The organism is Komagataeibacter intermedius TF2 (assembly GCF_000964425.1).
Lineage (GTDB): Bacteria > Pseudomonadota > Alphaproteobacteria > Acetobacterales > Acetobacteraceae > Komagataeibacter > Komagataeibacter intermedius.
In genome coordinates this window covers 1-57,671 of record NZ_BANF01000002.1, presented here as the reverse complement: position 1 = coordinate 57,671, position 57,671 = coordinate 1, and the positions used below count along the sequence as shown (strand labels likewise).

General features: G+C 60.4%; 45 protein-coding genes (1 of these 45 running past the window's edge). 18 read left to right on the top strand and 27 right to left on the bottom strand.

Translation table 11 applies throughout. From position 1 onward, the window contains the following. The 5 genes in view from B7449_RS00315 to B7449_RS00295 are tightly spaced (at most 34 nt apart) and all read right to left on the bottom strand, a layout consistent with a single transcriptional unit that may run on beyond the window. Window positions 1–160, bottom strand: partial view of a GntR family transcriptional regulator gene (locus tag B7449_RS00315; RefSeq protein WP_039735077.1) — the 5' end (the start) only. It extends 578 nt beyond the left edge of the window; only the first 160 of its 738 coding nucleotides appear in the window; its start codon is at window positions 158–160; its stop codon lies beyond the left edge, outside the window. Next, complete coding sequence (locus B7449_RS00310; RefSeq protein ID WP_167335728.1) at window positions 157–1,668, bottom strand: aldehyde dehydrogenase family protein; 1,512 nt, start codon at window positions 1,666–1,668, stop codon at window positions 157–159. Before B7449_RS00310 ends, B7449_RS00315 begins: the two co-directional genes overlap by 4 nt. A gap of 34 nt (window positions 1,669–1,702) precedes the next feature. Next, on the bottom strand, window positions 1,703–3,931 hold the full coding sequence (locus tag B7449_RS00305) for a N,N-dimethylformamidase beta subunit family domain-containing protein (RefSeq protein WP_039735076.1): 2,229 nt from the start codon (window positions 3,929–3,931) through the stop codon (window positions 1,703–1,705). Next, entirely contained in the window at window positions 3,928–4,296 is a 369-nt protein-coding gene (locus tag B7449_RS00300; protein ID WP_039735074.1) for a hypothetical protein, read from the bottom strand. Before B7449_RS00300 ends, B7449_RS00305 begins: the two co-directional genes overlap by 4 nt. Next, entirely contained in the window at window positions 4,293–5,345 is a 1,053-nt protein-coding gene (locus B7449_RS00295) for an ABC transporter substrate-binding protein (protein WP_048883073.1), read from the bottom strand. The genes B7449_RS00300 and B7449_RS00295 overlap by 4 nt, the downstream gene beginning before the upstream one ends. A gap of 220 nt (window positions 5,346–5,565) precedes the next feature. On the opposite strand from B7449_RS00295, the gene B7449_RS00290 reads away from it, so the two are divergent. Genes B7449_RS00290 through B7449_RS00255 form a run of 8 tightly spaced genes read left to right on the top strand, consistent with a single transcriptional unit; the run spans window position 5,566 to window position 12,340 of the window. Further along, complete coding sequence (locus tag B7449_RS00290; protein ID WP_048883072.1) at window positions 5,566–6,342, top strand: ABC transporter ATP-binding protein; 777 nt, start codon at window positions 5,566–5,568, stop codon at window positions 6,340–6,342. Continuing rightward, window positions 6,339–7,100 carry an ABC transporter permease gene (locus B7449_RS00285; RefSeq protein ID WP_039735071.1) on the top strand — a complete coding sequence of 254 codons (762 nt, stop codon included), beginning with the start codon at window positions 6,339–6,341 and terminating at the stop codon, window positions 7,098–7,100. The genes B7449_RS00290 and B7449_RS00285 overlap by 4 nt, the downstream gene beginning before the upstream one ends. After that, a complete protein-coding gene (locus tag B7449_RS00280; protein WP_039735069.1) occupies window positions 7,097–7,957 on the top strand; it encodes an alpha/beta fold hydrolase in 861 nt (286 codons plus the stop codon). Before B7449_RS00285 ends, B7449_RS00280 begins: the two co-directional genes overlap by 4 nt. Further along, a complete protein-coding gene (locus B7449_RS00275) occupies window positions 7,954–9,300 on the top strand; it encodes a metal-dependent hydrolase family protein (RefSeq protein ID WP_039735067.1) in 1,347 nt (448 codons plus the stop codon). The genes B7449_RS00280 and B7449_RS00275 overlap by 4 nt, the downstream gene beginning before the upstream one ends. A gap of 43 nt (window positions 9,301–9,343) precedes the next feature. After that, window positions 9,344–10,624, top strand: coding sequence for a Rieske 2Fe-2S domain-containing protein (locus B7449_RS00270; protein WP_039735065.1), 1,281 nt, complete (start codon window positions 9,344–9,346; stop codon window positions 10,622–10,624). Beyond that, window positions 10,624–11,109: an aromatic-ring-hydroxylating dioxygenase subunit beta gene (locus B7449_RS00265; protein WP_048883071.1), complete on the top strand. Its 486-nt coding sequence runs from the start codon at window positions 10,624–10,626 to the stop codon at window positions 11,107–11,109. Before B7449_RS00270 ends, B7449_RS00265 begins: the two co-directional genes overlap by 1 nt. Further along, on the top strand, window positions 11,106–11,507 hold the full coding sequence (locus B7449_RS00260) for a RidA family protein (RefSeq protein ID WP_199858343.1): 402 nt from the start codon (window positions 11,106–11,108) through the stop codon (window positions 11,505–11,507). The genes B7449_RS00265 and B7449_RS00260 overlap by 4 nt, the downstream gene beginning before the upstream one ends. Next, window positions 11,504–12,340 (top strand): alpha/beta fold hydrolase, encoded by an 837-nt coding sequence (locus B7449_RS00255; RefSeq protein WP_039735063.1) that lies wholly within the window; start codon window positions 11,504–11,506, stop codon window positions 12,338–12,340. Before B7449_RS00260 ends, B7449_RS00255 begins: the two co-directional genes overlap by 4 nt. A 41-nt stretch (window positions 12,341–12,381) precedes the next feature. Here B7449_RS00255 and B7449_RS00250 read toward each other — a convergent pair whose 3' ends face one another. The 4 genes from B7449_RS00250 to B7449_RS00235 form a co-directional block, all read right to left on the bottom strand. After that, a complete protein-coding gene (locus B7449_RS00250) occupies window positions 12,382–13,416 on the bottom strand; it encodes an alcohol dehydrogenase catalytic domain-containing protein (protein ID WP_039735061.1) in 1,035 nt (344 codons plus the stop codon). A gap of 500 nt (window positions 13,417–13,916) precedes the next feature. After that, window positions 13,917–15,197, bottom strand: a complete 1,281-nt coding sequence (locus tag B7449_RS00245; RefSeq protein ID WP_039735059.1) for a cytosine deaminase — start codon at window positions 15,195–15,197, stop codon at window positions 13,917–13,919. Next, a complete protein-coding gene (locus B7449_RS00240) occupies window positions 15,194–16,567 on the bottom strand; it encodes a purine-cytosine permease family protein (protein ID WP_039735057.1) in 1,374 nt (457 codons plus the stop codon). The genes B7449_RS00245 and B7449_RS00240 overlap by 4 nt, the downstream gene beginning before the upstream one ends. 132 nt (window positions 16,568–16,699) lie before the next feature. Continuing rightward, on the bottom strand, window positions 16,700–17,788 hold the full coding sequence (locus B7449_RS00235) for a redoxin domain-containing protein (protein WP_039735056.1): 1,089 nt from the start codon (window positions 17,786–17,788) through the stop codon (window positions 16,700–16,702). A 231-nt stretch (window positions 17,789–18,019) separates the two neighbouring features. Here B7449_RS00235 and B7449_RS00230 point away from each other — a divergent pair, with 231 nt between their 5' ends. Then, the gene (locus tag B7449_RS00230) at window positions 18,020–20,545 is read left to right on the top strand and encodes a TonB-dependent receptor (protein WP_039735054.1); all 2,526 of its coding nucleotides are present in this window, start codon (window positions 18,020–18,022) and stop codon (window positions 20,543–20,545) included. Window positions 20,546–20,878: 333 nt separating this feature from the next. Here the strand turns inward: B7449_RS00230 and B7449_RS00225 are convergent, their stop codons facing one another. From B7449_RS00225 to B7449_RS00210, 4 genes are all read right to left on the bottom strand, one after another. Further along, window positions 20,879–21,808, bottom strand: coding sequence for a MurR/RpiR family transcriptional regulator (locus B7449_RS00225; RefSeq protein ID WP_048883067.1), 930 nt, complete (start codon window positions 21,806–21,808; stop codon window positions 20,879–20,881). A gap of 229 nt (window positions 21,809–22,037) precedes the next feature. Further along, entirely contained in the window at window positions 22,038–22,916 is an 879-nt protein-coding gene (locus B7449_RS00220) for an SMP-30/gluconolactonase/LRE family protein (protein ID WP_039735052.1), read from the bottom strand. 13 nt (window positions 22,917–22,929) lie between these two features. Further along, window positions 22,930–23,667: an ABC transporter permease gene (locus B7449_RS00215; protein ID WP_039735050.1), complete on the bottom strand. Its 738-nt coding sequence runs from the start codon at window positions 23,665–23,667 to the stop codon at window positions 22,930–22,932. Beyond that, complete coding sequence (locus B7449_RS00210; RefSeq protein WP_039735048.1) at window positions 23,664–24,419, bottom strand: ABC transporter permease; 756 nt, start codon at window positions 24,417–24,419, stop codon at window positions 23,664–23,666. The genes B7449_RS00215 and B7449_RS00210 overlap by 4 nt, the downstream gene beginning before the upstream one ends. A gap of 359 nt (window positions 24,420–24,778) precedes the next feature. Here B7449_RS00210 and B7449_RS00205 point away from each other — a divergent pair, with 359 nt between their 5' ends. From B7449_RS00205 to B7449_RS00195, 3 genes are read left to right on the top strand one after another with little or no spacing between them, the layout of a single operon-like run. Continuing rightward, window positions 24,779–25,801: an ABC transporter substrate-binding protein gene (locus B7449_RS00205; protein WP_039735045.1), complete on the top strand. Its 1,023-nt coding sequence runs from the start codon at window positions 24,779–24,781 to the stop codon at window positions 25,799–25,801. 1 nt (window position 25,802) lies between these two features. Then, on the top strand, window positions 25,803–27,194 hold the full coding sequence (locus B7449_RS00200; RefSeq protein WP_039735042.1) for an amidohydrolase family protein: 1,392 nt from the start codon (window positions 25,803–25,805) through the stop codon (window positions 27,192–27,194). Continuing rightward, window positions 27,194–27,976 (top strand): ABC transporter ATP-binding protein, encoded by a 783-nt coding sequence (locus B7449_RS00195; protein WP_039735040.1) that lies wholly within the window; start codon window positions 27,194–27,196, stop codon window positions 27,974–27,976. Before B7449_RS00200 ends, B7449_RS00195 begins: the two co-directional genes overlap by 1 nt. Before the next feature lie 171 nt (window positions 27,977–28,147). Here B7449_RS00195 and B7449_RS00190 read toward each other — a convergent pair whose 3' ends face one another. Genes B7449_RS00190 through B7449_RS00160 form a run of 7 tightly spaced genes read right to left on the bottom strand, consistent with a single transcriptional unit; the run spans window position 28,148 to window position 40,032 of the window. Beyond that, on the bottom strand, window positions 28,148–28,603 hold the full coding sequence (locus B7449_RS00190; RefSeq protein ID WP_039735038.1) for a nitrate reductase associated protein: 456 nt from the start codon (window positions 28,601–28,603) through the stop codon (window positions 28,148–28,150). A gap of 21 nt (window positions 28,604–28,624) precedes the next feature. Next, complete coding sequence (locus B7449_RS00185) at window positions 28,625–29,620, bottom strand: ABC transporter substrate-binding protein (RefSeq protein WP_039735036.1); 996 nt, start codon at window positions 29,618–29,620, stop codon at window positions 28,625–28,627. Next, a complete protein-coding gene (locus tag B7449_RS00180; RefSeq protein WP_039735034.1) occupies window positions 29,617–30,228 on the bottom strand; it encodes an ANTAR domain-containing response regulator in 612 nt (203 codons plus the stop codon). Before B7449_RS00180 ends, B7449_RS00185 begins: the two co-directional genes overlap by 4 nt. After that, complete coding sequence (locus tag B7449_RS00175; protein WP_039735032.1) at window positions 30,228–34,211, bottom strand: bifunctional nitrate reductase/sulfite reductase flavoprotein subunit alpha; 3,984 nt, start codon at window positions 34,209–34,211, stop codon at window positions 30,228–30,230. Before B7449_RS00175 ends, B7449_RS00180 begins: the two co-directional genes overlap by 1 nt. A gap of 4 nt (window positions 34,212–34,215) precedes the next feature. After that, entirely contained in the window at window positions 34,216–37,119 is a 2,904-nt protein-coding gene (gene nirB / locus B7449_RS00170; protein WP_048883062.1) for a nitrite reductase large subunit NirB, read from the bottom strand. Between the two features lie 29 nt (window positions 37,120–37,148). Then, the gene (locus tag B7449_RS00165) at window positions 37,149–38,789 is read right to left on the bottom strand and encodes an alginate export family protein (RefSeq protein ID WP_039733120.1); all 1,641 of its coding nucleotides are present in this window, start codon (window positions 38,787–38,789) and stop codon (window positions 37,149–37,151) included. Between the two features lie 22 nt (window positions 38,790–38,811). Further along, window positions 38,812–40,032, bottom strand: coding sequence for a nitrate/nitrite transporter (locus B7449_RS00160; RefSeq protein WP_048883090.1), 1,221 nt, complete (start codon window positions 40,030–40,032; stop codon window positions 38,812–38,814). A gap of 185 nt (window positions 40,033–40,217) precedes the next feature. Between B7449_RS00160 and B7449_RS22035 the strand changes: the two genes are divergently transcribed. The 5 genes from B7449_RS22035 (at window position 40,218) to B7449_RS00140 (ending at window position 43,316) form a co-directional block, all read left to right on the top strand. After that, entirely contained in the window at window positions 40,218–40,370 is a 153-nt protein-coding gene (locus B7449_RS22035; protein ID WP_158003693.1) for a hypothetical protein, read from the top strand. After that, a complete protein-coding gene (locus B7449_RS00155) occupies window positions 40,367–41,218 on the top strand; it encodes an alpha/beta hydrolase (protein ID WP_235721104.1) in 852 nt (283 codons plus the stop codon). Before B7449_RS22035 ends, B7449_RS00155 begins: the two co-directional genes overlap by 4 nt. A 131-nt stretch (window positions 41,219–41,349) precedes the next feature. After that, entirely contained in the window at window positions 41,350–42,084 is a 735-nt protein-coding gene (locus B7449_RS00150; protein WP_039733128.1) for a DUF72 domain-containing protein, read from the top strand. Between the two features lie 342 nt (window positions 42,085–42,426). Then, the gene (locus B7449_RS00145) at window positions 42,427–42,768 is read left to right on the top strand and encodes a DUF1349 domain-containing protein (RefSeq protein WP_235721103.1); all 342 of its coding nucleotides are present in this window, start codon (window positions 42,427–42,429) and stop codon (window positions 42,766–42,768) included. Further along, complete coding sequence (locus B7449_RS00140) at window positions 42,765–43,316, top strand: sugar O-acetyltransferase (RefSeq protein WP_039733119.1); 552 nt, start codon at window positions 42,765–42,767, stop codon at window positions 43,314–43,316. Before B7449_RS00145 ends, B7449_RS00140 begins: the two co-directional genes overlap by 4 nt. A gap of 155 nt (window positions 43,317–43,471) precedes the next feature. On the opposite strand, the gene B7449_RS00135 is transcribed toward B7449_RS00140, so the two are convergent. Continuing rightward, window positions 43,472–44,407: a cupin domain-containing protein gene (locus B7449_RS00135; RefSeq protein WP_048883089.1), complete on the bottom strand. Its 936-nt coding sequence runs from the start codon at window positions 44,405–44,407 to the stop codon at window positions 43,472–43,474. A gap of 130 nt (window positions 44,408–44,537) precedes the next feature. Further along, the gene (locus B7449_RS00130) at window positions 44,538–45,467 is read right to left on the bottom strand and encodes a LysR family transcriptional regulator (protein ID WP_039733118.1); all 930 of its coding nucleotides are present in this window, start codon (window positions 45,465–45,467) and stop codon (window positions 44,538–44,540) included. 1,283 nt (window positions 45,468–46,750) lie between these two features. On the opposite strand from B7449_RS00130, the gene B7449_RS00125 reads away from it, so the two are divergent. Then, the gene (locus tag B7449_RS00125) at window positions 46,751–49,069 is read left to right on the top strand and encodes a TonB-dependent receptor (RefSeq protein ID WP_141654837.1); all 2,319 of its coding nucleotides are present in this window, start codon (window positions 46,751–46,753) and stop codon (window positions 49,067–49,069) included. A 392-nt stretch (window positions 49,070–49,461) separates the two neighbouring features. Here the strand turns inward: B7449_RS00125 and B7449_RS00120 are convergent, their stop codons facing one another. The 5 genes from B7449_RS00120 to B7449_RS00100 all read right to left on the bottom strand — a co-directional run bounded on the left by B7449_RS00120 (window position 49,462) and on the right by B7449_RS00100 (window position 57,064). Then, a complete protein-coding gene (locus B7449_RS00120) occupies window positions 49,462–49,968 on the bottom strand; it encodes a DUF2165 family protein (protein WP_039733116.1) in 507 nt (168 codons plus the stop codon). Between the two features lie 159 nt (window positions 49,969–50,127). Next, complete coding sequence (locus B7449_RS00115) at window positions 50,128–51,189, bottom strand: nucleoside hydrolase (RefSeq protein WP_039733123.1); 1,062 nt, start codon at window positions 51,187–51,189, stop codon at window positions 50,128–50,130. A gap of 173 nt (window positions 51,190–51,362) precedes the next feature. Next, complete coding sequence (locus B7449_RS00110; protein ID WP_082084700.1) at window positions 51,363–52,793, bottom strand: adenosine deaminase family protein; 1,431 nt, start codon at window positions 52,791–52,793, stop codon at window positions 51,363–51,365. 252 nt (window positions 52,794–53,045) lie between these two features. Then, window positions 53,046–55,445 carry a TonB-dependent receptor gene (locus B7449_RS00105; protein WP_048883088.1) on the bottom strand — a complete coding sequence of 800 codons (2,400 nt, stop codon included), beginning with the start codon at window positions 55,443–55,445 and terminating at the stop codon, window positions 53,046–53,048. A 497-nt stretch (window positions 55,446–55,942) separates the two neighbouring features. Beyond that, window positions 55,943–57,064 carry a nucleoside hydrolase gene (locus tag B7449_RS00100; protein WP_082084699.1) on the bottom strand — a complete coding sequence of 374 codons (1,122 nt, stop codon included), beginning with the start codon at window positions 57,062–57,064 and terminating at the stop codon, window positions 55,943–55,945. Window positions 57,065–57,671: the final 607 nt, after the last annotated feature.

Sequence of the window (57,671 nt, the reverse complement as noted above, 5' to 3'; positions counted from 1 at the left end):
CGGGTGTAAAGACCCCGGATACGATCGCCTTCTGGATACGCTCCTGCACGATACTGGCCAGCGTGGGCGCACGCGTCGTCCCCTTGCGGGCGGTGCGGCGGCTTCGCGCCCGGGCTGTTGCCGGTGTGACGTTCCCTGTCAGTGCATCTTCATCGGTCATAGGCGCGCAACAATTCCCTTCAGTTCCGTATAATGTTCTATAGCAGGGAAACCGGCCGCGCGTCCCCAGCCCGACTGCTTGAACCCGCCCATGGGAAACGCGGGATCAAAGAAATTATGCGTGTTGATGCATACATTGCCCGCCTTGATGCGTCGCGCCAGGGTGTGGGCGCGTGACAGGCCTGTTGTCCAGATACTGGCATGCAGGCCGTAGACCGTATCATTGGCCATGCGCACGACATCATCGATCTGGTCATCGCCAAACCGGCGGACACACAGGACCGGACCGAAGATTTCCTCGCGGTACAGTGCCGCCTGCGGATCGACATCAACCGCAATGGTGGGCTGCATGAAATAGCCCGGGCCATCAACGGGTGCGCCACCCGTTGCGAAGCGTGTGCCGGTGCGGGCCGCTTCCGCCAGGTACCCGGCCACCCTGTCACGCTGCCCGGCTGAAACCAGCGGGCCAAGACGGGTGGCGTCATTCAGCCCGTGCCCGATTTCCAGGTTCCGGGCAAAGGCGACAATGCCATCAAGCAGGCGGTCATAGATGCGTTCATGCACGAACACGCGCGACCCCGCCGTGCAGACCTGTCCCGCGCTGAAGAAAATGGCGGATGCAATACCCGGTACCGCCTGTTCCAGATCGGCATCGTCCAGCACGATCATGGGTGATTTGCCGCCAAGTTCCAGAAAGACCCGTTTCATGTTTCCCGCTGCCGCGCGGATGATTTCGCGCCCGACCTGCGTGGAGCCGGTAAAGGAGATCGCATTGACATCCCCGTGTTCGGCAAGCGCCGCCCCGGCGGTTTCGCCTTCCCCCGACACGATATTGACCACGCCGGGGGGAAAGCCTGCTTCTGCGATCAGGCGGCCCAGATGCAGCGTGGTCAGCGCCGTCTGTTCCGCAGGCTTGAGGACAACGGTACACCCGGCCGCCAGTGCCGGGGCCATGCGCCATATTGCCAGTTCCAGCGGGTAATTCCATGGCACGATGACCGCCACCACGCCAACCGGTTCACGCTCGGTATAGGCATGGAACGTGCCGGGGGCGGATACGGGCACGCTTTCCCCGTTTATCTTGGTTGACCAGCCCGCCATGTATTCCAGCATGCCGATCGAGCCGGGCAGGTCCACAAGGCGGGTTTCAAAAACCGGCCGCCCGGTATCAAGCGCCTCCAGGCGGGCGAACACGTCCGCCTGCTGATGGAGCAGGTCGGCCAGTCGCCACAGTAGCCGGCCGCGCTCCGCGCCGTTCATGCGCGCCCATGGCCCGTCCTCCAGCGCATGGCGCGCGCTGGCCACGGCAAGGTCGACATCCGCGCTGCCCGAAAGGGGAATGCGTGCGATCTCCTGCCCGGTTGCCGGGTCGGTTACGGGAAAGGTTTCCCCCGACAGGCTGTCACGCCACTGGCCATCAATGAAATTACGATGCGGCGCTGACAGGATGGCGGACGCATCCGGCCCCAGCAGGGTTGCAAGGTCGGGTTCCATGCGGGACGCCGTCATCGCGAAATCCTTTTTATCATGAATCTTCATCTTTTCAGAAAGAGACGGGTCTGGCTGCCGATGCAGGCAGTTCAAAGGGTGCCGGATCGATAAAGCGCCGCACGACATTGCCCGTCATGCGCGAGACGGAATTGTCGTAATCCGCATGGGACAGGCTGCCGCTCCACGCGATCGACCCGGTGGAAAAGACCGCGCCGCCTTCGGCTGTCTCGAAAAATACGATTTCGGCGCGGACAAGATCGGACTGGGCTGCCCCCTGCCCGGCGTAATTGATCAGCAGCGCACAGGTTGACGGAAGGTAGGTGTTGGTATGTCCTTCCGAGCGCGCCAGCACCAGCGTGTTCAGCGGCGTGCCCTTCGCGCTGTTGGCGCGGTCCAGTTCTATGCCCGCGGCCCCCCCGCCAATCAGCCCGAAATCCCCGATGATGTCGCCCTCTATCCCGTCGAATATGAAGGCCGCGCGCGGGTTGTAACTGTCCGCCTGCCGACGGAAATAGGTGCATTTGTCAAAACCCTGTCCGATAAAGCCGGACCCCAGGGTTTCATGCGGCGGCCGGCCGATGCGTTCCCACAGGCCACCATATTCACCGCCAAAGGCATGGCAGCTTTCACCCGGGTCGGTAATCCAGCCATTGCCGACCTCGCAGCGGCGCAGTTCCATCACGCCGGGCATGGTGGGATGATAGACCACGCGCCAGTACAGCGCGTTGCCCCCCAGCGACACCAGTCGCCCGCCATCCGCGCGGTGCGCCGCCAGCGCATCGAGCATCCGGGTCGAGACATATTCAGGGTGGCTGGCCAGCATGACGCACCTGTAGGGGGAAAGCGCCTTTACTCCTTCGCGGTCCAGGTCCTCGTCGGTAATGATGTCGTAGTCAAAACCTTCGTGTTCCAGCCAGTCGATGATATGCGTGTCGGCGTTCATCTGCCACAGGCCCGACCCGGTTCCCCCCAGCCATGACTGGTATTTGGGGCGCATGTTCAGCACCGGGCGCAGGCGCGAGGATATCATGATGCCCGACCCGTCGCTGTGCCGGTCATACAGCGATGCGCCGAATTCGCGCCGTTCCGCCAGGAACACGTCCGATGCGCCAAATACGGGCACGTGGTCGTGCACCCGCTCCGCCAGGGCGGCATCAATGGCAAGATGTTCGTTGGCGTATGCCAGGTAGCTTGCGGTCGGCAGGACAAAAACCAGCGGTGCATGCCCCGTGCCTGCTGCGCGACGGATGACAAAGGGGATATAATCCTCATCCGTCGCACTGCGCAGGCGGGCGGCATAAAGCCCGCTTTTCAGCCCCGAGGGAACCTGCCACGCAAAATCCGTGGCCCATCCGGCGTCAATAATATCGTCTTCATGGAAATGAATGGCGCCATACTGTTCCGGCGCATCCTGCCATGCGCGTATGCTGCCGTTCCAGTTATGGCCGGTCATGGCGCGCCCGGGCATCTGCCATGTATGGCCATGCAGGTGGAATGGACCCTGATCGCAGATGTCCTGTCCATCGATCCCGATGGAAAAATCCCACTGCCCGATCACGGCGCCCGCGTGGTCCAGCAGGCAGGGCGCTTCGAGCTTGCCATTATAGAAACCACCGAAAATGTTTTCGCCTTCGGCGGTGGCGCGGGCCGCGATGATGATGCGCGCGGCGGATGTCCATGCCGGTTCAACGGCGCAGGCAACCGTGACGTCCGCGCTGTCGGCTATGCCGGCGCAGCTTTCCAGCGCGGCCTGCGACAGGGTCAGTTCGCCCTTTGCCGCGTCAAATGCGACGCGCACCCGGTACCATTCATGGCGGCGCATTGGCACGCCCGCGGCACAGGTCACGCGTGCCTGACTGCCCTGCACCGTGACGTAAGCGCCTTCCTCCCCCTTTATGCCAATTTCCATTCCGCCGCCCGACACGCGATCGCGCAGGCTGAACATGACCTGTCCTGTCCCGTCCTGCCCGCTGCTGTCCGGCAGGGTTGGGCGCGCCAGCAGCGTAACGCGCCAGCCAGCGGCCAGGCGTTCCAGCGGCACCGCCGTGTCAACCACGATGCACGAACCCGCATGGATCTTCTGTGGCCGCCCCTGAATGTGCCATGCAGTGCCGGGCACGTCTTCCTCACGGTAGCCGGAACCAGCGGGATTCAGGTCACCATTTACAATCCGCACGATCGTGGCGTCATACGTTTCAGCCGTTTCGCTGCTGACACGGAACGCAATTTCGTCTCCCGCCGTCACGCTGATCTGGTCGGCATAGCCAAGCAGGGTTTTCATCGGCTTTCTCCCGCCGTGTTCGTGGAGGGTGCGTGCAGGGGGCCGTCGAATTCGGGGGGCAGGCGCGTGCCGGTTTCCGCCTCCCACCGTCGGCGGAAGACATCCCATTCCGCTTCCTCAAGGTCGTCATATTCCACGCCCGGCACGACGTCGGGTGGTACGCCGCGTATGCCCGACAGGCGGCCCAGCGCCCATTTCCTGTGGGGTTCCAGGCAGATGATGCAGTATTTCCCACCCATTGTTCCCGCGCGCAGGATATTCAGCACCGCTTCCAGCGCGGGGCTGTGCAAACCAATGGGACAGGCCCGGAATTCACGCACCGGGTCAAGGTCGGCCGGATCGATCCGGGGGGCGTTGGCTCTCATGCGGCTGTTTCCATCGCAAAACTGTCCAGGGGCGCCAGTTTTGAAATGACGCCGTAAGACAGGCAGAACTTTTCAAATGCTTCGTACCGTGCCGTGTCCAGGTGACCAGGGGCTTCGGGTATCCATCCGATTGTCATGGCCCATGCCTTTTCAAGGACTGGCGTATCCTGTTCAGGGTGTCTGGCGACAAAGGCACGACGCATGTCATCGGGATGCGCGACCAGTGCTTCGCGCCCCTGTGCAATCGCTGCAATGAAGCGTGCCATGCGGGGATCGTTGCGCAGGTCCTGCCGCGTCAGGACGATCAGTTCGTCATACATGGGCACGCCGTGGTCTTCCGGTGCGAAAATGATGGGGGCCACGCCTGATGTCTGCTCGATCTCCAGCACCTCGGCATTGCGGTAGGCCCCGATGGCCGCGTCAATCCGGTTGGTCAGCAGCGCCGTCACCATCTGGTAATTGACCTTGGTGACCGTCACGTCGGAAATCGACAGCCCGACGGAATGCAGCATTGCCGCCAGCAGGCTTTCCTCCACCCCGCTGACCGAAATGCCGACACGCTTGCCCTTCAGGTCGGCCAGATTGCGGATGGAGCCGTTTCCCATCGCCGCGACGACATTGATTGGCCGGTCAATCAGCGTGCCAAAGCGCAGGAGCTGCAGCCCGCGATCCACCAGCAGGTTGATCTGCGTGCCGTAACCCAGCGCCACGTCCGCCTGACCCGCCATGACCAGCCGGGATGGGGAATCGGGATCGGAGGGGGAAATCAGCTCGACATCCAGCCCTGCGCGCGTGAACGCCCCGCATTCCTGTGCGGCAAACAGGACCGCGTGATTGACATTGAGCAGCCAGTCCAGAATGACCGTGAATTTCTCACCTCCCGCGGCACGTGCCGGGGCCAGTGGCGTTCCCAGCGCGCCCACGGCCAGTGCGCCACCTATGAAGCCGCGCCGGGACAGGGGGATCATTCCCCTGCCTGCCGGACGGGGCGCCTGCGGCGCCGCCCCTATGGTCCGCTGTGCGGCGCCATTCCCTGATTGCTGTTTCATGTGCTGCCTTTTCTGTTCATCCGGACATGTCGCCAAAAAAGAACATTCACCAAAATGTATACATAGGCATTTCGGGTTCGCAACAAGAAAACCGATGCGCGACGTCCTGATTGGGAATTATTTGTAAAACAAAGAAAACAGCAGGGCATGACAGATTAATTTTTTCGAATCAGCATCGAATCATGTTGCGTTATCGTTTCGACGTTGGCAATTTGTATACATGACCGATAACGATGCCTCTCCCCGCCCGCCCACGCACCAGCCGGTCGACCTGCCGGGACTGCGCATTTCCGGGCTGGGTCTGCAATACGGCACACGTGCCATCTTTACCGATCTGGACCTGACTGTTCAGGGTGGTGAATTCGTCGTCCTGCTGGGCACGAGCGGCGTGGGCAAGAGCAGCCTGCTCAAGATCGTCGCCGGCCTGACGCGCGCCAGCGCGGGCACGGTCACGGCGACGGACGGGCTGCCCCTGGCCGGGCGCATTGCCTATATGGGCCAGCAGGACCTGCTTTACCCCTGGCTGACCGTGATCGAGAATGTCATGCTGGGCGCGCGCCTGCGTGGCGAACGACAGGACCCCGATCGCGCGCGGCACCTGCTGGAACGCGTCTCGCTGCAGGACCGGGCAAAGGCGCTGCCTTCCGAACTGTCCGGTGGCATGCGCCAGCGCGTCGCCATCGCGCGCACGCTGTATGAACGTCATCCCTTTGTCCTGATGGATGAACCTTTTTCAGCACTGGATACCTTCACGCGCGCGCAGGTGCAGGATCTGACCGCCGAACTGCTGCAGGACCATACCGTCCTGCTCATCACCCACGACCCGCTTGAAGCCTGTCGCATCGGGCACCGGCTGGTGGTGCTGACCGGCCACCCCGCGCGACTGGGCCCCCCGATAGAAGTGCCGGGACCGACCCCCCGTGCACCGGATGATGAGGCGCTGCTCCATATACAGGGGCACCTCATGCGTATTCTCATGGAAGGACATGGCGCATGATCCCGACACTGGTCCGGCCTGTTGTCACGTTTGTCGTGCTGATCGGCGCATGGTGGGCCGTGACACGCCTGGGCGGCATTCCGTTCTATCTGCTGCCGCAACCGCCCGCCGTGCTGCATGCACTGTGGCAGCAGCGCATGCTGCTGGCGTCGGCCACATTCACCACATTTTCCGAAATGGCGCTCGGGCTGGTCATCGGCACGCTTCTGGGTAGCCTGTGTGCGCTGGCAATGGCCTTTTCCCCACGCCTGCAGCGCTGGATCATGCCGCTGCTGCTGCTGAGCCAGGCCATTCCGGCCTTCGCCATGGCGCCGCTTCTGGTGCTGTGGTTCGGGTTCGGCATGACGTCCAAGGTGGTCATGGCCACGATTGTCATTTTCTTTCCCGTCGCCGCCGCATTTTCCGATGGATTGCGCCATACCGATCCCGGCTGGCTGGACCTGGCCCACACAATGGGGGCGAAACAGGGCGCCATCCTGCGCCATGTGCGGCTTCCTGCCGCCATGCCGGCCTTCGGGTCCGGGCTGCGTGTCGCCACGGCCATCGCGCCCATCGGTGCGATCGTGGGTGAATGGGTCGGCGCGTCCGCCGGGCTGGGCTATGTCATGCTGAACGCCAATGCCCGCATACAGACCGATGTCATGTTTGCGGCCCTGTTCGTGCTGGCGGTCATGACGGTCCTGATCTGGACGGTAGTGGATCGGGTCCTGCGCCGCATCCTGTACTGGGCGCCCGGCAATGGCGGGGCAGCCCGATGAACGCCCCGGCACAGGGCGCGGCCCCGCAGTGGGTCGAGGCGCATGACAGGGTGGACGACATCAACTTTTCATGGCGTATCCGCCGTGGCACGGGCGGGGCGCCGCCGCTGGTGCTGGTGCATGGCATCGGTCCGGGCACGACTGGCCTGATTAATTTCGCCCCCCTGCTGGCCCGGCTGCCCGCTGGTCATGACGTGCACGTCATCGACCTGATCGGTTTTGGCGACGCCGTGCCGCCCGGCAGGACATGTGCCTTTGATGTGCCGCTGTGGATCGAACAGGTTGGCCGGGTGCTGGACCATGCCGGGCCAGATGCCCATCTGATTGGCAATTCGGTCGGGGGTGCGCTGTCGCTGCGCGTGGCGGCACGGCGTCCGTCCCTGCGTGGGGTGCTGGTTATCGGCGCGCCTGCCGGGCAGCGGCAGGCAACGCCCGCGCTGCGTGATTTCTGGTCCGCCCCGGCCGACCGTGCAGCGCTGGCAGCGGCCATGCGCCCGATGACGGCGGATTGCGCGCCCCCGCCATCCGCCGTGGTGGAAGCACGCTGGCAGGCCGCGGGCGACAGCGCGCGTCGCGCCGCCTTCGCCGCCATGCTGGCCGATCCCGATGCCTGCCTGCATGCGGCGTCCCTTCCGGTACGGGAGGCATCCGCCATATGCATGCCGGTCCGTATCCTGCACGGCCTGCAGGACCGGGCATGTCCGCCTGGCCCCATGGCCCGGCTGGTGCTGGACCATATGCCCCATGCCGATCTGACCCTTCTGGGCGACTGCGGCCATGCCATCATGTCCGAACGGGCAGCGGACGTGGATGCAGCGCTTTCCCTTCTGCTTCTAGCCACCGGATATTCCGCATGAGAACCATTCTGAAATGCGGGCGTGTCTTTACCGGCACGGAGTCCACCTACCGCCATGATCACGCACTGGTGATCGAAGATGGCCGTATCGTGGGCCTTTATCCCGCAGCCTCCCTTCCCGCTTCCGGTCCTGATGACGTGGTGGTTGATTACAGCCGCCAGCTGGTCATGCCGGGACTGAGCGATCTGCACACCCACCTGTCGTACGGCAATGCCCGTTCGGAAGAGGAAGTCGACCTTTACCCCAACCTGGAATACCGCGCGATCCGTGCCCTGGCGGCGGCCCAGCGCATGCTGGCCGCGGGCTTTACCAGCCTGCTGGACCCTGCCTGCGCGGGTCTGGTCACGCCGTCGCTGCGCAATGCGCTGTATGTCGGGATGTTCCAGGGGCCGCGCATCACCGCAGCCGGACAGGCCCTGACGGCCCGCCAGGGGCTTTATGACTATTATCCGTCATGGATCGGCTGTCCGCCATGTTCGACCGGCCGGCTGGTCACATCCCTGCCCGAAGCGATAGAGGCCATCCGCCAGCAGACGAAGGATGGCGTCGATATCATCAAGATCGCGATGGACGGGATACAGGGCGGCAATTCGGGCGGCCTGTATGCAACGTTCACGCAGGATGAGACGACGGCCATGATCCGGGAAGCCCACCGTCTTGGCCGCCGGGTTGCCATACATGCCCGCGGGCGCGAAGGCGTGCTGTATGCCGCGCGCGCCGGGGCGGACATTCTCTATCATGCTTCCCGCATTGATGACGAAGGCGTGCGCGCCGCCGCGGGGGAAGGCTGCACGATCTGCCCTTCCCTGCTCATGCTGGTCAACAACATCCAGTATGCCCAGCCCGATGACCCGTCCTATGACTGGTGGCCCAACGTGCAGCGTCAGGAACTGGCGGAAGCGACTGACAACCTGCGCCGTGCGTATGACGCGGGCGTGCCGATCCTGAGTGGATCCGAAACCGGCTTTTCCATGACGCCCTATGGCGAATGGGCAACCCGGGAACTGTCGATCCTGGTCAGGTTCCTTGGCATGCCAGCCGACGAAGTGCTGCGTACGGCAACGCACCGCAACCGCAGCCTGCTGCGTGGTGGCCAGGAGTTTGACAGTATCGCACCGGGGAAACTGGCTGACCTGCTGGTGTTTGACGGCGACCCGCTGGCCGATATCACGCAGCTTGAAGACAGGGAACGCATTACGGACGTCTGGCTTGGCGGTGCGCGTGTCGTGCTGCCGGACATGCCGATGGATATACCGCGCCACCCCTGTGAAAATGCACAAGGGTACTGGACGCGGATGTACACCCGCGCGTCCACCGGCCACACGCCGATGCAGTTGCCATAGTGCCCTTCCCCCATTCCGGACCGACCCATACGGAGTATCCTTCATGACCGCACCTGCCGGGGCTGATGCCCTGTCACGCTATACTTTCCCCGCGGCTGACTGTAGCCGCATACCATATGGCATGTACCGCGATCCTGATGTATTCGAACTGGAACAGGAACGTATCTTTCGCGGCCCGATATGGAATTACCTTGCGCTGGAAGCGGAGATTCCCAATCCGGGCGACTATCGCCTGATCGAGGTGGGCGATACGCCGGTCATCGTCAACCGTGCGCGCGATGGCAGCCTGCATGCCCTTGTCAACCGGTGCAGCCACCGTGGGGCGGAAGTGCAGCGCAACCTGCATGGCAATACCAAGGTGCATACATGCTGCTATCACCAGTGGTCCTTTGACCTGACCGGCAAGCTGATTGGCGTGCCGTTCCAGAAGGGGATCAAGGGGGTGGGTGGCCTGCCTGCCGATTTTGACAAGGCCTGCCACAACCTGCAGCGCCTGCGGGTGGAGACGATGAACGGTGCCATTTTCGGCACCTTCTGCGAGGAGACGCCGCCGCTGGAGGAATATCTGGGTCCGGTGTTCACCCATCAGGTCAAACGGCTGTTCCATAAGCCCGTCAAGGTACTGGGCTACCAGCGCCAGAGGATTTTCGGCAACTGGAAGCTGTATACGGATAACCTGCGCGACCCCAACCATGGCGGTCTGCTGCACATGTTCCAGATCACCTTCGGCATTGCGCGCCTGAGCGGCACCGGCGGCGCGCGCGTGGATGCCGATGGCAAGCATAACCTGTCCTGGGCCGCACAGGGGGGGCGCACGGATCAGGACGGCGCCAGCGATGGCGGCTATGCCGGGACCGATCGTGGGGACATGAACATCAAGCTGAAGGATCCCTCCCTTCTGCGTTACCACAAGGAATTCCCCGACAACCTGACGCTGGCGGTGACATCGCTGTTCGCCAATGCGGCGTTGCAGCAGATCGGCAATACGCTGGCCGTGCGCCAGTTGCGCCCGCGTTCAGCCGATGAGTTTGAAATCGTCTCGACCTTTTTCGGCTACGAAGATGATGACGAAGCCATGACGCGTCACCGCCTGCGCAAGGCGAACCTGGCGGGTCCCGCGGGTCTGGTCTCGATGGAAGATGGCGAAGCGGTTGAGCTGGTGCACCGTGCCATCGTGCGGGACATGGACAAGCATTCCATTGTCGAATTCGGTGGGCGTGGCCCGGTAACGGATCAGGAGAACCTGATCAGTGACGTGCCGATGCGCGGGTTCTGGATCTATTACTGCAAGCTTATGGGCATCAGGGCGGGAGAGACGGCATAATGAACGCCATATGTGGCATCTCACCCGAGATGCATCTGGAAGTCACGATGTTGTTCGAGGAATATGGCCGTCTTCTGGATGAAGACAGGCTGGAAGACTGGACAGCCCTGTTCATGCCCGACTGCCTCTATGAAATCATCAGCCGGGAAAACGTGGAACAGAACCTGCCGCTCTCGCTCATGCTGTGTGACAGCCGCGACATGCTTGACGACCGCGTCTATTCCCTGCGTGAAGCGAACGTTTTCAACATTCATTACGACTGCCACATCATCGGCCCGGTGCGTGTCACGGCGCAGGACGGTGCATGGACCGCCACGGCCGCGTATTCCCTGTTCCAGTCCATTCAGGCAGGTGAGACACGGCTGTTCAGCGTCGGGCGCTATCATGCCGAACTGAAGCGCGTGGACGGCGTGCTGCGGATTGCGAAGATGCGGGTTCTGGTCGATACCGGCGCGATCCTGACACTGCTGGCCACGCCGATATGATGCCGCGCGCCCTCTGCCCCACCGGCCTGTCCGCGCCGGTGGGGCCGTATTCGCATGCCGTGCTGGGGGGGGAACAGATCCATGTATCCGGCCTGCTTGCACTGGCCGAGGATGGCAGCCTGGTGGGCGCGAATGATGCCGAGGCGCAGGCCCGGCACATTTTCGCCCTTCTGTCGCGCATTCTCGAAGGTGTCGGGTCTGACCTGCGCCATGTGGTGAAACTCACCTTTTTCCTGACGGACCTGCAGGACCGTTTCGCGCTTAATCAGGTGCGGTCCGAAATCTTTGGCGAATGGCGTCCCGCCAGCACGCTGGTGCAGGTTGCCGGACTGATTGGTGATGGCACCCTGATGGAAATCGAAGCCATCGCAACCCTAGCTGAAAGCCCAGTTTCATGACCATTCCCTCCATCTGCTACCCGCTGGCTGTTGGCAACGGCTTTACCCGTATTATCGAGGCCGGGACCGGTCCTGCCGTCCTGTTCATTCATGGTCTGGGCGCGCGCGCCGACCGCTGGCGCACGACCGTTGAACGCATTGGCGCGCTGGGTTTTCGCGCGATTGCGTGTGACCTGCCCGGACACGGGTTTGCCAGCAAGGAAGAAACGGCGCCTTCGACCGTTCCCGCCATTGCCGATTTCATCCTGCAGGTCATGGATACGCTGGATATCCCGTCCGCGCCGCTTGTCGGGACATCGCTGGGGGCGCATATCGCGGCCTATGCGGCATGTACTGCCCCCGGGCGTGTGCCAGGACTTGTTCTGGTCGGCGCGCTGGGTGTTGTGCCGATCAGCCAGGACGTGGCCGAGACCATCAGCCGGAACGTCCGGGTACAGGACAGGAACCTGTTTGGAAACAAGCTGAAATTTGTCCTGTACGATACGTCGGGCATTACGCCGGCCATGATCGAGGAGGAATGGCGGATCAATACATTCCCCGGTGCCGGCGCCGCGTTCGGGCGGCTGGGGGATTATCTGGTCAACGGCATTTCTGCCGATTATGTGGCGGAGCGGCTGTCCGCGCTCTATCCGCCAGAGAAAATGCTTCTGGTATGGGGCCAGCAGGACAAGGCAGTCCCGCCCGAAGTGGGTGAAGCCTGCCGCACGGCGCTGGGCAACCCGGAACTGGTGTTTATCGATAAGTCGAACCACGTGCCGTACCTTGAACAGCCCGAAGCATTCGATGCGGTTGTCGTTCCCCTCCTGCAGCGCCTTGTGGCCAGCGCGGCGTAAAGTGTTACAGGCAGGGAAACGATTTTCCCTGCCTGTCATGATCATGGAAGCAGCACGACACGGCCGGGTAGTTCGCCGTCCTGCACTTCGGACAGTGCGGTTTCGAATTCTTCAAGACTGTGACGCCGCGCTACGGGCGACTGGATGACCCCGCGCGCCAGCAGGTCGATGGCTTCATACAGGTCTTCAAGAGATGAACCGACCGACCCGCGCACGGTAATTTCACGCACGATCAGTTCAACGGGATGAACATGGAAGTCCTCGGCGGTATACCCGATCATGACCATTCGCCCGCGTCGACGCAGCATGGTGATGGAGGCTTTCATCGTGGCGCTTGTGCCGACCAGTTCGAAAACGACGTCCGCCCCCTCGCCGGTAATTTCCGCTACGCGGGCCGCGACATCGGGCACCTCCGCCGCGTCGATCGTGTATTCCGCGCCAAGCTGCCGGGCCAGCGCCATCCGTTCGGCCCCCATGCCCACCGCAATGACCCGGCCACCGGCATAACGTGCATATTGCACCACGGCCATGCCAACGCCGCCCGCGCCATTGATCACCACCCATTCACCGGGGCGGATTTCAGCCATCTTTCCTGCATGCACCGCAGTCGAACCGGCACAGCCCATGGGGGCAGCTTCCGCCATGTCGACATTGTCCGGCAGCGGCACGCAGTTGCGCAGGGGCACCACGATATTTTCGGCATACCCCCCGTCGCTCGAAAAGCCGGGCTGCGCCTTGGGCGCGGGGCACAGATATTCCTCGCCATTGCGGCAGTAGCGGCACAGGCCGCAGCCGATATAATAATAGATCACCACGCGCTTGCCCTGCCACTGCGCGGGTACGTTATCGCCACAGGCTTCAATGGTGCCGGAGATTTCGTGCCCTACGGTGAAATCCCTTTTCCCCAGGTCAAGCAGTCCGTCACGCAGGTGCAGGTCGGTCCGGCAGACACCGCATGCGGCAATGCGCACGCGCACCTGATCCGGGCCGGGGGACGGCACGGATACCGCGCGCAGGGCAAACGGGCGCCTGGGTTCCATAAAACGGACAACGCGCATGGTATCGGTTTCAGACATAGGCAGTTCTCCCATTTCCTAAATGATCATGAACAAGGATAAAACAACACATGTATACATATCTTAATCATTCCGAATTGGCAACATATATATTGTATTGTTGGTATTTTTAAATGTAATATTACATATTCTTCTATGTAATATTTTCTAATTACCATAACCTGTTCTTGGTTTTGCGCGAGGCAGTTGGGGGATGAACGTACCCGCCTGCCCATGCCATTACGTCACGCGCGGTATGCGCCCCGGATCGGGGCGTGGCGTTCCGTCGCGACAGCCATGACACGCCACCGCGTTACGGAATCCGGGAAAGGTTCTGGTAGGTTGCTTTAACGGGCAATCAGTGAAACTGCCTGAAAGTTCCATGGACGTTTCTGTCCGGGCTTTCTGGACATATGTCGGGGAACGTCGCCTTTTCGGGAAAAGGCGACACCCGGAAACGGTTATGATTTCTATTATGCGGTGATTTCTGTACAGCCGCCCGGCAGGATGGTACCGGTCGGTCAGTTCTGCCCTGAAACCCGCGCGGGCTGTTCCCCAGGCGGGGTATCGAGATGCAGGGTGGTCGTCTGCGCGGGGCTTTGTGCAATGACCTTTCCCGCCCGGATTACATACAGGCGGGTGGGACGCAGCCGCAGTGCCTCGATCGGGGAAGCCGCCTGCAGCACCACCATATCCGCCCGCTTGCCAACCGTCAGGCCGTATCCGTCAAGTTCCATGATGCGCGCTGCATTTTCCGTCACCGCCCGGTAGCAGTCCAGCAGTTCGCCCTCACCGGTCATATGCCCGACATGCGCGCCCATTGACGCCACTTCCAGCATGTCATGGCTGCCAAGGCGGTACCACGGGTCCATGACGCAGTCATGGCCGAAGCCGACCGGCACGCCCGCCTGCACCAGTTCACGGATACGCGCAAGGCCCCGTCGCTTGGGATAGGTATCATAGCGTCCCTGCAACGTGATGTTGATCAGCGGATTCGCGATAACGCACATTCCGGCGTCCGCCAGCATCCCGATCAGCTTGCCAGCATAGGCATTGTCAATCGAATGCATCGATGCAAGATGGGACCCGGCCACCCTGCCCTGCAGGCCGTAGCGGATCGTGCAGGCCGCCATTGTTTCGGCATGGCGGGAAGACGCGTCATCCGTTTCGTCGCAGTGCATGTCGATACTCAGCCCCCGATCCGCCGCAATGCGGAACAGGGCTTCAATCGACTGCGTGCCTTCGTTGGTGGTCCGTTCGAAATGCGGTATGCCGCCGACCAGATTCACCCCCATGTCCAGCGCGTGTTCCAGACGTGCGGCCGCCCCTGGCATGCGGAAAAATCCATCCTGCGGAAACGCGACCAGCTGGATGTCGATCCACGGCTTCATGTCCTTCTGCAACGCCAGCAGCGCGCGCACGGCGCGCGGCTCCTCCGGGCTGGTATCGACATGGCTGCGAATGGCCAGGTTTCCTTTGGCAATCGCCATTTCACACAGGCGTTTTGCCCGGTTGTAGATGTCTTCCTCGGTCAGGGTCGGTTTCAGTTCCTTCCAGATCGCAATGCCTTCCGCCAGCGTACCGCTGGTGTTGTGCCGTATGATCCCGGCTGTCAGCGTGGAATCCAGATGGAAATGCGAATCCACGAACGGGGGGGAAACAAGGTGGCCGCCCACGTCTATTGTGCGCCTGGCCTCACCAGTGAACCGGGGCGCGATGTCGGCGATCAGGCCATCGCGGATTGCAATATCGGCGCGCGTGCCGTCGGGTAACGTTGCATTGGTAAGAACGAGATCCATCATGCCTGGGTCACCTTGATGCCGGTCAGGCGGTACTTTCGCGCCTGCTGGCGTAGAAGAAGATACTGGCCGGTCGCGGCCATTGCAAAGCCAACGAAATAGCCGATGTCAGCCCCGCGCAGCAGGCGGGCGACAGGGCTGACATACAGCGGCGTGGATGAAAACAGGATGATCGTGACCCCCGTCACGGCGACAAACAGGATGGCTGACGGGCTCCAGCCCGGCGGGGTTACCATGCGGCGCGCTTTCAGGGCGGGTGGACGGGCGTACCAGTCCGTCAGGACGATCCCGCACCATGGGGCAATCCAGTACAGCGCCAGCAGCAGGGCATTTTCATACAGGGTCGTAAAACGCCCTTCCCCCATGACGGCCAGCACATAGGCCAGTCCGGCCGTCAGCACGGCGCTGAGCGGACGGGGCAGCCGTGACCCGGCCGAAATCAGGGCATAGGCGGCCGTATTGTCGTTGGCTGCGTTGATGGCGATGGATGACAGCGCGATGGCCGCGAGGGCAACGGGCGCCAGCGGCCCCATCCAGGACTGCAGGGCAAGAATGACGGATTCCGGTGAAGGGCTGGCAATCATGGCGCCCGTCAGCAGCCCGAACAGTTCCATGAGCATGGCGGAACTGAATATGCCGCCAAAAGTCAGCGCAAAGACCTTGCCCCGCCCGGTGCGACGCGAGACATAACGCGTGTAATCCGATGCATAGGCCGTCCATGCCAGCGTGAAACTGCTGACCGCGCCCAGTGCCAGCAGGATATGCGCGGCGTCCGGCGCGTGACGGGCGGCGGTCGTCAATGCGCCATCGGGTCGATGCGTAACGGCCATCCAGCCACTGAACGCAAAGGCCGCCAGAAGAATCCAGCCAAGATATTTTTCAATGGTCTGCACGGTATCGTGCCCGGCGGCACTGGCCAGAAGCTGGGCCAGCGCCAGAATCGCCATCGCCAGCCAGAATGGCACGGTCATGCCCCATGTCTGTACCAGCAGGATGAGTGCTATGGCAGACGGGACGTTATTGACGGCATCCCAGCCAATGCAGTTCACCCAGTTGATCAGGGCAGGCAGGCGTTTGCCCCTGCTGCCGAAGGAAAACCGCGATGCCTCCATCTGCGGCAGTCCGGTATCCGGCCCCATGACCGCGCAGGCGGCGACCGGCAGGGCCCCCAGCATGTTGCCGATCAGCAGGACCACGAAGGCGGACCAGCCACTCAGCCCAAGGCTGACCACCAGTACGCCGATCACCCATGCCGCCGGCGCAAGGTTGGGGGAAAAATGGCTCCAGAATATCCGGTCGGCAGACATGGTCTGCAATTCTGGCGGTACGGGGCGTTCGACGGTTTCCGGACCGGCGCCTTCTATCTTTGCCACGGGATTCGATTCGCTTGTGTCATGATCATCGTTTCATCACCGTATGAATGGAAACCGGGCATGGCAACTGTACGGGTACGCAGGACAGCGTGACATGCCGCATGTCGATATGGCCTGCGCCATGCGCATCGGTCAGCCCGCCGTGTTGCGCCGTGACGCGCGCGCGGCCTGCCAGTTGGCTTCGCGTATGCGTGCGGCTTCCTCATCATAAAGGAAGGTCAGGCATGCAAAACGTTCCCCCTGTGTAATGGGCTCGACCTTGTGCATGAGACCACAGGAGAACACGAGTGCGCCGCCAGCCGGGGGGGCCAGCCCGTGCGGACTGAATTCGGGAAATGTGACCTGCCCGCCGGCAAAGGCGTCATTGAGGTTGATGGACACCGCAAAACGTCGGTGGGCGGCGGCTGTCAGGGTATCATCACGGTGGGGACCAAACCGCCCGCGTTCACGTGCCGCGTAACAGGCAATGATCAGGCGTTCCAGCCGTGTTGCGTTGAACTGGAAAACCTTGCGTATTTCGGGAACGATCCGCCGTGTGATGCGTAACTGCACCTGATTGACCAGGTGCGTGTCCTCAATCGGGCAGTCACGGCGTCGCTTGAACATGGAATCCAGCACGGGCACCGAACGTCCGGGCGTGTTTTCCATGAATATGCCCGATGGCCGCGCGCCCTTTTCCATATAATGACGGATCAGCCGATCACAGAAATCGGGTTCGAATACATCAGACAGGATCAGCGCGGGAACAGGTCCGGATGTCTCGCGCATCATCATGGATGGAATGGCGGCGAGGATGGGCAGGATCTCATCAATGACATGCGGGCCGTGGGGAAAGACCGCCCGAACCCGCAGCATGGGATCAACCAGCAGCCAGAACGGGCGCGTATCGGCGCCAAAGCCGTACAGGGTGCTGACCTTGCGGTCCGTATCCCAGAAAAACCTTATGGCGGGGTTGGATGACAGCGCCTGCAGCCGTTCCCTGTCCTGCGGGTCGTTCGTAACGCCAAAGAAAAGGGTATGGACGCCGTCAATACGCGAACCGTGGGCGGCCAGGCGTTCAAGGCTGGACGTAACATCCGATTCCATTCCGGAATGAAAGAAGAAAAGGACACTGTAACGTCCGGCAGCCTTGTCGAAATGATAGTCGCCATGTGCGTCGGACCCCTGCTGCACAAACCATGGGGCGGGGTCCCCTACCAGGATGGATGGATTCACAGACATGGCGCTTGCTCTACTTTTCTGTCGGGTTCGTATCGCATGATGCAGTTAGCATGGATTCCGGGGCGCAAACAGGCTAGGTCCAGATCGTGTTGTATACAAAACATGTTGTATAAATGCATCATACCCAAAAATGTCGTACGGATGGTCAACTTTTGCCTTAAGTAAACCGAACCTGACTGATATGTTACGAAATCATAATCAAGTGGCCGTTATCAGCGAAGGGTAAAACCATTGATCAGCTGGCGTATTACAAAAATTCTGGCGGCCAGTACCGCCCTGTCCACGGTCGGAATGGTGGAGAGCGCACCCTCCAGCGCCCAGACGGCAACCGTGGCTTCACATGCGCGCGCCACTGGTCGCGCGCCCCATGCGTCCACGGCCGCCGCGAAAGCAAAACCGGCGACTGACGCGACGCCCGTAAACGGCGTTCAGGCTGCGCCTGCGGCGGAACATATCCGTGTCACCAGCAGCGGCGTCAGCGCCGACGGCGTGACCGGCCGGGCGATGGGCGGTGGCCTGATGCACCGTGAGACCGAGGCCAAGTCCCAGACCACGGTCAGCCGTGATTTCATTTCGAAGCTGGCGCCTGCCACATCGGCGGCGCAGATGCTGCAGTTTGCACCGGGTGCCAATATTGCGTCGTCCGATCCGTTCGGGCTGTCCGATGCCACATCGATCAATGTCCGTGGCATGCAGCAGTCTGAAATCGGGTACCTGTATGAAGGCGCGCCGATCGCGGACGTTGACACCTATACCCCGTATACAACGGAATGGGGCGATACCGAAAACTATCAGGAAGTGCAGCTTTCACAGGGGCAGTCGGACATCAATGCGCCGCTGGCGAACGCCACGGCCGGCACGATGAACGTGAAGACGATCAACCCCTCCCACCATTATGGCGGCCTGGTGGATTATTCATATGGTTCGCACCGCACGAACCGTGAATTCATCCGCCTGGAAACAGGCGACATCGGCAATACCGGCCTGCGTGGCTATATCTCCTATTCCAACGCGACATGGGATGTATGGCGTGGGTACGGGTCGGGCCAGCGCCGTCATATCGATTCCAAATTCGTCAAGGAATGGGGTGATGGAAACTCGGTCAGCTTTGTCGAGGCCTATAACGAAAACAACACGCCCGGTTATACCAACCCCAGTATGGCGGATTGGCAACAGGGCGGCATCAAGGGCCTGAGCGAGTATACAGGTGACAAATCCGACCCATCTTCCTACTGGAAAAGTTCGGAAGGGGGATGGAGCAACCTGATCCTTGTCATGCCCATGCATTTCAAGCTGTCGGATCGCTGGAAACTGCATGTATCGCCGTACTTCTATTATGGTGCGGGCGGCGGCGGCTATGGTTCGTCCTTCCCCGGGACGGCATCGACATTCTATACCGGGTCGGAAACCGTGTCGCAGGCCTATCCGGGGCAGTCCATCGCCCTTCCCTATCCGGGCCAGACGTCTGACGGTTATTTCAATGGACAGGCGTATTATACGGAAATCGAATTCCATCCCGGCATCAATGCATCGGTGGACTTCAAGGCCGATCGCCACAACAAGCTGACCCTTGGCTGGTGGTATGATTATAACGATGACTATGAAAGCGAGACATATTCCCAGTACGGAACGGACGGATCGCCCAACAGCGTGTGGGGCAGCGGCAAGCTGCGTACATCGGGCGGGAACATCCTGTATGGGGTGAACTACCACCTGATCACGCAGACAAACGGCATCTACTTCGGTGATTCGGCATCATATCTTCATGACAGGCTGAAACTGAGTGCCGGTTTCCGTGAAGTCATTGTCAACCGTGGCGGCACCAACAACCTGCCTGGCGCGGGGTCCAGTTCCGACTTCCCCTATCGCGTCGGCATGAATACCGCCGTGCCGGAACCGCGCGTATCGGCCAGTTTCAAGATCAACCAGCATGATCAGGTCTATCTTTCCGGCACGACAAACTTCAAGATGCCGTCGGCTTCCACCTACTTTACGGGGTTCTATAACAACCCGTGGGATGGAACGGGTTATCCGGGCGGGTATAATACCAAGAACGAATATGCCATTACGGAAGAACTGGGCTTCCGCCATTACGGTTCGCTGCTGAATTTTGCCGTATCGCTGTATAATATCAATATTACGAACCGTAACCTCAACTCGGTGATCAATATGGGTAGCGGTTCGAATACCGTCGCCTACCAGACCACCCTGAACGGTGGCGGCAATACGCTGCGCGGTGCGGACATGGAATTCAGCACGCGCCCATGGCACCACTTCTCGCCTTACGTTTCCGCATCTTACCTGCATGCGTCAGAAGATAATGATGTGACGGCCGTAACCGAAAACGGGGCCATATCGACAATCCATACGAAGGGTAAAACATCCGTTCTGGCCCCCGAATGGATGGTCAACGCGGCACTGAACTATGATGATGGCCATATCTTCGGCAGCCTGCGTTACCATTGGACTGGCAAACAGTGGGCCGACGAAATGAATACGGAGGCATTGCCCGCCCATGGCCAGCTTGACCTGACGCTTGGGTATCGCCTGAAAAACGTCTGGTATCTCAAGCATCCCCAGATCCAGCTGAACATCTACAACCTTGGTGATTTCCATTATCTGTCAGGCGTGGAAGCCGTAACCACCAACGCCTATCAGACGACGGCGGCCAATGGTCAGACAGTCGCGCAGAACTCGCCAGCCTATTACGTCGCCAGTACCTTTGCCGCGATGGTGACGGTGTCGACAGGTTTCTGAAGCCAGAGGACGGAAAGCCTGAACAGGATCAGGCTTTCCGTCCGGCACAGGAATATATTTGGTTCGATTGATATTTATGCGCATGGATCAGGAAGACATTGCTTCCGGGCATAAGAACACGCAGGACCGACAACAGGAAAATAGGTTGTCGTTTATATTTTGACTTCACCAGATTCACAGGCAGACCCTTCCGGGGCGTCTGTCTGTGAAATGTCCTGAAAACTTTATGAAAGTTTTTGGTACAGCTGTTTTCACAAAGCGTCAGGACAGAATTCTGTTCTGAAAAAGCAGCTTCCACGGATATGAATATTGTATTGTGATGTAATCGTTCGTTTATTTCCGTGTCGTGGTCGTCCGCCTGGGGTTGCCGGAATTGCCGGGACGTGAATCCATATCGAGCCAACGCAGGATCGTGCGTGTGTACTTGTTGGCGGAATCCACCGCGCCGCGCGTGCTGTGGGCAACTGCCGCGCAAAGTGCCTCCATCATTGCCAGGACGCTTGCATCCGAATTGGCGGCGAACTGGCGCTCTGCCGTGACATACAGGACAAGATCGGTCAGGGCCGCCAGTGGTGAAGCCGGGCTGTCGGTAATCGCCATGACACGCGCGCCCTGTGCCCGCGCATCCCGTGCGACCGTGATCGTGTCAGCCATATAACGGGGAAAGGCCACCGCAATGACCAGATCCCGGCTGCCATACCGGCGCACCCTGCGCGCAGCAGTAGCCCCGCCGCCCGTAATGCCAACGGAATCAATATTGCCACGGTAGATATCAAGGCCATTGGACAGCATGGCCGCAAGATGACTGCCATTCTCCATGCCAACCACATAAATGCGGTGTGCCGTAAGGATGGCCTGGACGGCATGACTGCAGCCCTCTGCGGACAGTCCGCGTATTGTCGCCTCGATATTGCGTACGTCTTCTTGCAGGGAGGCGGCCATGACTTCCAGCGCGTTCGAACGCCCATTCAGGTTCCTGATCAGGCGGTCAACCGGCACGAAAGCAGATTCAAAACTGCGGATCAGTTCCGCCCGGAATGCCGCATAGCCGGAAAATCCCAGCGCACGCGCCAGCCGGTTGGCGGTTGCGGTCGAAACGCCGACATGGGCTGCAATGTCATGAATGCTCAGGCGTGCGGCGTTGATGGGCTCATCCACCACGAAATCGGCAAGATCCCTGAGCGCCTGCGTAAGATCCGGATAGACGCGGGCAATCCGTTCCGCCATGGGGCTGTGTGGTGGCAGGGATGTGGGTGGCTGCATTCGGCAGTATCCTGACTTGGCCTTATCATCATTTCATCCAGCCCCATTCCCTCCCGCAATGGATGGGACATGGCAGGCAGGGCGGACGCATACAGACGGTGAATACGCGCCTAGGGGATGTTTTCTGCAGCGCATTGCGCGTCGTGGCAACTCTCCTTCTTCATGAAACCCGGTTTCCGCACTGTAGTCGTTTTTTCCGCGCGACTTGCAAAATCATGGGGAAACAGGCTCAACCGGCAAAACGGGGTTCGGCCATGCCCGTCACGCCAAGGCCATGCACGGCAAACAGGGCCCCCCGCAGAGGGTGGTCGGCCACCGCGTCGGGCTGCAGGCCATGCGCCATGGATGTGACAAACAGGATGCCCAGTCCTGCCCCGCCAAAGGCAACGCTGGTCACACGCCGCACTGGCATCTGGATGACCCGGTCAATGGTGCCGTCGGGCTGGTAACGCACGATCTGCCCCGCGCCACAATGCGCGCTCCAGACACAGCCTTCGGCATCGACGCAGGCACCATCAAGCCTGCCGGTCCCGTCGCACGGCAGGGTGACAAAAGGCAGCCCGCGCGACAGGGCGCCTTCAGCCGTGTCGTAATCGTACACCATCATTTCGTTCGAATGGCTGTCGGAGAAATAGAAACGGCACCCATCGGGGCTCCAGCATGGCCCGTTACTGACACCAATCCCGCCACGCAGCCGGTGTAATGACAGGTCGGTATCAAGGCGGTACAGTGCGGCAAAACGATTTTCCGCCGCATCGACAACCATGGAGCCGAAGATAAACCGGCCCTGCCGGTCAACCTTGCCGTCATTCAGCGTCAGGTGTGCCCGGTCATGTCCGGGATCCACCACGCGGGTCAGGGCGCCGGTGTGGAAATCCAGCATGAAGACCCCCGTGCGCAATGCGACAACCGCCCCGCCCCCATGACGTAACGCCATTGAACCGATGCTGGCGGGAAAATCCCATGCCCGGATTTCCTGTCCATCGGCTGTCGCGCGAAACAGGCGCCTGCCAAGGCTGTCCACCCAGAAGATGCGCTGCGTATCGGCATCCCATAACGGATTTTCGCCCAGCGTTGTTTTCAGGTCAGCCACAACCGTGATGTGCATCACGTCCCCTTTCCTATCGCCAGCGCCGGGTTACGGCCCGTTCGGCATGCAGGGCCAGAAAGAAACAGCAGACCGACAGCACCATCGCCACAAGGCTGCACCCGAAGGCGCGTTCGGACCGGAATTCGGCTGTTGTAATACGGAACAGCGCACCCAGCCCCCCTGTCTGCATAAGATATTCGGCGGTCAGGCTCGCCAGGATCGCGGTCGGGGCCGCGATACGCAGGGCTGTCATACAGGATGGCACGGATGCTGGCAGTCGAAGCAGCAGCAGCCGTGCCCGCGCGCCAGCCCCGAATACGCTGAAGACATCCAGACTGCCCGCCGGAACCGACCGCAGTCCCGCGTGCATGTATACGAAGGCAGGCAGAAAACAGATGATGGCCACGATGATGATCAGCGTTGTCATGTGATACCCGAACAGGCGCGACAGAACAGGAATGATGGCCACAACCGGGATGGAAGACAGCATCATTGCAAGTGGCGTCAGCAGATATTCCATGACTGCGGAAAACTGGCACAGCAGCGCCAGCATGCCCCCCATCGCCAGTCCCGCCGTAAGGCCCGGAACGGCGACCAGCAGCGTCCCTGCCGCGGCGCGGCCATAAACCAGCGGGTTGGACGCCATATCCATGAGGACAGCCATGGGGTGCGGCATGACGATCTGGTTGACCCCGCTGGCCTGCACCCCGACCTGCCAGACCAGCAGCAGCAGGCACGGCCCCCACCAGCGCGCAAGGAAACGTTTCATCGGTAATGCCGTCCCACGATACGTTCGACATAGCCAAGCAGGACAAAAATGATGAGTGACAGCCCACAGCACAGGATGACCGTGCTCCACAGCAGGGCGATCTGGAAGTTTTCCATCGCGCTGAGGATCAGCAGCCCAAGACCATGGGCGGAGCCGAACCATTCGCCCAGTATGGTGCCCAGGAAAGCCACTGGCACGGCCTGTCGCAATCCGGTTACCAGTGCCGGCAGGGCGGACGGGACATCAAGCAGCCACAGCCTGCGCAGGGGGGACGCGCCGAATATCTGGAACAGGTCCCTATGCGTTGGCGCGGCCGACTCAATCGCAGTACAGCCTGCGATGTAGGAGACGAAAAAGACCCCGATCGCGGCGATGGCCGTCCCGGCCCAGACAGGGGACAGCACGGCCATGAACAGCGGCCCCAGCGCGATCATGGGTATGGCATGGATAACGCTTGCCAGCCGGTCCAGCCCGGCCCGGGAAAAAGGCAGGAGATGCCCGAACAGCGCGGCTGCTAGCCCCCCTGCCTGCCCGATGCCATATCCCCATGCCGCTGTCGAAAGCGTTGCCAGACCTGCACGGATATAGAGATGCCGGCGGTATGGCACCGTAAGGCTGGCGATGACACTGCTCAGTGGCGGAAAGGTCGGGCCAAGCAGTTTTGCACTCCCGATAACCTGCCACAGGACCAGGATAACCGCGAACCCGACGGCCGCAGTGATGGCTGCGCGGAAGTGGGTGACGTATTTCATGCTGTCGCACCGCGGCGATGTATCGGGGCGTGTCCGTGGCGGGATCGCAGGATCGTGTGGCCTGCGCCATCACCCCTGTGTTTCGTTCCCGTGCTACGCTTCCGTGAATACTGGACGGGCATGTCGCACCCTCCCTCTCAGGATATGAACAGTCGGCGGGAAAACGTGGCAATGCGTGGCGTGGCCTGCATTGGAATCATAACTTGCAAGAAACGATGATAGCGACCTGCATCCATCATGTCAGTAACATAATTTACACGTTGACGCTCATTTGGAAAATAAAGTAACATTTTTTCATCAGGAAAAAAATTGCGTGACATGTTTCGGGGCAGGCCGGGACAGCATACGGAGGTCATGGCATGAAATGGCATCGAAGATCGTTCCTCGCCAGCCTTGCCCTGTGCTGTGCTGCGGCACCCGGTTCCACACGGGCAGCCGAAACCCCGTCCCTGCCAGTTGTCAGGCTGAAGCTCGGCTGGATTGCCAATGTCCAGTACGCAGGCGAATGGATTGCCCTTGATCGCGGGTTTTTCCGTGATCAGGGGCTGGATGTCACATGGACAGCGGGCGGCCCCAATGCGCCAGACCCGGCCGTCATGCTGGCGGCGGGACGGGCCGACCTGTCCTACATGTCATGGCTGCCGTTTCTGGATGCGGTCGCACGTGGCAATGACCTTGTGATACTCGGCACCGAAATGCCCCGCAATCCGCTCGGGGTCATTTCACTGCCCGCCCACCCCGTGCGTGTGCCGCGCGACCTGCTTGGCCTGCGCATCCTTGCACAGGGCGTTAACGAGACGACATCAATCAATGCCGTGCTCGCCATTGCGGGCCTGCCCCGGCAATGGACCTTCGTCCCGGCCGGTTTTGCCCCCGATCCGCTGCTTGACGGGCAGGGCGACGCGTTCGTGGGGTTCGATACCAACCAGAAGCTCACGCTTGAAATGATGGGCCTGAAACAGGACAGGGACTTCATTTTCACGAATTTCGCCGATCTGGGATTCGTCACCCCTGCCGCCCTTCTGGTGACGACCCGCGCCTACCTTACGCAGAACCGGCCCCGCGTCGTGGCCTTCCTGCGTGCGTTGATACAGGGGTGGACCTTCAACGAAACCGATCCCGCGGTCGCTGCCCGTCTGGTGGTTGAAAAATATGGCGAGGATTACGGCTTCGACCTTGACCAGCAGATCCTGCAGAACAGGAGCCAGATCCCCTTCACCCATTATCGCGGCATGCCGTCGCGCCCGCTTCTCTCCCTCGATCGGGACATGATGGCCGGGCCGATGTATGCCGCCGCCCGCGCGGCGGGGCGCACGGCCCTGCCCGATATCGACCGGATTGCCGATTTCACGGTTGTTCCCGAAGCCTTTAAAGGAATTTGACATGGCGCTTCCCTCTCAGGCGGATATCGTCATCCATGGATGCGATATCGTAACAATGAACGATGCCGGGGACGTCATTCGTGATGGCGTCATCGTCATAAGCAACGGCCGGCTGGCGCATGTCGGTTCCCGGACCGATATTGGCGACATTGCCGCCACGACCGTGATTGACGGACGGGGCCGGATCGCCATGCCCGGCATGATCGATGCGCATGTCCATACCGCGCAGCAGCTGTTGCGCGGCAAGCTGGCTGAGATGAGCCGCCTCGGCCCGCTGCGCAACCCGCCATGGAAAAACTATTATGTTCCGTTCGAGGCCCTTCTCGATCCCGAAGACATCTATCTGAGCGGCCTGCTGGCCTATGCCAACATGATCATGTGCGGCACGACCTGTTTTGCCGAAGCCGGTGGCCCCCACCCTGATGAAATGGCCCGGGCGGCGGTTGAAACCGGCATTCGCGGTTTTGTCGCCCTGACGACATCGGACCTGAACACCAGTTTTGCAGGAAGGGACATGCCGCCATCAATGATGATGACGACGGACGAGGCCCTGGCCAGGAACATCGCCCTGGTTGAACGGTGGCGCGATCACGCCCGGGTCAGGGCATGGATGTCGCTGCGCCAGATCATCGTGTGCAGTCCCACGCTGATCGCAGGCATGGCGGATGCGGCACGCGCCCACGGCGTAAAAATCCATACCCATCTGGCTGAAGGCACGTATGAGGTGGATTACGCGCTGGAACAGCACGGCAAGCGCCCCACCGAATACCTGAACGACCTTGGCGCGCTTGGGCCACACCTGCACTGCGCCCATTCGGTCATCCTGTCTGCCGAGGAAGTTGACCTTTACGCCACGCACCGGATGTCTGCCTGCCACTGCGCCTTTGGCAATTACGGGATCGGCGTGCCCCGCCTGCAGGAAATGTGGCGGCGCGGGGTGGATATCGGAATGGGAACCGATGGCGCGGCCTCGGCCTTTACGCTCGACCTCTTTCAGGTCGCCCATGCCGCACGGGTCGGTCAGGCCGCGGCCATTGGCCATGCCTATCACCAGCGTGTTCCCATGTCCGGGGAAGACCTGCTCAGGATCGCGACACGTGGCGGCGCGCGCGCCGTGGGAATGGGGGACGAACTGGGCTGTCTGGAGGTCGGGCGCCGTGCGGACTTGATCCTGGTGGAGACATCCGACCTTGATCACATGGGGTCGATGGACCCGCTTTTCCTTGCGGCGCATTGCGTGGTCGGGCGGGATGTGCGCGATGTCATTATCGACGGCGCGGTGGTGATGCGTGACCGCAGGCTGCTCAACATCGATATCGAGGCCCTGCGCGCAAGGGTGAATGAACGCAGGGCAAGGATCATGGAAAGGTTTGACGCGATGGTCCAGAGCTGATGCAGCGCGTCCCGGCAATCGAGCTGAGCCATGTCTCCAAGACGTTCCAGCTGAATGACGGCCGGAGCATTCTGGCGCTGGACGACATTTCCCTTGCCATCCGGGAAGGTGAATTCGTCGCGCTGCTGGGGCCGAGCGGTTGCGGGAAAAGCACGATCCTGCGCCTGATCGCGGCACTGGACACGCCCGGCGCGGGACAGATCCGGGTGGAAGGTGTGGCGCCTGCCGAACTGTCGCGCGCGCATCGTCTGGGTGTCGCTTTTCAGGATGCGGCCCTGCTGCCGTGGCTGTCGATCGCGGCGAACATCAGCCTGCCCTTCCGCCTGGCCGGGCATCCGGTCGATCAGGCACGGGTGGACGACCTGATCCGGCGGGTCGGGCTGGCGGATTTTGCCCATGCACGACCCGGCCAGCTTTCCGGCGGCATGCGCCAGCGCGCGGCCATTGCGCGTGCGCTGGTGCTTTCGCCAGAAGTCCTGCTGCTGGATGAACCCTTTGGCGCGCTGGATGCCGTCACGCGCCGCAGCATGAACCTTGAGCTCATGCGGCTGTGGAGCACGCAGCAGATCACCACCCTGCTGATCACGCATGATGTCGCGGAGGCCCTGTTCCTTGCGGATCGTATCATCGTGCTCAGGCCCCGCCCCGGCCGCATCGCCCACGAGGTTGACGTCCCCTTCCCCCGGCCACGCGACGCCACGATCATGCGCACGGAGCAGTTTCATTTCATGGCGGATACACTGACAAACATGCTTGCCGATGGTTTTGATGAACAGGCATGACCAGCTTCTGACGTGACAGGCAGGCTTTCTGGAACATGGAACGTTTCCGGGTGTCGCCGTTTTCCACGAAGGCGATGTTTTCCGGGGGGACGTGAAACAGGCTTTACCAGAAACATCCAGCAGGTTTACGGGATGTTTCATAAGCCGCCTGTCTGAAACGGGTGGCATCCGTCATGCATCCGTATCAAGAAATTCCCGTAATGCCGGTCCAAAATTCTGGTTTTCATGGCCCGGCCGCGTCAGCTTGACCAGCGCGAAACGCTGCAGGCAGGACAGGTGCCTCCACTGTTCGGGCGTAGGTGCCCGCAACCCGCTGGATTGCGCTTTCAGCCTGATCGCATCGGGCACGCCATCAGCCAGCTGCCATGTTTCGGTCCGGGCGGGTGGAAGCAGTTTTGGCTCTTCCCCTGCCCGGGTCCTGATCAGGTGCACGAGGAACGACCGGTACGCGGTCCATTCTGGCGGCGTGGCGGCGGGACGGTCCACCAGTGCCTGCCTGTCCTGCCGGGTGAAGCGGCTCCACTGACGCAGGCTGAGTTTTACCCCGCACAGGTCCAGCTTCATGCGTACGATCATGGGAACGCAGCGTAACGACAGGGCAAAGTCCATTTCGAAATTGAACAGCACGGTTTCCCTCCCCCGCGTGGTTCACAGTGACCGTGCGCAGGCATGGGGGGGATCGGCGGGTATGGGACCGATCCAGCGCATGAGCATCTGATGCTCGGCATCGTCCACCCATCCCAGCGCCGTCATATCGCTTATGATCCAGTCAAGGTCGGACGGCAGCAGGCTGCCCCCGGCGAAGGTAACGCATTCGCGCGCGTCCCCACCGGGCAGAATGGCGTCCGTGGCCGCCAGCGGCAAGGTCAGCCCGCCCGCCGCGACGGGGGCTGCCAGTGCGCGCGCGATGTCCGCGTGGTGGTCCGGCTGCTGGCAGAACGCAATCGCGTCCCGCAGGGCATGCGACATGCGGCGGGCCGTTGCATCGCAAGACAGCAGTTTTCCCGATGCGACAATGATCTTTTCAACATGGCCGGGCAGGACGGTGGCTGATCCGCCCACGCGAAAGGCAAGCCCGAGCTGTTCCGCCTCGGTGCCCCATGGCGGACCGACACAGCCGCCATCAATCGCGTTTTCCGCAAGGGCATGGATCATGTCGGTCGGGGGCATGACCGACAGGTCGATCTCATCCTCCATGCTGACATCAATCATATTCAGGAAACGCCGGAGGATGAGAAGATGGGTGGAATACATGTGCACGACGGCAATACGTGGCTTCCGCCCGATGGTCGCGGACCACAGGTCAAAGGCCTGCCGTCCCTGGCGGCCGGCATTCCATGCCCCTTCCACCGGGTTGACGCCGCGCAGCATGATCGTGTTGCCGCCACGGCTGATCCGGCCCAGCGGGCGCAGCCCCGTATCATGCCCGCGCCGCCCGAGCGCGGTCATCATGGCCAGCGGCGCGAAAATGACGGCGGCATCCAGCCGGTTCCATGCCAGGCCATCGGCGATGTTGGCCCAGGATGGGGAGACGACGATTTCGGTCTCCAGACCATGATGGGCAAAAATGCCCTGCTGCCGCCCCATGATCACCGGTGCGCTGTCAGCCAGCTTCAGCACGCCGATCCGTAACGATGTGTTCATGATGCCTCATCCTTTTTGTGCGATGCCAGATACTCCCCTGCGACGGTCGCAATGCGACGTGATGTCTGCATGGCCTGGCGCTGGAGCCATCGATAGGCCTGCGCTTCGCTGGTTTTTTCGTTTTTCATGAAACATCTCTTCGCCTGTTCGATGATCCTGCGCTCGGCAAGGACACGCTGCGCTTCGGTCAGTTCGTCGCGCGTGCGGCGGAAGCGGGCATACAGCGCGATGGCGGCACGTAGCAGCGGCTTTACATCACGGGGCAGTGCTTCAAGCACATTGTAGGAACATATGCCCGTATCGAAGGCTGTCTCCATCAGTTCCACATCGTCCTCATCCACGAACAGGGCGACCGGGCGTTCCAGTGCTGAACAGGACAGGGCGCGAATGCTGTCCAGCGCGTCACGGTCGGCCCTGTTCATGTCGACCAGCACGACATCGGGCCGACAGGCCCGCACCGCATCGACCAGCGCCGTACCGGGGGGAACGGTCAGGACATCCAGTGACGCATCGGCGTGCAGCGCCTCCGACAGGGCATGGCCCCTGCGGGGATTTTCGTCCGCGACCAGCACCTTCAGGCGCGTACCGGGTGACATGTCCTCACGCATCAGTACACATCACGCAGATAGCGGCCTTCGCGCGTCAGGTTGCTTACGAATGCATCCGCATCGCCGGATGACAGGTCGCCGTGACGGGCCACGATCCGGCGCAGTGCCGCATCAACATCCCGCGCCATGCGGGTCGCGTCACCGCAGACATAGACATAGGCTCCATCCCGCAGCCAGTCCCACAGTTCGCCGCCTGCGGCCTCCATCCGGTCCTGCACGTACACCCGTTCGGGCTGATCGCGTGAAAAGGCGGTATCCAGGCGCGTCAGCACCCCACCCGACACGAAGGCGTCCAGTTCATCATGATAGTAGAAGCCTTCCGCCGCGTGGCGTTCCCCGAAGAACAGCCAGTTCCGGCCTGCAGACCGCCGCGCCGCGCGTTCCTGCAGGAACCCCCGGAATGGTGCGATGCCGGTGCCGGGGCCGATCATGATCATGGCGGCGCCATCATCCGCTGGCAGCCGGAAATGCGTGGTGGGCTGAATGAAAACCGGCACGTCCGCCCCATCGTCCAGCCCCGCCAGCCAGTTCGAGCATACGCCCGGCCATGGCGTAAGGCTGACCCCCATCGTCAGTTCCACCACCCGCCCGGATGCGTGTGGCGAGGAGGCAATCGAGTAAAGCCGCGGCTGCATGCGCCGGAACAGGCCCGGTATGTCCTGCGCCGTGACCGACAGCGATGCGTCGTTCAGCAGATGGGGCAGGAAACCCGGCGCACGGCCACCCAGTGCCGCCAGCATGGCCGGGTTGGGACGGCTCAGGTCAAAATGGCGCGTGAGGGCTTCGTGCAGCCCCACCGTTCCACAGCCACGCAGCACGACGGGCGTATCTTCCGGCAGGCGCAGCGCGCGCAGGGCCGTTTCCACATGGGCTGCCGGGTTGCTGGGCCATATGCCCAGCGCATCCCCCGGGGCCCAGTTCAGTTCCGTTCCGCTTACATCCAGGCCGATGCGCCGCGTGTCCCTGTCGCAGCCTGCGGCGCACAGGCGTTCGTTGATGGACAGCCGGGCCATGACGGGGGCTTCCCGCGTGCCGGACGCCGGGGGGGATGGCGCGTCCGCCAGCGCGGGTGTGGCGGGCATGGCAGTCTGTCCGCCGGTTCTTGCCTGCGCAAGGGCCGTGAGCATGGTCGCCCGCCATGTTTCGACCGTATCCTCGAAATCAGGTTCGCAGTCCACGCGTTCCACGAATGGCGTCGCCCCCAGTTCCCGCAGGCGTCCGTCCAGCGCCCGGCCGAAGCCGCAGAAACTGGCATAGGAGGAATCCCCCAGTGCCAGCACGGCGAATGTCAGGTCGGGCATGGGGGCCTGCCGTTCGCGCAACATGTCCCAGAACGGAGCGGCGCAGTCCGGCGGGTCCCCGTCACCGAAGGTGGACACCACGAACAGCGCCGGACCCGCAGGCAGGGTGTCCGCATCGAATGCATCAAGGCATTTTCCTTCCGCCATGTGGCCGGCCTCGCGCAGCCAGCCAACGATCGTGGCGGCCAGCCCTTCCGCGCGCCCGGTCTGGGATGCCCACCATACGCTGATACCCGGCGCGGCGGCCGCAGGCGTTTCCGGCACGGTCCCGCCAGCCGGCTGCATGCGACTGTACAGGCCCGCGAGGATGCCGCTGATCCGTGCGCGCGCCTGTGCCGGCAGTGGCGCCGATGCGGGCAGAACAGGTACTTCCCCTGCGCCCGGCGGGGCCATTTCCAGCCCGTCGAGGAATCCGGACAGCCATGCCCGTCCCTCATCTGGCAGGGTTGCGGCGACGGACTGGTCCGGCCGCGCCAGGCCAAGATGGCTGGTAAGGGCGCGCAGCATCATGGCGGACTCTCCTTTCCTGACTGGTTTCACATCATCGGCGGCCGGGCCTGCGGCCTGTTCCACACGTTCCAGCGCCACCGCGCAGAGCTTGAAGCCGGGTTGTAGCGAAATCGGGTCCACGGTGTCCGGTGTGACGGAATTGACCGTCAGGTCCGGCCCGAAACGGTCATTCCAGTGAAACGGGGCAAAGCAGGTGCCGGGCCGTACCCGCGCGGAAATCTGGACCGGCAGGACGATCTGTCCCCGTCGCGACGTGATCCTTACGCGATCATCCTGCGTCAGGCCAAGCGCATGGGCGTCGGGCGGGGCGATTTCCACAAAGGGACCGGGGTTCAGGCGGTTCAGGCTGTCCACGCGCCCGGTCTTGGTCAGCGTATGCCACTGGTGCTGTAGCCTGCCACTGTTCAGCACGAAGGGAAATTCATCATCCGGCCATTCATCCGGCCGCATCCACGGCCGGGCGAAAAAGACCCCCTTTCCATCCGGCGTGGCGAAGACGGGGCCGGTCCCGTCGGGGGACAGGTACCGGATCGGATGCCGGGCCTGCGTGTCGCCTGCGGGCGCGGGCCACTGCACCGGGCCGTTGCGCAGCCGCGCGTGGCTGACGCCTGCAATGTCATAGCCGGTTTTCGGGTTGCTGAACCGGCTGGCTTCGGCAAACACCTCGGCGGCGGAGGTGAAGGCGAAATCCTGCGCAAACCCCATGGCCCGCGCCACGCGGGCGATGATGTCCCAGTCCGGCAGCGCCTCGCCCGGTGGTGGCACTGCCCTGCGCGCAAGGGTCATGGTACGATCGGAATTGACCTGCACGCCATCCCCTTCGGCCCACAGGGCGGCGGGCAGCACGATATCGGCAAAGCGCGTCGTCTCGCCATCCGCGAATGCGTCCTGCACGATCACGCAGTCTGCCGCTTCCAGCGCCCGGACCACATGCCGGCGGTTGGCAACGGTGGCGACGGGGTTGGTGCAGATGACCCAGCATGCCCGGATGTCACCGCGTTCCATCGCCTCGAACATGGCAATCACGCCATTGCCTCCGGTGTCGCGCAGGGTGCCGGGGGGCAGCGACCACTGTTCTTCCGTAAAGGCGCGGTCCGCTGGCACCAATGCGCTGCGCTGCCCCGGCAGGCCCGGCCCCATGTAGCCCATCTCGCGCCCGCCCATGGCATTGGGCTGCCCGGTCAGCGAAAACGGCCCGCTACCGGGTCGGCAGATGGCCCCGGTAGCGAGATGGAGGTTACACAGTGCGTTGGTGTTCCATGTGCCGGCAATGCTCTGGTTCAGGCCCATGGTCCACAGGCTCATCCACTCCCCGGCCTCCGCAATCCAGCGCGCGGCGGTCAGGATGTCCTCAACCGGCAGGCCGGTGATTTCGGCCACGGCCTGGGGGGCGTATTCATCCAGAAAGGGTTCCATCGCCTCCCACCCTGTCGTGGCCCGGGCGATGAAGTCCCTGTCGATCGCATCGTTTTTGACCAGAAGGTGGAGCAGGCCATTGAGCAGCGCCAGATCCGTGCCGGGGCGGATCGGCAGGTACAGGTCGGCCTTTTCCGCCGTGGCCGTCCGGCGCGGGTCAACCACGATCAGCCGCGCACCTGCCCGTTTGCGGTCCATCAGCCGCAGGAACAGGATCGGATGGCAGTCGGCCATGTTGGCGCCAATGACGAAAAACAGGTCGGTGCGGTCGAAATCCTCATAACTGCCCGGCGGGGCGTCGGCGCCAAGGGACAGCTTGTAGCCTGTGCCTGCCGCGGCCATGCACAGGCGGGAATTGGATTCAATATGCTGGCTGCGGACAAACCCCTTGGCCAGTTTGTTGATCAGGTACTGCGCCTCCAGCGACATCTGCCCCGATACGTAAAAGGCGATGGCGTCGGGCCCATGTTCGTCAAGGATGGCGCGCAGCCGTGCGGCCGTAGCGTCGATGGCCTGCTGCACGCCCGCAGGCGCGGCCTGTTCCCCGCGCCGGGGGCGGATGGCGGCGTGGCGCAGGCGCTGGTCGGACAGGAGCGGCCGGTCGCACGAACTGCCCTTGGTGCACAGGCGGCCGCCATTCGCAGGGTGCGCGCCATCGCCCCGCACCTTTGCAATGCGGTCGTTTTCCACTTCCAGTATGACCCCACAGCCCACCCCGCAATAGGGGCAGACAGTGCGGATGTCCTCCCGCGCCATGGGGTCAGGCCGATACGGGTTCCGGCGGCGCTGCAACCGTTTTGGCGCGGATCTCCACCTTTCCGTTTTCCACGCGGGCGTCCCATGTCCGCAGCCGTACGGCGGGGTCCTCCAGGCACTGCCCGTCCTCCAGGCGGAAATGCTGCTTGTACAGCGGCGAGGCCACCACCACCTGTCCCTTCAGATCGCCCATGATGCCGCGCCCGAGCACGTTGGCGTTCGAAAACGGGTCGTGATTGTCGATCGCATAGACCCGGGCGGGCGCGCCCTCCCCCTCCGTCGCGGGCAGGTAGAACAGGGCGATCTGGTCGCCATCATGCCACGCCACGACCCCGGACATGGCCACCAGATCATCGTGTCCGCACAGTTCGGTCCAGTCTGCCGGCCCGGCCGATGGCGTGGTTTCCGGCAGGTTATCTGCCGGGCGGACCTGATCGCGTTCGGGTATGGTGCGGATGTTCGGATCGGGACGGCTGTCATTGACGAAGGTACGGAACCGCTTGAGTTTTTCACGGTCCGTCAGCGCATCGCGCCATTCGCAGTGGTAACGGTCCACCACCATCTGCATCTGTCGTTCCAGTTCCGCACAGATGCCAAGGCTGTCGTTGATGATGACGTCCTTGAGGTAATCCAGCCCGCCTTCAAGGTTTTCGCGCCAGACCGAGGTACGCTGAAGCTTGTCCGCCGTCCGGATATAGAACATCAGGAAACGGTCGATATATTTCACCAGCGTTTCGGCATCCAGGTCGGTCGCGAACAGTTCCGCATGGCGCGGGCGCATGCCGCCATTGCCGCAGACATACAGGTTCCAGCCATTTTCGGTGGCGATCACGCCTACATCCTTGCCCTGCGCCTCCGCGCATTCGCGGGTGCAGCCGGACACGGCGAATTTGAGCTTGTGCGGTGAACGCAGGCCCTTGTAGCGGTTTTCCAGATCCAGCGCCTTGCCCACGCTGTCCTGCACGCCATAGCGGCACCATGTGCTGCCCACGCAGGATTTTACGGTCCGGGTGGATTTGCCATATGCCTGTCCGGTCTCGAATCCTGCTTCCAGCAGTTCACCCCAGATATCGGGCAACTGTTCCAGCCGCGCGCCGAACAGGTCGATGCGCTGGCCGCCGGTGATCTTGGTATACAGGCCGTATTTCTTTGCCACCTGACCAAGTACGATCAGCTTCTCCGGCGTGATCTCGCCGCCCGCGATGCGGGGTACGACCGAATAGGTGCCGTTTTTCTGCATGTTGGCCATGAACGTGTCGTTCGTGTCCTGCAGCGGGATATAGAGCGGGTCCGTAATCGGCCTGTTCCAGGCCGATGCCAGGATCGAACCGACAGCGGGCTTGCAGGTGTCACAGCCCAGGCCGCCATTGCCGTACTGCGCCATCAGGTCTTCAAACGTCTGGATGCCATGCACGCGGACAAGGGAATACAGTTCCTGCCGCGTATAGGAAAAATGTTCGCACAGGCTATGGTCGACCGTAATGCCGCGCGCTTCGAGTTCGGTCTCGAACACGTTCTTGAGCAGGGTCGAACAGCCACCACAGCCCGTGCTGGCCTTCGTGGTCTGCTTCAGGCCGGCAAGATCCGTGCAGCCCCCCTCGATGGCGGCGCAGATCGCCCCCTTTGTCACGTTGTGGCACGAACAGATCATGGCCGTATCCGGCAGCGCGTCCGCCCCCAGCAGATCGGCCCCCTCCCCGCGCGGCAGGATCAGGGCCGCCGGGTCCGGCGGGGGTCTGATGGCGTTCTGTACATATTGCACGATCGTGTCGTAATAGGCGTTGTCCCCCACCAGCACGGCGCCGAGTACATGGCTGCCATCCGCCGAGAGTACGAGGCGGCGGTAGGACCCGTCCACTTCCCCGATGAAGCGGTAGCTCCGGCTGCCGGGTGTCGCGCCATGCGCATCGCCAATCGAGCCGACATCCACCCCCAGCAGCTTGAGCTTGGTGGACATGTCCGCCCCGGTAAACGCGGCGTCTTCCCCCGCCAGGGTGGACGCGACCGTGCGCGCCATGGTGTAGCCCGGCGCCACCAGCCCGAACACCTGCCCGTTCCAGCATGCGCATTCCCCGATTGCGTAGATTGCCGGGTCGGACGTACGGCACTGCCCGTCGATCACGACGCCGCCGCGTGGTCCGATGGCCAGCCCGCAGTCACGCGCCAGCCTGTCCTGCGGGCGGATGCCTGCGGAAAACACGACCAGATCGGTTTCAAGGAACGTGCCGTCGGCAAAGACAAGCCGGTGGCGGTGTGTCTCGCCCGTGGTGATCCGCTGCGTGGTATGGGATGTCAGCACCTCGATCCCCAGTGCCTCGATCCGCTGCTTCAGGGCCTGGCCGCCGTCGTCATCAAGCTGCACCGGCATGAGGCGCGGCGCGAATTCGACAACGGCCGTGGACAGCCCCAGCCCCGACAGCGCGTTGGCGGCCTCCAGCCCCAGCAGTCCGCCGCCAATGACCACGCCATGCGACGCGCCTTCTGCCGCTGCCCGGATCATGTCAAGGTCATCCAGCGTGCGGTAGACCAGCCCCGCCGTGCCGGTATTGCCCGGAACCGGCGGCACGAAGGGCGTGGAACCGGTGGCAAGGATCAGCGTATCGTATGGCAGCAGCCCTTCGGCACTTTCCACCATCCGCGCCGCGCGGTCGATGCGTGTCACCCTGACGCCACGGTGCAGGGTCAGGTCGTGATAGGTGTGGAAATCATCCACATGCAGGCGCAGCGCCAGCGCGTCGCGTCCGCTCATGTAATCGGTCAGGTGCACGCGGTCATAGGCGTGGTGTGGTTCGTCGCCAAAAATGTGAATCGCGCAGTCTTCATGCAGTCCATGCGCCACAAGCTGCTCGGCACAGTAATGGCCAACCATGCCGTTGCCGATGATGACGATGTTTCCCGTTCCGGTCATGTTCGTTTCTCCTGTCATACGATCGGCTGTCAGAATTTGAATTCCATGGTCTGCATGTAAAACGCCCCGTCCTTCGCCCCCGCGCGGTGCATCCCCTGCGATGCGACGAAGCCTGCAATATCGTGCGTCCATGTCCAGTGGGGCGCGAAGTTCCATGCAAGCTGCGTCTGGGGCGTGGTGCCGATGAACCCGCCAGACAGGCCGTTGCGCCAGCCATAGATCTTGCCGGTGCCATATACCGCGTCCTGCGTGCTTTCGCGCCAGAAAACGGGTATATGCAGTTTGAGGTGCAGGTTCGCCAGTGGCGCTGCCGTAATGACCGGCCCGATACCGACCAGGTTCTGTGATGTCAGGGCCAGCGTCACGTCATTATAATACGGCAGCGGGAAATAGGGAGTGGCGAATGTGCCGACCGCGCCATCGCTGCTGTGATACGACCCGCCTGAAAACAGGTCGCCCTGTAGTGCGATGGATGGCTTCGCCTTCAGGTTTTTTGCCGTCCACCCCAGCGTCCCGTTGACGGCATAGGCCCGCACCGGGCGTGTCGCCCCGCCACCGGCGGGACGGAATTCGCCGCCCTGAAACACGCCCGTCAGGCTGATATCGAAGGGACCGACATTCCCCCACACACGTGCGCCGATATTGTCGCGCCGGGTTGACCCGGCCTGCGTGCCCGTTGTGGTGGCCAGCGCCGCCGATGCACCGTTGAACAGGTAGCCAATGAAGAACACATCGGCGAAAATCTGGCTTTTCTGCCCCATGACCGAAAATTTCGGCAGCGCCGTGGATGTATAGATCCCATACATCCGGGCGTTGTAGTTCGTGCCGTCGGCAAAGACATTGCGCGGCAGCTTGTTGGTCTGCATGAAATCGAACAGGTCCAGCCGGAAGGATTTCCACACCGCATAGCCACGGAATCCATCCCATGACTGCTGTGCATTGGTCAGGTCGCGCGCGGACTGCATGGTGACGGGGGCATCAAGAAAGATCTGGCGACCGCCGATCACGCCCATCCGCGCGCCCAGCATTCTGCCTTTCACCTCCAGAATGCCCTGCTGGAGATCCAGCCGCTCGCGCTGTACCCCGGTCTGGTAGCCATAATAGTTCGATCCCCCGGCTTCGCCCCACAGGAACTCGGCATAGGCGCGGACATGTTCGCCCAGGTGCAGGTCGGCGCCATACTGGCTGCGCAGCAGCACGCGGCTGGCGTTGGTCTTGCCGGCGGTTCCCATCTGCGGCTGGTTTTCAAAGGCGTAGCGCAGCCGTTCCTCCCCATTGATGGATAGCCAGATATCACCCCTGTCCGTCAGGGGAATGTATTTCAGGCGGTTGAACCAGTCATTCCGGCGCTGTTCAGGCGGCGTATTGACAATGTCGCTCCAGTCCTCGGCCCAGCGCGCCTGACCGAAGCCACCAACGGTCCCGAAACCGGCCGCGGCCCCCTTTCCGGCATTGAATACTCCCCAGTCGGGGCTGTGTGGCAGTGTCACGTGGTGGACGGCCGCCTTTTCAGGCGGATGGGACGAGGTCGGGCGGATGCTGGTTGCCATGACGCCTGCGGCGGGCGCGGTGTCGGCATGAGCCGCCTGGCCGGTACACAGGCTGGCAAGAACGGTGGTGAAGCCGACCGTAAGCGAAGCGGGCCGGAGCACGTCGGAAATACAGGTCACGGGATGCGTTCCTGATCTGATATTATGAAGAGGCGGTCGCATCGGCTTCAGCCGACATCCGTGGGCGTTCAGCCGCCCAGCGGCGACGGCACACGCCAACACATGCAAACGCCACCAGCGCAACCGCGGCAAAGCCCATGAAGCCGGGGCCGTAAGACCCCGTGGCCTGTCGCGCGGCCCCTAGCGATGACGCCAGGTAGAACCCGCCTACGCCGCCGCTCATGCCCACCAGTCCGGTCAGGATACCGACCCGGCTGGGGAAACGCGTGGGCACAAGCTGGAAGACCGCGCCATTGCCCAGACCCAGCACCAGCATGCCCAGGAAAAAGGCCGGGAAAGCCAGCCAGATCGTGGGCAGGCCAAAGCCGATCACGGCAAAGATGGCGACAGCAAGCGCGAACAGGATGCTCAGGGCGCGTTCGCCCCCGATCCGGTCGGCCATGGCGCCCCCCAGTGGACGCACGAAGAAGCCAACAAACACGACCAGCGCCGTGCAGCTTCCGGCAATGGCGGGCGGCAGGCCGTACTGGTCGTTGAAATAGATGGTCAGGAACGAGGCAAGCCCAACAAAACCGCCGAATGTCACACCATAAAAGAACATCAGCAGCCAGCAGTCGCCGCTGCGCAGGACGGGCAGCCACGTCACCAGGCCGCCACTGGAGCGACGCTGCGGCGGTTCACTGGCCAGAAATATAAAGGCGACCAGCACGGCGGTCAGCGGCAGCGTTGCCAGACCCAGCACGTTGACCCAGCCATAAAGCACGGCCAGGCCGGGCGCGAACAGCGATGCAAGCGCCGTGCCGGAATTGCCAGCCCCGGCAATGCCCAGCGCCGTGCCCTGATATTGCGGCGGATACCATGCGGAGGCGAGCGGCAGCGCAATCGCGAACGACGCCCCGGCGACGCCCAGCACAAGTGCGACCCCAAACAGTGCGCCATAGCTGTGTGGCGCGATCAGCCATGTCAGGAACAGCCCGGCAATAACAAGAATCTGGGCGCCAATCGCGACCCGGCGCGGCCCGAAGTGATCGACCAGCGCGCCAGCAAGCACACGCAGCAGCGCACCCGCCAGAACGGGCGTGGCCACCAGCAGTCCCTTCTGGCCTGCGTTCAGATGCAGGTCATGGGCAATGGAAATGCCCAGCGGGCCAAGCAGGACCCACACCATGAAGGAGACATCGAAATAAAGGAATGCCGCGAGCAGGGTGCGCGGGTTTCCAGCCTTTAGAAATCCTTTGTCCACGTCATCGCATCCTGTCCCCATCATGCGATATGGATGGAGACGCCTTCTTCAGGCACGGGGACCATCGTTGGCCGTCCGGGTGTCGTCGTGACCGATTCTGCAGTTTTCCTGCCGCTCACCGCCGTTGATGAACGAACTGATGGGAAAGCTGTGCTGTTTCTTTTATTGGCACGCGGAACAATGCGATGTCAAAACATTTTGCCATGTCATCCATCTGGTCGGGCCTGGCGCAGCGCCATGGTTCGAGTGTCCCCGACGGGGCTGGGCATTGCCCGGATACCCCGCTACCATGTGACATGCGCTATCGCGATGGCAACGCAGGGGGACGTCCGGTGTGATTTTTGCTCGCCCTTCTTCCGTCTCCCCGCGCGCCATGGTTGCGATCCTGCTGTGTCTTGCAGCCCTGCCATCAATGGCTTTCGCGCAGGACCATAATGGTCAGGCCACGCCCGCCATTGCCGCGGACCATGGCCGGAACGGGCGGGTTCTCCATCTGTCCCTGAATGGTGGTGACCGGCTGAGTGTGCTTTTTGCCGCGCCCACCAGCCCGCGGGGGACCATTGTCATGTTGCCCGGCGGGGCGGGTGACATCGGCCTTGAGCACGATGGACGCATCCGCCATGGCGACAATTTTGTCGTACGGACGCTGGAATTATGGAACAGGCGCGGCTACGCCGTCCTCATTCCCGATACACCCGATCATGCCAACCTCAGGGGACATCGCGCATCGTCGGCTTATGCGCGTGTTGTGGGTGGTCTTGTCGCCCTTGCGCACCAGCAGGGACCGGGCCCTGTTTTCCTGCTGGGTACAAGTCAGGGAACAGTCGCTGCCGTAAATGGTGCGGCGCATGCGCCAGCCAGCAGCATTGCCGGTGTCGTGCTGACGGAATCCGTATCTGTCATGGGCGGCAGCCGGGAGACGGTATTCAGTGCCAGCCCGCAGGACATAGGCGTGTCTGTCCTTGTGGTCGCCAATCGCGATGATCGGTGCAATGTGGCGCCACCCACGGCGGCCCGGCAGATCGCAGCCGCCATGACGGCCAGCAGGGATGTGCATGTGCTGATGGTGGCGGGGGGCGCCACCCGGTCGAAAAGGGAGTGTGGTTCCCTCACCCCGCATGGTTATTTCGGCATTGAAGATCAGGTGATCAATGCAATCTGCAACTGGCTGGATGCCCATGCCTGACGCGGGCAGTCCTGCGGATACGGTGAATTGTCCATTTTTTATCCCCTGCCGCACCATTTTCCGGGAATATGATGCCGCTGGTCCGGGGAACGGTTCACCGCCTGCTGTCCCGAACGGAGGAAAAACAGGCCATGTCCATCCATATTGGCGTTGCTGGCTGGTCAATCCCATCTGCGCTTGCTGATCGGTTTCCTGCATCCGGCACGCATCTGGAACGCTATGGCGCACGTTTTTCCGCTGTCGAGATCAACAGCAGCTTCTACCGGCCCCATCGGCGTACGACCTATGAACGCTGGGCGGCCAGCGTGCCGCCGGGGTTCCGTTTTTCCGTCAAGCTGCCCAAGGCGATTACGCATGAACGTCGTTTTGTGGACTGTCAGGCGCTACTCGACCGCTTTGCCGGGGAAACGGACGGTCTGGGCAGTAAACGCGGGCCTGTCCTGGTCCAGCTTCCCCCCAGCTTCGCCTATCCCGGTGATAGCGCCGAACGGTTCCTTAGTGATCTGAAAACCACGGTTACGGACGATATTGTGCTGGAACCACGGCATGCCAGCTGGTTCAGGCCTGACGTCGAGCATATGCTGGAACGACAGAAAGTTGCCCGTGTCGCAGCTGATCCCGCCCGCCCGCTGCCTGCGGCGCAACCGGGCGGCTGGCATAGGCGTGCCTATTTCCGGTTGCATGGCTCCCCCGTCATGTATGAATCAGCTTATAGGCAGGACGCCATAGCCGCCCATGCGGGCGTTGTCGCCACACTTGCCATGCAGGGCATCGATGTCTGGACAATTTACGACAATACCGTTTATGGCGCCGCCACGCAGAATGCGTTTGAACTGATGGACGTACTGGCCAGACAGGGTGTCTGACATACGGTATCCTGTTGTCAGGGATCACTGGCCGTTTCTGACACGACCGTCAGTCCTGTCGGTATATCCGGTGAACGATATTGGCGATGTCCCGGCGACCCAACGGTGAATGATCCCCTGAAGCATGGATGCGCTGCCTGCGATCGGGATCAAAACGGCGGGAAGAAGTCTGGTTACCGGCCATGTGGGAACGGGTTTAGCCTTGCGCTACGTGGACGGATGTACATGAATGGTGAAGCGTGACGGATATGGAAAGTCTGGCAGTGAGCAACGCAGGCGCAAGGAACATGCAGCATCCGGACATGACAGGGCGGGCCATCCCTGTCACCGATGGCGGGCGGCATGGCTTTGGGCGCGCAGGCCCGCACCAGCAGCCCGTGGCATGGCGACGCCTGGGTGAACAGGCCGCGTCACAGCGCCATTGCAGTCGGCATGCTGGACATGGCCACTGATAAGGGATCGGATTTCTGGATGCGGGCGAGCATTATGGACGGGGTATCGCGGCTTCAGGTCTCGACCGATGGGAAGATCTGGCCGCCTGTGCGTCTGCCCCCCTTTCCGCTGGCGGACTTCTGCCTGATCGGGCCGATGTGCCGCACGCCGGAACGTCAGGGCCTGAAGGTGCGTTTTTCGGACTGGACGCCGGGCGCGCCGTTGGGCAAGACGCCGCATGACCTGACATGACATCCCGACGGAGCGAGAAGCAGAAAATGCTGTCTGGCGACCTGTATGTCGCCAGCGACCCCGAATTGCAGCGGGACATGGCGCAGTGCGCCGAATGGCTTGCCCGGTACAATCGTCATGACGGGACGTTGCACGAACGGCTTGGACATGCCGGAACGAACGCAACCATACGCGCGCCCTTCTACTGCGATTACGGTTATAACATCTTTCTGGGGGATAGCGTGTTCCTGAACTTCGGCTGCATCGTGCTTGATGTGGTTCCGGTCAGGATCGGGGACGGCACGCAGGTCGGCCCCGGTGTCCAGATCCTGGCCGCCGACCATCCGCGTGATCCTGCATTGCGCCAGAAAATGCTGGAATCAGGTCGCCCCGTGACCATAGGCAAACATGTCTGGATTGGCGGGGGCGCCATTATCCTGCCGGGTATCACGGTTGGGGATCATGCCATTATCGGGGCAGGCAGCGTTGTCACGCATGACGTGGCGCCGGGTGACACGGTGGCGGGCAATCCGGCACGTCCCCTGCATGCCGGGATGTCGCGCAGATAGATCGTTTTTCGGTACCCATTGCAGTCAGGCCCATTTTTCCTGCCACGTCGCGGTTACGACCGGGAGGACGCAATGACGGCATGCCCCTGCCCGGCCCGGTGAACGCGAGCCGGGCGCGGTGGCAGGGTACGCCACCGCGCGGCGTCCGGCCGTCGTCAGGCGAAGCGGATGTCCAGCGTCCGCAGATAGGTCTGCAGACCTGCATCCTGTATCGGGATCAGGCGCGCTTCGGCCTGTGATTCATTGAAATGGGCATGCCAGTAACCCGGCGGTGTCACGAACGCGCAGCCTGCTTCCCAATCGACCCGTACCGGATCGATGATCCGGCCATCCGCGTCAAGGTCCGTGCCCAGCAGTGAATAACAGCCCGGCGCGCAGTCCACGATATAGTCCAGGGCGATGGACTGATGGCGGTGCGGTTTCTGTTCGGTGCCCGCGGCAATGGTCCCGTACATTGCCCACAGCGTATGGGTGACGGTACGCGTCAGCGGGAATTCATCCGCGGCCAGCAGGACGCTGACACGGCTCCGTTCAGCGGCGGCGGGCGAACGCCTGACCTGGTCCAGTTCATGGTCCGCATCCTTCGCCCGGAACACGACGGGACGGAACCGTGCCGTATCGACGCGCACCCCGAGATAGGTCAGCAGCGGTGCGTCATGCACGGCGTAAAGTGCAGCATCAGCCGAGGCGTCGAGCGTGATGCCGTCAAGCGCCGGAATGGCGAAGAAGTCGCCCTGCGCCCAGTCGAACGCCACCGACCCACAACGTGCGCTGCCGTGACCGCGTATGGCGTAGAACACGATTGACGTCGCGTTCGGGTCCATCGTGATCCGGTCGCCGGCATTGATGCGGACAAAGCTGGCGCACAGCCCGGGGCCGGTGGCCGGGCCGGGGCATTTCAGTTCCGCGCTGAGGTCGAGCGGCACGACCCGGCTACTGCCCTGCGCATAGAGTGACGGCGGAAAGAAATGATACGGGACGCGCGGCGTCAGGCTGGGACGGATGGGATTGGCAGCCTTGCTGTATTCATAGAAATGTCCCGAAGCGGCAACGTCGGTCTTTTCGGTCCGGTCAATAACCAGCGTGTCCATCTTGATCTCCATGTTTTCGGAAAAGTCGAACAGGGTGATATGACGTTTCCATAGCCCGGCTGTTGCCGATCGCGCTACGTGCGTGGCGGCAAAGGACTTTTGCGGCAATTGCCATGCGCAGTCCGCCCCGTCACGACTGGTCCCGATACAGTAGGTCCCTGAAGCGTCGGCCCATGAAGTTGATGAAGCTTCTTACTTTCGGGGCTACGACTTTCTTTGGTGGGTAGACCGCCCATATCGCCCGCTCCGTGCCCGGGGCAAGGGCCCATTCGAAATCGGCCAGCACGCGCACCAGCCGCCCCTGCCGCAGGTACGGCCCGGTCAGCCAGTCGGGAAGCAGGGCAAGGCCGATGCCCTGCAGCGTCGCGTCAAGCAGGGCTTCGGAGTCATTGGCCTTCAGCAGGCCCGTGACAGGCAGTTTTTCAAATGGCGCATCTGTTCCGTCGCCGGGTCGGTAATACCACGTGCTGCCGCCATGAAGGGTAAACAGCAGGCAGCCATGCGCGCGCAGGTCATCCGGTGTTTCCGGCTGGCCCGCGCGTGCGATATATGCCGGCGTGCCCACGACCATGTGCGACTGCGTGGCCAGACGGCGCGCGACAAGGGTGGAATCAGGCAGCGCGCCAATACGGATGGCGACATCCGTGCCGCTTTCGATCAGGTCAACCGTCGCGTCCGTCAGTGTCACATCGGCGCGAATATCCGGAAAATCCGCCAGGAATGCTGCCATGTGGGGCATGACATGGCGACGTCCGAAGCAGCCGGGAACATTGATGCGCAGCAGCCCCCGGGGGGAGGCATTATGCAGCGTCACCTCCTCCCTGGCGTGGTCAAGGTCAGCCATGATCCGGCTGGCCCGTGCCTGTAGCAGGCCACCGGCCTCGGTCAGATGCAGCCCGCGTGTCGTCCGGTTGAACAGTGCAACGGCCAGATCGGCTTCAAGGCGGCTGATATGGCGGGACACCGTGGAGACTTCCATGCCCAGTTCAGCCGCAACGCCGGAAAAGCTCCTGACCTGACTTGCGCGCAGGAAAACGCGCAGGGCGGTAAAATAGTCCATGAACCAGTTTCTCCGGTATCCATACCCTCCGCATCATACAGGCCCATGGGCCGCAGATCGATGTCAGAAGGGGTGCGGTCATGCAGCGGAACGCCCCCTTCCCCGGATTGTTACGGCAGGATGCCGCACGCCCCTGCCCGTCCGACGATATACGACATGCCATGGCGGACCGGCCGATATTCCGGTGTGCGGCGGGTGTGACGGTACGTATTATTATATAGCGGCCCCGGTCGGGCCCCGCTGACTGATCATGCAGCCCGACAGGCGCACCCGGCAGCGTATGGCGCCAGATAACCGCAATGCGGGATGGGGCTGGTCGCCCGCACTTACGTGCCGGACATGTCCATGTCCCGCACATGATCTACAGTCATTCCTGAACGGATGCGCACAGCGTCGGTCCGGTTATGGAAATGATTATTACATGCAATATGGAACGTAATATTATCGTCATATGGATTGCGCGGTATGAATCCATATTTGTTTCTTAAAAGGAACGTAGTGTGAAAGACGGACTGGTGGCCGACTTTCCTGCTTCGGCATGTCATGATGGTGTGGATACAGGCAGTCCATACCTGTCGTGCAGGTTAGGAAACGCAGTGTTGATAAATAGTAAACACTCATCACCGTAGTCAAAATTCTGTGTCAGATGGAAAGAAAGAATGAAAAAAAATGTTTTCTGTAACGCGCATTAATTTCATGTGCCGTGAATCATTGGATTTAAGGTCAATGAATAGAGTGCTTTACGGCATATCCTTTCGGAAATTTCCATATACATAAAGGAATGTTTCGGAGGGGGTTAAAATTCCGACACATTTTTCTTGAGATCGGGCCGGGAGTGCAATACCCTGTCATAACATGAGAACGGGTAAAGATTGTCAGATCTGTTCGTAATCATTGTCATGATATTCTTCAGGAAAGCCGGTTTCTGCTGACTTTGTGCGCAAGACGTATCGAGTTCAGAATGAATCTTAAAGATACATTCACAAAACTTTTCTGGCTTTCGTAATACACAACGTTGGCGATTGAATTTTGCGGTAAACACAAAATGCTGGTGTGGAATAATGTCGAAACTTTTTCTACGTAACAGAACGCATCGGCCATCTCTGGCGAAATGCAATATCAAGCTGGCACTGGTCTGTTCGACCTTGTGGATATCAAGTGCATTCGCCCAGAGTGATGTCGTGTCCTCGTCCAGGGTTTCCGAAAAGAATGGTACACAGAAAACAGCAGTAAACACAGACAGCAGTAATACTGCTGATGTGAATGTTGGCAATCGCCCCTCCATGATTGGACAGACCGCACCAACTGACGAAAAAATGGTGGTGCTGGGACATCACTATACGGATGGCGTCACCCGCAGGGCCATTGGCGGTGGTCTGATGGTCAAGGAAGATGCGCCCAAGTCCAAATCGACCGTCACGCGCGATTATATTGAAAAACAGACGCCGGGCCTCAATCCCATGCAGCTGATCGCGCTGCTGCCGGGTGTCAACGCCACGGATTCCGACCCGATGGGCCTGACGGGTGGCCATACATCGGTTCGTGGCATGAACGAAAGTTCGATGGGATACACCCTCGAAGGGTTCCCGCTGAACGATATCGGCAGTTATGCCGTCTATCCGCAGGAAATCGTTGATTCCGAAAACCTGTCCTCCATCCAGGTGGCGCAGGGTTCGGCTGACCTCGACAGTCCCACCGTCAGCGCATCAGGCGGCGTGGTCAACATGTACATGATCGACCCGAAAGAAAAAATGGGTGGTCGTGCGGATTTCACCTATGGTTCATTCAATACGGTCCGCGGGTTTGCGCGGTTCGATACGGGTCTTATGGGGAATTCGGGAACGCGTGCCTATTTCTCGTTCTCGGATACGCATGAAGACGAATGGCGTGGCCCGGGGAATGAAAGCAAGATCCATGGCGAAATGAAGGTCGTCAAGGAATGGGGCAAGGACAACCGTGTTTCGTTCGTGGTTGTTGGCAACCAGCTGAACAACTATGGCACGCCCACCACCACCATGGCGTCGTGGAACCAGTATGGCATCGGGACGATGGGGGGGCCCGTATCCGGCAGCACGCCCAACACCGTGTATGACTCGATCTATACGGGTAATACCAAGGCAAATACAAATTACTACAAGCTGCATCCAAATCCCTTTACCAATATTTATATCAGCGCCCCGTCCCGGTTCAATCTGGGGCATCACATGACACTGACCGAAACCCCGTATTTCTGGTATGGTTTCGGCAATGGCGGTGGGGCCTACTGGGAAAACATGAACGCCATGTCGTATGGTTCCCAGACCATGTCGGGCACGATCGGTGGCAAGAATTACGGCAATACGCTGCTGTATAACCCTTCCATTACCCGCACGTACCGTCCCGGCGCGGTTACGAAGTGGACCTGGACATCGGGCATCAACCGCCTGATGATCGGCTACTGGTTTGAATATTCCTATCAGCGCCAGACGGCACCGTACAGCCTGGTCGGTGCCGATGGTTCGCCCGAAAGCGAATGGGGTACGGGGGAGAACCTGATCCTTGCAAACGGGCAGGTCGCGCAGTACCGTGACACGCTGACGCGCACGATTATCAACACGCCCTTTATTGGTGACAGCATTTCCCTGTTCCATAACCGCCTGACCATTGACGCCGGGCTGAAATATTCCATCATTACGCGTGATGGTCGCAATTACCTGCCCGATACGTCAACGGGGCCGATTATTAACCAGACATATCGTGAAGCACTGCCCACGATGGCGTTCCGTTACAAGGTCGATAACAAGAACCAGCTCTTCTTCTCGGTGGCGACCAATTACCGTGTGCCCATGAACTCGTCTCTTTATGATTCTGGTGCGTATTACGCTGGCAGCGGTTATAGCAACCATGCTGCGACGGGCCTTAATCCCGAAATATCCATTTCAGAAGAATTCGGCTGGCGGTATCAGGGCAAGCTGATCAATACGTCAGTGACGTATTTCCATTATAATTTCACCAACCGACTGTTTTCACAGACCATTACCGATCCAAATAACCCGAGCGACTATTATTCGACCAGCATCAACGGCGGTGGCGAGACGACCAACGGTGTTGATTTCGAAATTGGCACGCGACCGATTTATAACATCCGTCCATATTTCTCGGCCGAATATATCGATGCACGGACGGACAGTAACCTTGCTGCTTCGGCCAGCGGTGTCGATGCGCTTCTGCCGACAAAGGGCAAGTTCGCGCCCCAGACCCCGCGTTACCAGTTTGGATTTGGCCTTGATTATGACAACGGCGGTATATTCGGTAATTTCAGCCTGAAATACGTGGCCAAGCAGTATTCCACATTCATGGATGATCAGGCCGTGCCGGCTTATGTCCGGATGAATATCGGGGTTGGGTACCGATTCAAAAGCTGGGGCCTGTTCAAAAGCCCGACCATCAAGCTCAACCTGTCAAACATTACGAACAACCATTACCTGAACTATGCTTCGGGTGTAGAAAGCAATGCAAATTATGCAACTGCAATGAATGGGCAGAGCGTCAAGGGTTATGCGCCAACCTATACCATCGCATCCCCCTTCTCGGCCATTTTCTCAATGAGCAGCGGTTTCTGATCGACTGTCTCGTTCCGTGCGGACCAGTCAGACGGTCCGCAAGCGGGCCGGATATACAGGATCGGCAGGTCATTCATTGACCTGCCGATCTTTTTTGTAGGGCGATGGTCGTGTCGCTTTGCCTGGGGCCTGCTGGGCTGCAGTGCCCAATGCCCCGCGCGACAGGATCAGGTCGGGATCTGCTTTAAAGGCTGATTGAAAAGCCTGTCCAAAAAATATCCGGCAATCATTCAGAACGCTTTGGAAGACGTCGCCTTTTGAAGAAAGGCGACACCCAAAAACTTCTATTTTTTAACGGGTTGTTTTCATATGGTTTCTCAGGGATTTGCCTTGATCTTACGTGTCTGGGGATATTGGTATGTTTCCAGTATCATGGACTGTTATCAGGGCGGTCAGTTCGGCACGTCTTCTTTCTTGCGCACATAGATGCACATAAGGATCATCATGCTGATGAACTGGAAGGCGGGTTGCTGTCCATTCCATAAATGGGATTGCCACATGGCAAACCATTCACCCCCCACGACGGTAAACCCGAAAAACCAGACCAGAAAGCCCACCATCGTCCCCCACGGTACCAGGCGCGTAGCGGTACGGAAGGTGGCTGGATCGCTGCGTAACGCACGTGCCATGCTGGCGGCCGCCAGCATGAACAGCATGCCTGTTATCCCCTCGCACGCAATGATCATGCCGTAACCAAGGTGCCAGATGACCGGTATGGTGATGGCGCGCCACATAAGCTGATTATGGGGAAATGTCGTGTCCATGCTGAGGACATGACGCACGAACTGGTAGTTGGAATCATAATCGGTAACGTTATTGAACATAACGATCAGGCCAAAGCAGCCAAAGGCCGCAACCATGACAGTCTTGGACAGACGTTCGCCATTAATGCCGGTCATGTGTGTTCTATTCTCCCGCCATGCATGGAATTATGGGTTCAGACAGGTTTCCGGCCATGACTGACCGGATGGTGCCGGAATGGCCAGCATTGCACATCGTAACGATTATGCAATCAAATCGACTGAAAGTTTTTGGTGAAGCTTTTTTCAGACAGCATCCTAATGCCCGCGCAGGACCCGGGCAAACAGGTTGCGCACGCCATCTGAATCTACATCGGTACAGATGACCTGTTCCGGGCGGTTATCCCATGCACCGGGTGGGAAGCGTTTGCCTGCGGGTTTCTGGATGGACTCTCCATCCGCCACCCCGCCGCATACGACGCGGACCGCCCCCCTGCGGGTTTTGAACAGGTCCGGCCTGAGCAGATAGGCACTGGCCGAGGCATCATTGACATACATGGCATCCAGCCCAAGCCGCTGCCTGTGGAATGCCATGTAAAAACGCGTAACGTCCCATATCAACCTGCTGGCCGGACCGCCCTGATCGCGGATATCCTGCAGGTAGGCGTCCGTCATGGTGGTCTGGAACGTGACATCCACGCCCACGATCGTCATGGGCCATGATGCGCCGCATACCATGTCCGCAGCCATGGGATCGCCCTTGAAATTGGCTTCCGCCGCAGGCGTGACATTTCCCAGATCACCATGCAGGCCAAAGCCACCGCCCATCACGATCACTTCCCTCGTCAGGGTAGCAATGGTCGGATCATGCCGCAGGGCCAGCGCAAGGTTGGTCAGCCTGCCCAGTCCAAGGATCGTGATTTCATGTGGGTGGGCATGAACCATATCCACGATCATCTGCCACGCAGGGCGTGCGTCCACCGTGCGGTTGATGTGGCTGGGCAGCACGATATTGCCCATGGCGTTATCGCCGTGGATGAAGGCTGGTGCCGTATCGGTGCGATTGTCGAGTGAAACCCCGGCACCTTTTGCGACAGGCGCCTGTATCCCGAACTTTTCCGACAGGAGCAGGGCATTGCGCGTTGTATTGTCCAGCGTGCCATTCCCGTTGACCGTCGTGATGCCAACAATGTCCACTTCCGGGGCAAAATGCACCAGCAGCAGGGCCATGGTATCATCTACGCCAATATCGGCATCCACAATGACCTTGCGCGGGGCGGAAGCGGATGCCGCCAGAAGGGGCGCAGGCCGGATGGCACCGGCCGCCAGCATTCCACCTGTCGCTGCCAGGAAATGACGCCGCGAAAACAGATCCGTCATGATGTTATCCTGCCTGACAGTCATCTTTTGAGCGGGGAACAGGTGACAACCACCCTGCCCTGCCGCCCGTATTGATGTAGAAATAAGGGGGGCACCCCGTCCCGATACGTATCCATGCGGATCAGGGCGCCATGTGGAAATGGATCAGTATCCACTCAGGAATTATGAATGGATCATTTCTTCCTGAACAGGGTATTTTTATTTACGTTTTCTTCAAATTCCACAAAATTCTTCTCCAGCGCCCACTGTGCCTGCGCCTTTTCACTGTTCTGCAGGAAGGTGGAGCAGGATGCCGTGACCTGCTTCGACTTCATGTCGGCATGGGCACAGGCGTGAACCGGACGGAACGGCGCAGTCTGCGCCCACAGGCTGGTGCCGGGCAGGAAGGAATATTCCAGACCAGTACGTGAAAGATCCTTGAATTCACCATAGGTCAGCGGCCATGTCTCCGCCGCGCGCACGTATTCATGCGTCAGGTTGATCCGTTCCACCCCTTCGTCATCGGTGGAAAATGCGACGGGAACGCCCGCTGCCCGATAAAGCTGGAACGGATGTGCATTCCCCCGCACCCCAAGGATCTGGTCATTACTGGTCTGGTTGATTTCAACCATGACATGCCGCCGCGCCATTTCGGCCAGTGTCGCACTGGCATTCTGTTCATAGGCCATGTCCACGCCATGACCGATACGGCGCGCGCCGGCAATGTTCACCGCGTTCGTTATGTGGTTCCACAGTCCTTCCGGTGGCACCAGCCCCTCAGCCAGTTCGCCCGCATGGAGGCTCAGGTTGACCTGCGGATCAAGTCCCGACATGTAATGGAACATGCGCATATGCAGGTCATAATCGCGCATGGCCACCCGGTCATCTTCCGGCGCGACGATATTGATCCCGACAAAGCGCGGATCAGCCTTGACCAGTGCATAGGCACCCGAAATCTGTGAAAAGACGGCGGCCGGGGTAAACGTGCGTAATGTTGCGTACAAATAACGTACCCGCACCCGGCAGCCCGGTGCCGCCTGCAGCGTATCGCAGCGCAGCAGGGTGCGCATGTCGGCTTCCATGCGGTCGGTATCCTGCCGGGCCTGCGTAATGAAGTCCTGCGTTTCCGCGGGCGAATAGGACGCCTGCGCCGCCGCGAAATCCTCGCCCTGCAGCGGGTGCTTCAGGCCACGGCGGATCAGCGCCTCAATGTCGGGTGAAATCATGAGTTCCAGATAGGTCGTATGGTCGTCCGCTGCCCGTGTGACCGCTTCAGCCAGCATCGCGCCCTCATGCGTTACCCCCATGCCCGCGATGAACCGGGAAAAGGTGCTGAAGAACTGGTCATGGCCCGATGTGACGTTCTGGGACGGATGGAAATTCCGCATGGACAGGGAGTCAACCATGCTGTTTTCCGTAGAACTGTCTGCTTCCACCGTGGCGGCATTGCGCATCTGGCCCCTGTCCTGCGCGCAGTGGGCGGGCTTTATGGCCTTATGATCCATATCTACGCACAGACCGTCCTGTGCCGCCCAGCGCATGGTATTTTCGGCATAGATCGCACCGACCAGATGATTATGCAGGTCGGCCCCCTTCGGGAAGTCATGCATGAATACTTCAAGCATGGAATGATTGTGCTGTACCTGTGTGAAAATACGCGCTGTCCTGTCTTCGGAAGAAGACGCAGCAGCCGGATGACATGCGACAAATAGCGAGGATGCCACCAGAAAAGAGGATACTACTGATAATCTTGCCATGTTTTTCAATCTCCAGCCATCAGGAATATTGGCACAGTAGAAGCCAGATTGTATTTCACAAAAAAATACGACCCTCCTGAACAGAGGGTCGTATTCATATTAAACGCTATATTCTGTTGATCAGAACGACGTGGAAACTGTTCCCGTCATGCTGAAGCGGGGTTCGACATAGAAGCTTGCCCCACCGGCGGCGGAGGTAGAGGACAACATGCCGTTCATCAGGCGGACCTGGCCGTTGCTGGTCCCGATACCCCTGACACCGGTACGCACGATGGCCCCCGTCAGGTTGGTGAAGTTGAGGCGGAAGGTAGGCGACTTTGCATACATGAACGGCTTGAAGTGATAGCCAAGCGACAGCGTATCCGTGACATAGCCGGGGATCCGCTCATCGCCCGCAAGGGTTACGGATTGCGGGCCGGTATAGTGCAGCGTCGCGTTACCGAAGAAGCCATATTTCTGGTAGGTCAGGCCGAAATTGGCCATGACATGCGGCGCCTGCGGTGCCTGGTGCCCCGCCGTGGCGAAGTAGCTTTTGGTCGTGCCATCTGCTGCCAGGGCCGCAATGTTGGAGTCCATGCGCGCGTTGAGGTACTCAACCGAAGCATAGGGACTGAAACCATGGAACGGACGGGTCGAGATCATGGCATCAAAGCCGCGCGCCGTCTGGTTACCTGCGTTCACCACGCCCGACTGGCCGCCACCGATATAGGTGCTGAGCAGACGGTTGGTGATGTTGTAGTTGAACAGGGACAGGTCAACAATGATGTACTTGTCATGGTAACGGTAGCCCAGTTCTTCCTTGATGGAATACTGGTTCTTGGGCAGACCGCCTGCAGCCCCGCTATTGGCGATGGCGCTGGGTGAAGGCTGGCGGAAGTCGCCCTCGGCATTCACATAGATCTGGTGGTGATCGTTAAAGGTATAGCCAATGGACAGGTGCGGCAGCGGTGTCGTGCTGTTTTCACCATACTGGCCGCTCAGCGCCCCGGTGGAGCCATATGACTTGTACCAGTAATTGGTCATGACATACTTGAAGCCGGCATCAATCGTCAGCCTGTCATGCAGGTATTTGGCACTATCGCCAATGAAGATGGAGTGGACTTCAAACCCGGCGTCATTACCGGAGAATGAGCGTGAACCATTGGCGTACAGCTGATAGGCAGCATTGTTCGGGCTTGGGTTGAAGCCGTTGGCCATCTGCGCGCTGACGGGGAAGTGCGTCAGGTAGTCCTGATTTTGGTACCAGTAGCCGACATAGGCATGGTTATGGCTGTCAATGTCATAGCCAAGCTTGGTCGTGACACCAACCTGCATGGCGTAATCTTCGAGAAAGTAGCTGGTCAGGTTCGTGCCGCCGGGAACGGCTGTTCCGTTGGCGTATGTGTACTTACCATCCGTGGCCGTCCCGCCGGGTTCGCCATCCCAGCCCTGACCGAAGTTGAAGTACGGGGTAATATCGAACTTGAACTTGGCAGGCAGGACAATATGGACCGGAGCCGTCAGGAAGATCTGGTTCCAGTGGTCAATATTATTGCCCCAGTAGTTGTTGCTGGATGGATCAGCGCTACGACCAAAGCCCTGCCCCGTGTGCTTGTACTGATAGAATTCGGCAGCATTGGAATAATTGTCGATCGTGAAATCTTCATAGTTCCAGGAGATGAAGAACTTCGCGAAAGAACCGTTCTGCCAGTCTTTCTGCAGCCCGAAGTCGATGTGCTTGCGGCTGTTGATGCCGGCACCCATCCACGAACGTGCATGCGTGTTGGAGAACGAGAAATACGAACGGATGCCGGTCTTGCCAATGTCACCGGATTCCAGACGGATGAATTCACGCGACATGTTGTTCGTGCCGTATGAGAAATCCATCAGGCCGCCGAATTTGTGGCCCGGCGTATGGGTCCGCTCATCCATCACGCCCGCGGCGGCGGATGTGGTGGGAATGTCGATTGCTGAACTGCCGGGCGTGACGTTCACGGCTTCCAGATCTTCGGAATCCACGTCTTCAGCCATGTAGCTGGCGCTGGCGGCGGGCGCGCCATCAACCAGCAGGCCCATATCGGCGTCGGTCAGGCTTCGGCTGATGATGCTGCCGCCCTGCATGCCTGACGTGTCGGGCGTGGAAACGCTGACGCTGGGCAGCGTCTTGATCAGGTCAAGCGCCGTGCTGGTGGGGCTTTTCATGTCAATGAACTGCTTGCCGATGCTCTGCACGGTATGCGGCGCGGTTTCCAGGCGCATCATGCCGCCGCCGCCGTCACGCGCGCTGCGGCTGGTGCCAACATGGATCACTTCCGGCGTCGCACGGGCGGCAACGGCCTGGGGCTTTGCCGGCGTGGACGCAGCGGCCTTGCCCGTCGTATGGCTGGCGGCATGACGGGTGGCCACATGTCCCTTCACGGGCTGCGTGGTGCTGTCCGTGGCTGCCATGGATTTGGAAACGGGCCCGACAGTCGTCAGGAACGTCGTGACCAGGCACGACATGGTAAACAGCGCCTTGTTCCGATGAATATAACGTCGCATGTAAGTAACTTCTCCCCCCGGAAAACCGACCAGATACCCTGGCTTGATAAGCATTCGGATATTCACGCCCCCTGCCCGTTCGCGTGAACCATGTGTTGCATTTTCGTGCAAACCGTCCTTGATGTCCAGACCATCAAGTTCAAACACAAATGGAAAGTAAAAAATGAACTTTTCCATCTTTTACGATCATTAAATGCAGGTTTTATTAAAATAAAGAGAAAAATTAGAATAAGGCAGGAAATTTTTATCAAAATCTTTATTGTTGTAAATTTGTAACGCAAGCCACAAAGATTTCGCTATGCAAAGGAATAACAAACAGTCGGTCTATATTCTATTCATTACGAAAACAGATGGATCGTTTCTGTAATTACACATCCACAACAATATATTTTGTATATATATTCTGGTTATGGATGGAATTTGTATCAAATGATGAAAAGCAGGAAACGGGAGGTGTGTTGTGATCTTTTTGACACGCTTCCCGTCGCGGCTATGGTTTATGGACGGGCAAGAACCTGTTCCATCGTCGCCAGCAGTGTCGTCGGGTTTATGGTTTCCACAACAGTTTCCTTCTGCTCATCCAGATCCGGCTGATAGCCGGGCGACCAGGACAGCGTATCCCCATATCCTGCGCCAAACTGCGTGTTGATATCCACATACAACTGGGTGGACTTCGTCACGATCTGCGGGTTGAGCCAGACGGTCGCCGCGATTTCGTCCCACATGGGGGAACCGGGCTGCCAGTGTGCGACAAGTTTGCTGATATCGGCATTGCGTGATGCGATGCGATGCAGGAAATCTGCGCTGAGTTCCGTTGCCGTGGCGGGATCAGATGGCACCATGGTGATCTTGTGCCACGGGGCATGCATGACAATGCTGGCGGCTTCCGGATCGAAGCGCAGGTTGAATTCGCGTCGTGGGGAGTTGACAAATTCACGCGCGTACTGCCCGGCGGCCACGGTAGAAAGCTGCTGGTGCGGGTTCAGGCTGCCCCCCATGTACACCAGCTCCTTGGCCAGTGACGCGAATTCCGGATCCAGCCGTTCAGCCAGCGCCAGATTGGTCATGGCGCCCGCCGCCAGGATCGTGACCTGCCCCGGATAGGCATGAACCATGCGGATCAGGAAGTTGGCCGCGATTTCCTTTGCCGGCTTTGTCGTTGCATTGCCGTCCGCCGGTGTCGGCACGAAATCGGGCGCATGGTAATTCGGGTCGGGCTGGTTCGTGGGTTCCACCCACTGCTTCATCCACGCCCCTTTCCAGATCAGGCGGCCGTACAGGCCTTCCCACTTTTCCGTCAGCTTTTCCGAATTAATCAGCGGATAAATCGCCCCCGGCACCACCGGCACGTCAGTCCGGTGCAGGATTTCCAGCCCGCGCAGCATGCGGTTGATTTCATCATCGCGCCAGCGGTTGCCGCTTGCGACGGTAATCCCCAGAACATCCACCCCCGGCGCCTTCAGCAGGGTTGCCTCCGCTAACGACAGGCTGTCGTCATCATCAATGATGACCTTGCGGTTTTCGGCCGCAAGCCCGGAACAGACGGGCACGCTACAGGCCAGTGCCATAAGCATGCCGCAGAAACGATATCGGGAGCCACGTGACGAAAACAGAGACATCGGGTATCCGGTTTTCCAGAATGTTGTGATGGTTCAATGATATGCCATGCATGTAAGCGGTTTCCAATCGGGAATGCAGACAACACGATGTTGCTTTTTATGCAAATGGAAAATTGAACCCTCCGGAAACCGTAAAACCGAAACTATAAATTGCACAAAAAATAGTCACTTCACTGAATAATAAATATGCAATTCAGTCATTTCCTCCCCGGACAGATCTGGACGCAGGGCCATGTCCGGATACCGTTTTTCGTAATATGAATCTGTAATTCATCTAATAAAACAAATATATATCGAAATAAATCCGTCATAAAATGTATTTATGAAACTTATTTTTCATTTCGTATGTTAATTTATATAAAATAAAGCATAAAAATTTTCTTTATGACGGTATTTTCCTGATATTCAGAATATTTTTTACATTAATTATGCTGTGGCGGCCATGCATATGACATTTGTCATGTCTGGGTAATGACACCCGTCACTATTCCGGAATGATGGAGATTCCTATCGTGACGCCAGACCTCACTCCAGTCAGGCAGATACCCGCTTCATGACCTCCTCCCCTCCCCCCCCTTCAGGCACCAGCGCGCCCTCCAGGGGAAGC

Excerpts from the sequence above, each read along its gene's own strand:
- B7449_RS00180 (WP_039735034.1), bottom strand. The coding sequence starts at position 30,228 with ATGCGTGAGGACATGTCACCCGGTACGCGCCTGAAGGTGCTGGTCGCG.
- B7449_RS22035 (WP_158003693.1), top strand. The coding sequence starts at position 40,218 with ATGTCAAAACATTTTGCCATGTCATCCATCTGGTCGGGCCTGGCGCAG.
- B7449_RS00275 (WP_039735067.1), top strand. The coding sequence starts at position 7,954 with ATGAGAACCATTCTGAAATGCGGGCGTGTCTTTACCGGCACGGAGTCC.
- B7449_RS00220 (WP_039735052.1), bottom strand. The coding sequence starts at position 22,916 with ATGCACATCACGGTTGTGGCTGACCTGAAAACAACGCTGGGCGAAAAT.
- B7449_RS00105 (WP_048883088.1), bottom strand. The coding sequence starts at position 55,445 with ATGCGACGTTATATTCATCGGAACAAGGCGCTGTTTACCATGTCGTGC.
- B7449_RS00120 (WP_039733116.1), bottom strand. The coding sequence starts at position 49,968 with ATGACCGGCATTAATGGCGAACGTCTGTCCAAGACTGTCATGGTTGCG.
- B7449_RS00140 (WP_039733119.1), top strand. The coding sequence starts at position 42,765 with ATGACATCCCGACGGAGCGAGAAGCAGAAAATGCTGTCTGGCGACCTG.
- B7449_RS00305 (WP_039735076.1), bottom strand. The coding sequence starts at position 3,931 with ATGAAAACCCTGCTTGGCTATGCCGACCAGATCAGCGTGACGGCGGGA.
- nirB (WP_048883062.1), bottom strand. The coding sequence starts at position 37,119 with ATGACCGGAACGGGAAACATCGTCATCATCGGCAACGGCATGGTTGGC.
- B7449_RS00115 (WP_039733123.1), bottom strand. The coding sequence starts at position 51,189 with ATGACGGATCTGTTTTCGCGGCGTCATTTCCTGGCAGCGACAGGTGGA.
- B7449_RS00260 (WP_199858343.1), top strand. The coding sequence starts at position 11,106 with ATGATGCCGCGCGCCCTCTGCCCCACCGGCCTGTCCGCGCCGGTGGGG.
- B7449_RS00175 (WP_039735032.1), bottom strand. The coding sequence starts at position 34,211 with ATGGCGCGGGAGGACATCCGCACTGTCTGCCCCTATTGCGGGGTGGGC.
- B7449_RS00205 (WP_039735045.1), top strand. The coding sequence starts at position 24,779 with ATGAAATGGCATCGAAGATCGTTCCTCGCCAGCCTTGCCCTGTGCTGT.
- B7449_RS00225 (WP_048883067.1), bottom strand. The coding sequence starts at position 21,808 with ATGCAGCCACCCACATCCCTGCCACCACACAGCCCCATGGCGGAACGG.
- B7449_RS00250 (WP_039735061.1), bottom strand. The coding sequence starts at position 13,416 with ATGTCTGAAACCGATACCATGCGCGTTGTCCGTTTTATGGAACCCAGG.
- B7449_RS00145 (WP_235721103.1), top strand. The coding sequence starts at position 42,427 with ATGGCTTTGGGCGCGCAGGCCCGCACCAGCAGCCCGTGGCATGGCGAC.
- B7449_RS00290 (WP_048883072.1), top strand. The coding sequence starts at position 5,566 with ATGACCGATAACGATGCCTCTCCCCGCCCGCCCACGCACCAGCCGGTC.
- B7449_RS00280 (WP_039735069.1), top strand. The coding sequence starts at position 7,097 with ATGAACGCCCCGGCACAGGGCGCGGCCCCGCAGTGGGTCGAGGCGCAT.
- B7449_RS00285 (WP_039735071.1), top strand. The coding sequence starts at position 6,339 with ATGATCCCGACACTGGTCCGGCCTGTTGTCACGTTTGTCGTGCTGATC.
- B7449_RS00150 (WP_039733128.1), top strand. The coding sequence starts at position 41,350 with ATGTCCATCCATATTGGCGTTGCTGGCTGGTCAATCCCATCTGCGCTT.
- B7449_RS00135 (WP_048883089.1), bottom strand. The coding sequence starts at position 44,407 with ATGGACACGCTGGTTATTGACCGGACCGAAAAGACCGACGTTGCCGCT.
- B7449_RS00200 (WP_039735042.1), top strand. The coding sequence starts at position 25,803 with ATGGCGCTTCCCTCTCAGGCGGATATCGTCATCCATGGATGCGATATC.
- B7449_RS00270 (WP_039735065.1), top strand. The coding sequence starts at position 9,344 with ATGACCGCACCTGCCGGGGCTGATGCCCTGTCACGCTATACTTTCCCC.
- B7449_RS00245 (WP_039735059.1), bottom strand. The coding sequence starts at position 15,197 with ATGATGGATCTCGTTCTTACCAATGCAACGTTACCCGACGGCACGCGC.
- B7449_RS00210 (WP_039735048.1), bottom strand. The coding sequence starts at position 24,419 with ATGAAATACGTCACCCACTTCCGCGCAGCCATCACTGCGGCCGTCGGG.
- B7449_RS00195 (WP_039735040.1), top strand. The coding sequence starts at position 27,194 with ATGCAGCGCGTCCCGGCAATCGAGCTGAGCCATGTCTCCAAGACGTTC.
- B7449_RS00125 (WP_141654837.1), top strand. The coding sequence starts at position 46,751 with ATGATTGGACAGACCGCACCAACTGACGAAAAAATGGTGGTGCTGGGA.
- B7449_RS00300 (WP_039735074.1), bottom strand. The coding sequence starts at position 4,296 with ATGAGAGCCAACGCCCCCCGGATCGATCCGGCCGACCTTGACCCGGTG.
- B7449_RS00265 (WP_048883071.1), top strand. The coding sequence starts at position 10,624 with ATGAACGCCATATGTGGCATCTCACCCGAGATGCATCTGGAAGTCACG.
- B7449_RS00185 (WP_039735036.1), bottom strand. The coding sequence starts at position 29,620 with ATGAACACATCGTTACGGATCGGCGTGCTGAAGCTGGCTGACAGCGCA.
- B7449_RS00130 (WP_039733118.1), bottom strand. The coding sequence starts at position 45,467 with ATGGACTATTTTACCGCCCTGCGCGTTTTCCTGCGCGCAAGTCAGGTC.
- B7449_RS00310 (WP_167335728.1), bottom strand. The coding sequence starts at position 1,668 with ATGACGGCGTCCCGCATGGAACCCGACCTTGCAACCCTGCTGGGGCCG.
- B7449_RS00255 (WP_039735063.1), top strand. The coding sequence starts at position 11,504 with ATGACCATTCCCTCCATCTGCTACCCGCTGGCTGTTGGCAACGGCTTT.
- B7449_RS00295 (WP_048883073.1), bottom strand. The coding sequence starts at position 5,345 with ATGAAACAGCAATCAGGGAATGGCGCCGCACAGCGGACCATAGGGGCG.
- B7449_RS00215 (WP_039735050.1), bottom strand. The coding sequence starts at position 23,667 with ATGAAACGTTTCCTTGCGCGCTGGTGGGGGCCGTGCCTGCTGCTGCTG.
- B7449_RS00110 (WP_082084700.1), bottom strand. The coding sequence starts at position 52,793 with ATGCTTGAAGTATTCATGCATGACTTCCCGAAGGGGGCCGACCTGCAT.
- B7449_RS00100 (WP_082084699.1), bottom strand. The coding sequence starts at position 57,064 with ATGTCTCTGTTTTCGTCACGTGGCTCCCGATATCGTTTCTGCGGCATG.
- B7449_RS00235 (WP_039735056.1), bottom strand. The coding sequence starts at position 17,788 with ATGTCTGTGAATCCATCCATCCTGGTAGGGGACCCCGCCCCATGGTTT.